General features: G+C 38.7%; 66 protein-coding genes, 12 tRNA genes and 1 rRNA gene (1 of these 79 cut by a window edge). 69 read left to right on the top strand and 10 right to left on the bottom strand.

Annotation, left to right across the window (positions count from 1 at the left end; all coding sequences use genetic code 11):
* The 5 genes from KUV80_RS16885 to KUV80_RS16865 all read left to right on the top strand — a co-directional run.
* Positions 1–847, top strand: partial view of a SagB/ThcOx family dehydrogenase gene (locus tag KUV80_RS16885; RefSeq protein ID WP_222463911.1) — the 3' portion only. The gene continues 299 nt to the left of window position 1, outside the view; 847 of the gene's 1146 nt are visible here — the last part of the coding sequence; its start codon lies beyond the left edge, outside the window; the stop codon is at positions 845–847.
* 21 nt (positions 848–868) lie between these two features.
* Positions 869–2041 carry a SagB/ThcOx family dehydrogenase gene (locus KUV80_RS16880; protein WP_222463910.1) on the top strand — a complete coding sequence of 391 codons (1173 nt, stop codon included), beginning with the start codon at positions 869–871 and terminating at the stop codon, positions 2039–2041.
* A gap of 93 nt (positions 2042–2134) precedes the next feature.
* Positions 2135–3325 (top strand): MFS transporter, encoded by a 1191-nt coding sequence (locus tag KUV80_RS16875; protein WP_276516680.1) that lies wholly within the window; start codon positions 2135–2137, stop codon positions 3323–3325.
* A 231-nt stretch (positions 3326–3556) separates the two neighbouring features.
* A complete protein-coding gene (locus KUV80_RS16870) occupies positions 3557–3952 on the top strand; it encodes a thiol-disulfide oxidoreductase DCC family protein (protein ID WP_222463908.1) in 396 nt (131 codons plus the stop codon).
* A gap of 378 nt (positions 3953–4330) precedes the next feature.
* On the top strand, positions 4331–4666 hold the full coding sequence (locus KUV80_RS16865; RefSeq protein WP_222463907.1) for a hypothetical protein: 336 nt from the start codon (positions 4331–4333) through the stop codon (positions 4664–4666).
* Between the two features lie 501 nt (positions 4667–5167).
* On the opposite strand, the gene KUV80_RS16860 is transcribed toward KUV80_RS16865, so the two are convergent.
* Together KUV80_RS16860 and KUV80_RS16855 are read right to left on the bottom strand one after the other, a co-directional pair.
* Positions 5168–5497, bottom strand: a complete 330-nt coding sequence (locus tag KUV80_RS16860) for a DUF962 domain-containing protein (protein ID WP_222463906.1) — start codon at positions 5495–5497, stop codon at positions 5168–5170.
* A gap of 77 nt (positions 5498–5574) precedes the next feature.
* Positions 5575–6003, bottom strand: coding sequence for an SRPBCC family protein (locus KUV80_RS16855; RefSeq protein WP_222463905.1), 429 nt, complete (start codon positions 6001–6003; stop codon positions 5575–5577).
* Between the two features lie 256 nt (positions 6004–6259).
* Between KUV80_RS16855 and KUV80_RS16850 the strand changes: the two genes are divergently transcribed.
* The 7 genes from KUV80_RS16850 to KUV80_RS16820 all read left to right on the top strand — a co-directional run bounded on the left by KUV80_RS16850 (position 6260) and on the right by KUV80_RS16820 (position 11092).
* Positions 6260–6607 carry a MerR family transcriptional regulator gene (locus KUV80_RS16850; RefSeq protein WP_222463904.1) on the top strand — a complete coding sequence of 116 codons (348 nt, stop codon included), beginning with the start codon at positions 6260–6262 and terminating at the stop codon, positions 6605–6607.
* Complete coding sequence (locus tag KUV80_RS16845; RefSeq protein WP_222463903.1) at positions 6604–7074, top strand: SRPBCC family protein; 471 nt, start codon at positions 6604–6606, stop codon at positions 7072–7074. Before KUV80_RS16850 ends, KUV80_RS16845 begins: the two co-directional genes overlap by 4 nt.
* Positions 7075–7155: 81 nt before the next feature.
* Complete coding sequence (locus tag KUV80_RS16840) at positions 7156–7581, top strand: pyridoxamine 5'-phosphate oxidase family protein (protein WP_222463902.1); 426 nt, start codon at positions 7156–7158, stop codon at positions 7579–7581.
* A gap of 83 nt (positions 7582–7664) precedes the next feature.
* Entirely contained in the window at positions 7665–8672 is a 1008-nt protein-coding gene (locus KUV80_RS16835) for an ABC transporter permease (RefSeq protein ID WP_222463901.1), read from the top strand.
* A gap of 60 nt (positions 8673–8732) precedes the next feature.
* Positions 8733–9230 carry a hypothetical protein gene (locus KUV80_RS16830; protein ID WP_222463900.1) on the top strand — a complete coding sequence of 166 codons (498 nt, stop codon included), beginning with the start codon at positions 8733–8735 and terminating at the stop codon, positions 9228–9230.
* Positions 9231–9239: 9 nt separating this feature from the next.
* Complete coding sequence (locus tag KUV80_RS16825; protein WP_222463899.1) at positions 9240–10094, top strand: ABC transporter permease subunit; 855 nt, start codon at positions 9240–9242, stop codon at positions 10092–10094.
* The gene (locus tag KUV80_RS16820; RefSeq protein WP_222463898.1) at positions 10091–11092 is read left to right on the top strand and encodes an ABC transporter permease; all 1002 of its coding nucleotides are present in this window, start codon (positions 10091–10093) and stop codon (positions 11090–11092) included. Before KUV80_RS16825 ends, KUV80_RS16820 begins: the two co-directional genes overlap by 4 nt.
* 29 nt (positions 11093–11121) lie before the next feature.
* On the opposite strand, the gene yjcZ is transcribed toward KUV80_RS16820, so the two are convergent.
* Positions 11122–11325 carry a sporulation protein YjcZ gene (gene yjcZ / locus KUV80_RS16815; RefSeq protein ID WP_222463897.1) on the bottom strand — a complete coding sequence of 68 codons (204 nt, stop codon included), beginning with the start codon at positions 11323–11325 and terminating at the stop codon, positions 11122–11124.
* Between the two features lie 127 nt (positions 11326–11452).
* On the opposite strand from yjcZ, the gene KUV80_RS16810 reads away from it, so the two are divergent.
* Entirely contained in the window at positions 11453–11941 is a 489-nt protein-coding gene (locus tag KUV80_RS16810; RefSeq protein ID WP_222463896.1) for a DinB family protein, read from the top strand.
* Positions 11942–12052: 111 nt separating this feature from the next.
* Here the strand turns inward: KUV80_RS16810 and KUV80_RS16805 are convergent, their stop codons facing one another.
* Positions 12053–14482, bottom strand: coding sequence for a PBP1A family penicillin-binding protein (locus KUV80_RS16805; RefSeq protein ID WP_338083519.1), 2430 nt, complete (start codon positions 14480–14482; stop codon positions 12053–12055).
* 109 nt (positions 14483–14591) lie between these two features.
* Here KUV80_RS16805 and KUV80_RS16800 point away from each other — a divergent pair, with 109 nt between their 5' ends.
* The 12 genes from KUV80_RS16800 (at position 14592) to KUV80_RS16745 (ending at position 26308) form a co-directional block, all read left to right on the top strand.
* A complete protein-coding gene (locus tag KUV80_RS16800; RefSeq protein WP_222463895.1) occupies positions 14592–14894 on the top strand; it encodes a hypothetical protein in 303 nt (100 codons plus the stop codon).
* A gap of 158 nt (positions 14895–15052) precedes the next feature.
* On the top strand, positions 15053–15970 hold the full coding sequence (locus KUV80_RS16795) for a GNAT family N-acetyltransferase (protein ID WP_222463894.1): 918 nt from the start codon (positions 15053–15055) through the stop codon (positions 15968–15970).
* A 51-nt stretch (positions 15971–16021) separates the two neighbouring features.
* Positions 16022–16630, top strand: coding sequence for a TetR/AcrR family transcriptional regulator (locus KUV80_RS16790; protein WP_222463893.1), 609 nt, complete (start codon positions 16022–16024; stop codon positions 16628–16630).
* 210 nt (positions 16631–16840) lie between these two features.
* A complete protein-coding gene (gene sigX, locus KUV80_RS16785; protein ID WP_222463892.1) occupies positions 16841–17386 on the top strand; it encodes an RNA polymerase sigma factor SigX in 546 nt (181 codons plus the stop codon).
* Positions 17373–18542, top strand: a complete 1170-nt coding sequence (locus tag KUV80_RS16780; RefSeq protein ID WP_222463891.1) for a hypothetical protein — start codon at positions 17373–17375, stop codon at positions 18540–18542. Before sigX ends, KUV80_RS16780 begins: the two co-directional genes overlap by 14 nt.
* 116 nt (positions 18543–18658) lie before the next feature.
* Positions 18659–19117 (top strand): C40 family peptidase, encoded by a 459-nt coding sequence (locus tag KUV80_RS16775; RefSeq protein WP_222463890.1) that lies wholly within the window; start codon positions 18659–18661, stop codon positions 19115–19117.
* Between the two features lie 241 nt (positions 19118–19358).
* Positions 19359–22388 carry an efflux RND transporter permease subunit gene (locus KUV80_RS16770; RefSeq protein ID WP_222463889.1) on the top strand — a complete coding sequence of 1010 codons (3030 nt, stop codon included), beginning with the start codon at positions 19359–19361 and terminating at the stop codon, positions 22386–22388.
* A 293-nt stretch (positions 22389–22681) separates the two neighbouring features.
* Positions 22682–22975, top strand: coding sequence for a DUF4359 domain-containing protein (locus tag KUV80_RS16765; RefSeq protein WP_222463888.1), 294 nt, complete (start codon positions 22682–22684; stop codon positions 22973–22975).
* Between the two features lie 89 nt (positions 22976–23064).
* Positions 23065–24030, top strand: coding sequence for a UV DNA damage repair endonuclease UvsE (gene uvsE, locus KUV80_RS16760; RefSeq protein WP_222463887.1), 966 nt, complete (start codon positions 23065–23067; stop codon positions 24028–24030).
* Between the two features lie 172 nt (positions 24031–24202).
* Entirely contained in the window at positions 24203–24928 is a 726-nt protein-coding gene (locus KUV80_RS16755) for an SDR family oxidoreductase (RefSeq protein WP_338083518.1), read from the top strand.
* Positions 24928–25953: an S-adenosylmethionine:tRNA ribosyltransferase-isomerase gene (locus KUV80_RS16750; RefSeq protein WP_222463885.1), complete on the top strand. Its 1026-nt coding sequence runs from the start codon at positions 24928–24930 to the stop codon at positions 25951–25953. The genes KUV80_RS16755 and KUV80_RS16750 overlap by 1 nt, the downstream gene beginning before the upstream one ends.
* 13 nt (positions 25954–25966) lie before the next feature.
* The gene (locus tag KUV80_RS16745; RefSeq protein WP_222463884.1) at positions 25967–26308 is read left to right on the top strand and encodes a VOC family protein; all 342 of its coding nucleotides are present in this window, start codon (positions 25967–25969) and stop codon (positions 26306–26308) included.
* A gap of 2 nt (positions 26309–26310) precedes the next feature.
* Here KUV80_RS16745 and KUV80_RS16740 read toward each other — a convergent pair whose 3' ends face one another.
* Positions 26311–27057 (bottom strand): metallophosphoesterase family protein, encoded by a 747-nt coding sequence (locus KUV80_RS16740; protein WP_222463883.1) that lies wholly within the window; start codon positions 27055–27057, stop codon positions 26311–26313.
* 88 nt (positions 27058–27145) lie between these two features.
* On the opposite strand from KUV80_RS16740, the gene KUV80_RS16735 reads away from it, so the two are divergent.
* Entirely contained in the window at positions 27146–27652 is a 507-nt protein-coding gene (locus KUV80_RS16735) for a DUF6886 family protein (protein WP_222463882.1), read from the top strand.
* A 14-nt stretch (positions 27653–27666) separates the two neighbouring features.
* Here the strand turns inward: KUV80_RS16735 and KUV80_RS16730 are convergent, their stop codons facing one another.
* Positions 27667–29508: an LTA synthase family protein gene (locus KUV80_RS16730; protein ID WP_246625277.1), complete on the bottom strand. Its 1842-nt coding sequence runs from the start codon at positions 29506–29508 to the stop codon at positions 27667–27669.
* A gap of 119 nt (positions 29509–29627) precedes the next feature.
* Here KUV80_RS16730 and KUV80_RS16725 point away from each other — a divergent pair, with 119 nt between their 5' ends.
* From KUV80_RS16725 to KUV80_RS16710, 4 genes are read left to right on the top strand one after another with little or no spacing between them, the layout of a single operon-like run.
* The gene (locus tag KUV80_RS16725; protein WP_222463880.1) at positions 29628–30029 is read left to right on the top strand and encodes a VOC family protein; all 402 of its coding nucleotides are present in this window, start codon (positions 29628–29630) and stop codon (positions 30027–30029) included.
* An 8-nt stretch (positions 30030–30037) separates the two neighbouring features.
* Positions 30038–30595 carry a signal peptidase I gene (lepB, locus tag KUV80_RS16720; RefSeq protein ID WP_222463879.1) on the top strand — a complete coding sequence of 186 codons (558 nt, stop codon included), beginning with the start codon at positions 30038–30040 and terminating at the stop codon, positions 30593–30595.
* A gap of 51 nt (positions 30596–30646) precedes the next feature.
* Positions 30647–31156, top strand: a complete 510-nt coding sequence (locus KUV80_RS16715; protein ID WP_222463878.1) for a DNA-3-methyladenine glycosylase I — start codon at positions 30647–30649, stop codon at positions 31154–31156.
* Between the two features lie 51 nt (positions 31157–31207).
* Positions 31208–31543, top strand: a complete 336-nt coding sequence (locus KUV80_RS16710) for a L,D-transpeptidase (RefSeq protein WP_222463877.1) — start codon at positions 31208–31210, stop codon at positions 31541–31543.
* 27 nt (positions 31544–31570) lie between these two features.
* Here the strand turns inward: KUV80_RS16710 and KUV80_RS16705 are convergent, their stop codons facing one another.
* A complete protein-coding gene (locus KUV80_RS16705; RefSeq protein WP_222463876.1) occupies positions 31571–31831 on the bottom strand; it encodes a hypothetical protein in 261 nt (86 codons plus the stop codon).
* A 16-nt stretch (positions 31832–31847) separates the two neighbouring features.
* Positions 31848–33113, bottom strand: coding sequence for a helix-turn-helix domain-containing protein (locus tag KUV80_RS16700; protein WP_222463875.1), 1266 nt, complete (start codon positions 33111–33113; stop codon positions 31848–31850).
* A gap of 225 nt (positions 33114–33338) precedes the next feature.
* Between KUV80_RS16700 and KUV80_RS16695 the strand changes: the two genes are divergently transcribed.
* The 11 genes from KUV80_RS16695 to KUV80_RS16645 all read left to right on the top strand — a co-directional run bounded on the left by KUV80_RS16695 (position 33339) and on the right by KUV80_RS16645 (position 41448).
* A complete protein-coding gene (locus tag KUV80_RS16695) occupies positions 33339–34241 on the top strand; it encodes a hypothetical protein (protein ID WP_222463874.1) in 903 nt (300 codons plus the stop codon).
* A gap of 77 nt (positions 34242–34318) precedes the next feature.
* Positions 34319–34729 carry an NUDIX hydrolase gene (locus KUV80_RS16690; RefSeq protein ID WP_222463873.1) on the top strand — a complete coding sequence of 137 codons (411 nt, stop codon included), beginning with the start codon at positions 34319–34321 and terminating at the stop codon, positions 34727–34729.
* Between the two features lie 46 nt (positions 34730–34775).
* A complete protein-coding gene (locus KUV80_RS16685; protein WP_222463872.1) occupies positions 34776–35075 on the top strand; it encodes a hypothetical protein in 300 nt (99 codons plus the stop codon).
* A 24-nt stretch (positions 35076–35099) separates the two neighbouring features.
* Entirely contained in the window at positions 35100–36035 is a 936-nt protein-coding gene (locus KUV80_RS16680) for a magnesium transporter CorA family protein (RefSeq protein WP_222463871.1), read from the top strand.
* 184 nt (positions 36036–36219) lie between these two features.
* A complete protein-coding gene (locus tag KUV80_RS16675) occupies positions 36220–37425 on the top strand; it encodes a D-alanyl-D-alanine carboxypeptidase family protein (protein ID WP_222463870.1) in 1206 nt (401 codons plus the stop codon).
* A gap of 121 nt (positions 37426–37546) precedes the next feature.
* Positions 37547–38662: an HD-GYP domain-containing protein gene (locus KUV80_RS16670; protein ID WP_222463869.1), complete on the top strand. Its 1116-nt coding sequence runs from the start codon at positions 37547–37549 to the stop codon at positions 38660–38662.
* A 37-nt stretch (positions 38663–38699) separates the two neighbouring features.
* Positions 38700–39182, top strand: coding sequence for a DinB family protein (locus KUV80_RS16665; RefSeq protein ID WP_222463868.1), 483 nt, complete (start codon positions 38700–38702; stop codon positions 39180–39182).
* A 181-nt stretch (positions 39183–39363) separates the two neighbouring features.
* A complete protein-coding gene (locus KUV80_RS16660; RefSeq protein ID WP_222463867.1) occupies positions 39364–39669 on the top strand; it encodes an antibiotic biosynthesis monooxygenase family protein in 306 nt (101 codons plus the stop codon).
* Complete coding sequence (locus KUV80_RS16655) at positions 39666–40037, top strand: hypothetical protein (RefSeq protein ID WP_222463866.1); 372 nt, start codon at positions 39666–39668, stop codon at positions 40035–40037. The genes KUV80_RS16660 and KUV80_RS16655 overlap by 4 nt, the downstream gene beginning before the upstream one ends.
* A gap of 20 nt (positions 40038–40057) precedes the next feature.
* Positions 40058–40699, top strand: a complete 642-nt coding sequence (locus KUV80_RS16650; protein WP_246625276.1) for a cobalamin B12-binding domain-containing protein — start codon at positions 40058–40060, stop codon at positions 40697–40699.
* A complete protein-coding gene (locus tag KUV80_RS16645; protein WP_222463865.1) occupies positions 40696–41448 on the top strand; it encodes a Stressosome protein rsbRB in 753 nt (250 codons plus the stop codon). The genes KUV80_RS16650 and KUV80_RS16645 overlap by 4 nt, the downstream gene beginning before the upstream one ends.
* Before the next feature lie 46 nt (positions 41449–41494).
* Here the strand turns inward: KUV80_RS16645 and KUV80_RS16640 are convergent, their stop codons facing one another.
* Positions 41495–42103 (bottom strand): rhomboid family intramembrane serine protease, encoded by a 609-nt coding sequence (locus KUV80_RS16640; protein ID WP_222463864.1) that lies wholly within the window; start codon positions 42101–42103, stop codon positions 41495–41497.
* 113 nt (positions 42104–42216) lie between these two features.
* Between KUV80_RS16640 and acpS the strand changes: the two genes are divergently transcribed.
* The 14 genes from acpS to KUV80_RS16570 all read left to right on the top strand — a co-directional run bounded on the left by acpS (position 42217) and on the right by KUV80_RS16570 (position 53140).
* The gene (gene acpS / locus KUV80_RS16635; RefSeq protein ID WP_222463863.1) at positions 42217–42576 is read left to right on the top strand and encodes a holo-ACP synthase; all 360 of its coding nucleotides are present in this window, start codon (positions 42217–42219) and stop codon (positions 42574–42576) included.
* A 125-nt stretch (positions 42577–42701) separates the two neighbouring features.
* On the top strand, positions 42702–43715 hold the full coding sequence (locus KUV80_RS16630; RefSeq protein ID WP_222463862.1) for a LolA family protein: 1014 nt from the start codon (positions 42702–42704) through the stop codon (positions 43713–43715).
* Between the two features lie 125 nt (positions 43716–43840).
* A complete protein-coding gene (gene alr, locus KUV80_RS16625) occupies positions 43841–45013 on the top strand; it encodes an alanine racemase (protein ID WP_222463861.1) in 1173 nt (390 codons plus the stop codon).
* Positions 45014–45154: 141 nt separating this feature from the next.
* Positions 45155–45436: a CopG family ribbon-helix-helix protein gene (locus tag KUV80_RS16620; RefSeq protein WP_066239448.1), complete on the top strand. Its 282-nt coding sequence runs from the start codon at positions 45155–45157 to the stop codon at positions 45434–45436.
* Positions 45437–45439: 3 nt separating this feature from the next.
* Positions 45440–45790, top strand: coding sequence for a type II toxin-antitoxin system PemK/MazF family toxin (locus KUV80_RS16615; RefSeq protein ID WP_066239453.1), 351 nt, complete (start codon positions 45440–45442; stop codon positions 45788–45790).
* Between the two features lie 208 nt (positions 45791–45998).
* Positions 45999–46823: an STAS domain-containing protein gene (locus KUV80_RS18800; RefSeq protein WP_276516678.1), complete on the top strand. Its 825-nt coding sequence runs from the start codon at positions 45999–46001 to the stop codon at positions 46821–46823.
* 16 nt (positions 46824–46839) lie between these two features.
* Positions 46840–47196, top strand: coding sequence for an STAS domain-containing protein (locus tag KUV80_RS16605; protein ID WP_066239455.1), 357 nt, complete (start codon positions 46840–46842; stop codon positions 47194–47196).
* A 2-nt stretch (positions 47197–47198) separates the two neighbouring features.
* A complete protein-coding gene (locus KUV80_RS16600; RefSeq protein WP_222463860.1) occupies positions 47199–47600 on the top strand; it encodes an anti-sigma regulatory factor in 402 nt (133 codons plus the stop codon).
* 11 nt (positions 47601–47611) lie between these two features.
* A complete protein-coding gene (locus KUV80_RS16595) occupies positions 47612–48619 on the top strand; it encodes a PP2C family protein-serine/threonine phosphatase (protein WP_222463859.1) in 1008 nt (335 codons plus the stop codon).
* Between the two features lie 62 nt (positions 48620–48681).
* The gene (locus KUV80_RS16590) at positions 48682–49014 is read left to right on the top strand and encodes an STAS domain-containing protein (RefSeq protein ID WP_222463858.1); all 333 of its coding nucleotides are present in this window, start codon (positions 48682–48684) and stop codon (positions 49012–49014) included.
* Positions 49011–49493 carry an anti-sigma B factor RsbW gene (gene rsbW, locus KUV80_RS16585; RefSeq protein WP_222463857.1) on the top strand — a complete coding sequence of 161 codons (483 nt, stop codon included), beginning with the start codon at positions 49011–49013 and terminating at the stop codon, positions 49491–49493. The genes KUV80_RS16590 and rsbW overlap by 4 nt, the downstream gene beginning before the upstream one ends.
* The gene (gene sigB, locus KUV80_RS16580) at positions 49459–50250 is read left to right on the top strand and encodes an RNA polymerase sigma factor SigB (protein ID WP_222463856.1); all 792 of its coding nucleotides are present in this window, start codon (positions 49459–49461) and stop codon (positions 50248–50250) included. Before rsbW ends, sigB begins: the two co-directional genes overlap by 35 nt.
* Positions 50247–50855, top strand: a complete 609-nt coding sequence (locus KUV80_RS16575) for a PP2C family serine/threonine-protein phosphatase (RefSeq protein WP_222463855.1) — start codon at positions 50247–50249, stop codon at positions 50853–50855. Before sigB ends, KUV80_RS16575 begins: the two co-directional genes overlap by 4 nt.
* 155 nt (positions 50856–51010) lie before the next feature.
* Positions 51011–53140, top strand: coding sequence for a Tex family protein (locus KUV80_RS16570; RefSeq protein ID WP_222463934.1), 2130 nt, complete (start codon positions 51011–51013; stop codon positions 53138–53140).
* Between the two features lie 42 nt (positions 53141–53182).
* Here the strand turns inward: KUV80_RS16570 and cmpA are convergent, their stop codons facing one another.
* Positions 53183–53305 carry a cortex morphogenetic protein CmpA gene (gene cmpA, locus KUV80_RS16565; RefSeq protein ID WP_130297391.1) on the bottom strand — a complete coding sequence of 41 codons (123 nt, stop codon included), beginning with the start codon at positions 53303–53305 and terminating at the stop codon, positions 53183–53185.
* A gap of 100 nt (positions 53306–53405) precedes the next feature.
* Here cmpA and KUV80_RS16560 point away from each other — a divergent pair, with 100 nt between their 5' ends.
* The 14 genes from KUV80_RS16560 to KUV80_RS16495 form a co-directional block, all read left to right on the top strand.
* Complete coding sequence (locus tag KUV80_RS16560) at positions 53406–53864, top strand: SprT family protein (RefSeq protein WP_222463854.1); 459 nt, start codon at positions 53406–53408, stop codon at positions 53862–53864.
* A 175-nt stretch (positions 53865–54039) separates the two neighbouring features.
* A tRNA-Asn gene (locus tag KUV80_RS16555) sits at positions 54040–54114 on the top strand.
* 3 nt (positions 54115–54117) lie between these two features.
* A tRNA-Ser gene (locus KUV80_RS16550) sits at positions 54118–54208 on the top strand.
* 3 nt (positions 54209–54211) lie between these two features.
* Positions 54212–54286: transfer RNA gene (locus KUV80_RS16545), tRNA-Glu, on the top strand.
* Positions 54287–54345: 59 nt separating this feature from the next.
* Positions 54346–54421 (top strand) — tRNA-Asp (locus tag KUV80_RS16540).
* Between the two features lie 19 nt (positions 54422–54440).
* Positions 54441–54515 (top strand) — tRNA-Gln (locus tag KUV80_RS16535).
* 88 nt (positions 54516–54603) lie between these two features.
* Positions 54604–54679, top strand: a tRNA-Lys gene (locus tag KUV80_RS16530).
* Positions 54680–54689: 10 nt separating this feature from the next.
* Positions 54690–54773 (top strand) — tRNA-Leu (locus KUV80_RS16525).
* 53 nt (positions 54774–54826) lie between these two features.
* Positions 54827–54912: transfer RNA gene (locus KUV80_RS16520), tRNA-Leu, on the top strand.
* A 33-nt stretch (positions 54913–54945) separates the two neighbouring features.
* Positions 54946–55022, top strand: a tRNA-Arg gene (locus KUV80_RS16515).
* A gap of 9 nt (positions 55023–55031) precedes the next feature.
* A tRNA-Pro gene (locus tag KUV80_RS16510) sits at positions 55032–55108 on the top strand.
* A 7-nt stretch (positions 55109–55115) separates the two neighbouring features.
* Positions 55116–55189 (top strand) — tRNA-Gly (locus KUV80_RS16505).
* A gap of 10 nt (positions 55190–55199) precedes the next feature.
* Positions 55200–55276, top strand: a tRNA-Ile gene (locus KUV80_RS16500).
* Positions 55277–55455: 179 nt separating this feature from the next.
* Positions 55456–55552, top strand: a 16S ribosomal RNA gene (locus KUV80_RS16495); the annotation flags it as partial.

The raw sequence follows: 55552 nt of genomic DNA, 5'->3' as shown, positions 1-55552 counted from the left end.
TTGGTTCCTTCATTTGCAAACAAAAGATACAAAATTTGAAACCACTGAAGAAGGTCGCTTACAAAATGTTGATAAATTCAGAAAAATGTCATCTCCTCCACCACAATATTTCAAGTGCAACTGCACTTCATCTAGCATCAAACTACCGACTCCCAGCAAACTTTTAGATCAAACTTTGGTCAACTCTTTTATGCAACGGAGAACCTGCCGACGATTTTCTGAAGAGCCAATTTCACTACAAAATTTAGCCGATGTTCTGTTTTACTCTGGTGGGATTCTTTTCACAAATGACACACACTCCTATGGAATCGTAGCCAAAAAGCCCTCTCCCTCTCCGGGTGGACGTCATTCAACAGAGCTTTATCCGGTTGTGAATGCATGTGAAGGTTTACGAAGCGGTGTGTACCATTACTGTCAAAAACACCACGCTTTGCATCTTATAGAGGCAGAGGAAGTCGTGAAGCCATTTCTAAACGAAGTCTTATATGGGCAAGACTATTTCCTGAATGCCGCAGTTACAGTTTTTTACACAAGTGTTTTAGATCGTTTAAAGTGGAAATATAAGACCAGTAGAGTCTATCGGCTCATGCATCTAGAAACAGGCCATTACGCGCAAAACTTTTTACTTACCTGCTCTGCTCTTGATTTGGGTGGTTTTGTTACTGCAGCATTCAAGGATAGTGTGATAGAAGAGAAATTGGGTGTTTGTGGGATTCGGGAAGTTGCGATGTACGTCTCTGGTATCGGCCATATTGTGCCCGATGAGAATAAGCGATCAGATATTGAATATGCACAAGTACTACCTGAAGGAATAGAGATCTGTCTCCCTATAGGAGAGCATAGTTAAAGAAAGGGGGAAGAGAAATTAATGGAAGATATCCATGAATACATACTTGCATCAGACTTGATTATTACTTACGTCAATAAGAAGCCTCATTTGAGGTTACCTTCTCAACATCGTCGTTTCGAAATTGACTCGAAAGTCATGTGTGTTGTCTCTGCATTCACAGGAAACAGAGAAGAGACTTTACCTAGGCTAGAAAAAAACATTTCCAAAAAAACAATACGAGCTATAGTTAATAAGTTGATTGATGTCGGTGTTCTCATTTCTGTGAACGAACAAAAACAATCAAAAACCACGGAAATAGTTAGGGAGTGGGCAGATTGGGGAGAATCCACTTGGTTTGTCCATCTGGAAAGTCGTGATGCCAAATATAAGTCGGCTGATGAACTGGGTGAGGAATTTATGAAGTCTTCCGAGCCACATCCTCCCACATACAAATGTAACTGTGAAAAATCAAAAATCACTTTGCCTAAGCCTAGCAACTTGTCAAACATGACACTTTCCGATGCATTAACACTTAGAAGATCCTATCGAAACTTTTTGCAGGAATCAATTAAGCTTCAAGAACTTTCCGATCTTCTGTATTATACAGGCGGAATCCTCTTCAAAAATTCGACTCGGTTCTTTGGACAAGTTGCAAAGAAGGTTGCTCCTTCGCCAGGAGGTCGTCATGCAACGGAATTATATCCGGTCATAAATAATTGCGAAGGTCTGGAAAGAGGAATTTATCATTATTGTCAAAAACACCACGCCCTGCATCTTATTTCAAAAGAGGAGGATGTTAAATCTTTTTTAAATGAAGCATTGTATGGCCAAGACTACTTTCTTGATGCATCCGTTACAATTTTTTATACAAGTGTTATAGATCGACTTAAATGGAAATACAAAGGCGCACGCATTTATCGACTTATGCATTATGAAACTACTCACTACGCTCAAAACTTTTTGTTAACGGGAACAGCGCACAAATTAGGCGTATTCATGACGGGAGCTTTTAAGGAGAGTTTAGTTGAATCAAAACTAGGTATTGATGGCATACATGAAGTGCCCATGTATGTGACAGGAGCGGGACAAAAAGATGAAATAGGTCCATATGCTCGCGCGGGTATCGAGCTAAGTGAGAACGTACCGACAGATTTTAAAATTGTCCTTCCAAAAGCTCTTGCTTCTACTTCTGAGCAAAAGGTACTAGGGTAGGGAGGAAATAACATTAAAAGTTCTTGGTTTCAGTATTCGACAATAAAGAAAGTAGTTCAATCCCAACCTTGGAGTGGGCCATTTCTAGGGGCATTGTTTCTAGATTCATTCGGCACAGGGTTAACCATGCCATTTTTAGTTCTTTTTTTTCTAGAAACGAGTGGCCTTTCGTTGGAACAAGTGGGTCAAATGCTATCAATCAGTGCATTTGCTGGAATACTTGCCATTCCTGTCTGTGGTATGATCGTGGATCGATTAGGTACAAAGCCTGCTGCTCTTGCAAGTTTTTTGTTTCGAGGGATTGGAACTCTAGGATATTTGATATTCCATAATATTTGGGGAGTGACAATCGCAATGACCATTGTTATCTGGGGACAACGTGCGTGGCCAGTTGCGAACCAAGCGATCATCACACAACTTGTGCCCAGTGAGAGTAGAACTATGTGGTTTGGGAGTTCTCGAAGTTTACGAAATTTAGGGAATTCTTTAGGTATGCTCATAGGTACAGGTATCATTGCAGTATTCAATACACCATTTGCTTATAAGACCTTAATATTCATTGATGCAATCAGTTTTCTTATTGCAGCCGTTTTAATTGCAAAAATTCCATTGCGCAATCAACCAAAGGTAAAAAAAGAACCGACTTCCAAAAAAGCTTTTGCGATTCGTTTTTCATTCGACCCAAACTTAATGCGTTTTTTGGTAGCAGTTGCACCAATTACCTTTATGTACGTTGCATTAGTATTCACATTGCCAGCATTTACAAAGGAGATAAGTCCGGACCTTAGCTGGATTGCCGGTGTGTTATTTACAGTAAATAGCCTGGCCGTTCTAGTCCTTCAGATCCCTCTGTTATTTTTTACACGTCGCTTAAGTGATATGAATAAAATGATCGTCGGTTCGGTTGTTTTAGGCTTCTCATATATCATTTTCTTAGGAAGTGCGCTTTTAGGATCTGAACACTTGAACTTTTTTATTCCACTTCTATTTGTTGGAATTCTTTTTTTTAGTTGTGGAGAACAACTTTTTTATCCAGCGTCTGCAACGATTGTGGGGGAAATTGGTCCGGCTGAGAAAAGAGGGCAAAGTATTTCTAATTATCAGCTACTCTTTGGAATTAGTAACGCAATTGGTCCCGTCATTGTAGGATACTTATTAACAAGGAATATTTCCTTATCTTGGTCGTTTTTTGTGGTACTTGCTTTTCTTGGCGTATTCCTACAGTGCGTGTTGTTACCCAAAAAATATGGACAATCACTTTCTCGCGAAGAGAGAATTTCTTAGTGACAAATCAATAGTCTGCAAGTCATTTTCACTGAAACATGGTATTGCACCTCCGTGTCCACCGACTTTTTCCTCACAGGACTCTTGAGATGCCTGCAATGCGGCGCGGCACAATAATTCGAAAACTATATCCAAACGACTTTAATGCAACACTAGTGATGCGCAACAAATCTTTGTATCGTAAATAATAATGATGTGAATAAACTACCGAATAAAAGTGGGAGATATGTGATGCATCATAAAGTTGAAGTTTACTTTGATGGAAATTGTCCATTTTGTTGCAGTGTGCAAGCCAAACTCCAACAACTAGATTGGATAAAAAAGTTATCATTCGTTGATTTCAGGAATAATGAAGTGAATGGCATTGATATTGATGCTTTAAATCAAAGAATGCATGTTAAAAATTTATCAACTGGTAAAATAACAATTGGAATATACGGTATCAAAACAATATTTCAACGAATACCGATATTAATGCCTCTTCTTCCGTTCTTGTATTTACTGATTGCATTAGGTTTAGGTCAAATCTGTTATGATTTTGTGGCTGAACGTCGGTTGATCGTCCCCGTAGGTCATTGCACAGAGAGTGAGTGTAAACTTCCGGAAAACTCGGCTGACAAATTGTAGACTTCCCCAACGTGGTAGGATCAGCGAAGCTGTCACCACCCGCAATAAGGAATTGTCAAGGTTATAAGTTGTTTAAGTTTAATAATTCCAATACATATACCCCCCTCCTGTTTTGGATGGGGGTTTTATAAAGTTGATAAATAAGAATACTTTAGCAATACAGTCATTTAAAAATAATAATTTTCTTCAATAATCGCGCCCGAATGTAGAAGATATTCTATAAAATTCAACTCTTACTACAAGGTTACTTTTTCAGCAAACAGGTGCATTTCTTAAAGAAGGTGAAATGCACTTTTTTATTGAACTTATTCAGCAAACGTGCAGGATTGTGGAGTAACTTAATTAACTAATCGATTAAAAAGGAGTAGTAATTTGAAGATGAAAATTAAAATTTCTATTGTTATATGTCTTACTTTTCTTATTACTGGGTGTAATTTATTTAAAAATGATAAGTTGCCGATAGAAATGATTGCTTTTAATTACTTAACAAATGAAGAGCAAAATAAAATTCCAGTATCTCCTAAAGACTCCGTAGTCAAAGAAATAACTGTTAGTGAAGAATTAGGTCAAAAATTAGGCGAAAAATTAATCGGTAAAACGATTTATACAGTAACTTTTAACCATACCGAAGACGATTCTACAGGAAAACTTGTGGTATATGTTGCTAAAGACAAAAAGACAGTAATAGGAAAAGGATACGAGAAGAAAAAGTAAAATAGACTAAATTAATGGGTTCTCTTCTGAGGGAGAGAATTTAAAATTATAGCTTAAATAAGCATACCAATTTAATTGGTATGCTATTTTTTTATATCAACGTTCCAGGACATTTTAGTAATAAATTAGCGAATTACGATTTTCCATATTATTTATGGGAAAAGCTAAAGTAATAGTAATTACCTTACTAACACTTTATATTGCATTTATATTTACTGATCTTTTACAGCAAAATTACTAAAATAAGCTGAATCGGTTGAAATATTAATTATTAAAGTACGACGAAAAATGACAAAAGCAGTTATAATAAGTGGTAATTACGACAACTTAAGATATAAGAGATGTTAAAAATTAAATATAAAAATATCTAAAATTTATCACATAAAATGACAATATTAAGTATAGCTCACAACCCATCTGTTCTGGATATGATTCCAGAATCGGTGGGTTTTTTATAATTTCGTTTTTATCGCTTTACACAAAATAAACCCCATCTCTAGTTTAGAGAGGGGTGTTTTGATTTGTTTTATGTAACTCTTGCTGTAACTGTCCAAACAGAATCAGGCGATACATACGGAAATCAGCACGCAATGACCAAAATGGATGTCCAAACGTAGCGGGTTTGTTCCCTTCAATAAAAAAGTGACTGAACCAAGCGATTCCATATGCTACAACGGGTGCGGCTAATAAAAACCAAAGACTTTTCCAAATCGCAAGTACAATAAAAAGAAAGACAGAAGACGTACCGACAAAGTGCCACGCTCGCGTTGATGGCTTGCTATGCTGTGAAAGATAAAATGGCCAGAATTCTTCATAATTTTTAAAGTTCATTTTAGCATCCACCTTTTTATCAGTTTATTTAATAGTTCTCCTACGCCTTATACATTCCTTTAAAGTACTTTTTTATTTTATCTATTTTCAAATGCTTGTTTTAGGTTTTCTAATTGACCGGCATCCGATTTCTTAATTGCCCATTTAATTACTGGCGTTAATAACTTTGAAAATCCTTTCGTGTCACATTTTGCGACAAGAGTGATTTTCGTCAAATCGTTCTCTTGTAAAAACATATACGTGTAATCAGCCTGAAAATTTCCTTGTATAGAGGTCAACGTAGCTTTAGTCATCGGTTCATATTCGGTAAGAATGGTAGAATGTTCTTTTCCTCTAGCTTGGAATACAAATTTTGTTCCTTCTTTTATGTCACCTTTGGTTTCTTTTTCAATGAAAGGAATGCCTTTCATCCATTTTGAAGCATTTTCTTCTAGATGGATAAAATAATACCAAACATCGTTTACACTGCCATGAATGGTAACGGTTTCTGAAAAAATCTCATTCATCAATAAACCTCCGCTCTTTAGATAAAAATAAATTAAATGTATATGTATCAAATGGTATACTTTTGTAAATCTCTTAAAAGTAACAAATCCTATAATCTTCATTTAAGTTTGACACTGTTCTTCTAGCTATTCAAGTTAACGTATAAATGATTTTAAATTTAAATTAGGAATGTATTTCATTTATCTTTAGAAAACAGTGTTGACTCTGTGGTGCACAACATGGTTTATGATGGGTTTGCAGGTGGTGAAACAATAGATGTACAAAGTAAGTGAGTTTTCAAAAATGACGGGGCTGTCTAAGGAAACATTAAGGTATTATGCGGACGTGAAACTATTAGAACCTGCGTATATCAATCCTAAAAACAATTACCGGTATTATGATAATGGGTCATACTTAATCGCAATGATCCTCGTAAGTTTACGCAAGTTTAATTTTACCATCCAAGAGATGATAACCGTTATGGAAGATGAGTCATTTGAGAATCTAGAAACCATCCTTATTCAAAAAAAGTTAGGCATCGAAAAAAAAATAGAGGATTTAAAAAACACAATAGAAGAAATAGATCAGTTCCTGCAATGGGGAAAAGAGGAGGAAGAAGAATGATTACTTGGAATGAAGAAAGAGTAATACCTGTTAACATCGACACGGTTTGGGCGCTTTTTGATGATGAAAACCTGAAGCGCATTATGCCGAACGTGGTACAGCATACACCGATTGAAAAAAAGGAAGGTATGGTGGGGTCTACTTATCAACAATCATACAAGGAAGGCCGCAGAGTAGAAACATATGTAGTAGAATATCGTGAATATGAAGATACAGAAAACAGAAAGCATCAAAAAATAGCTTTTACGCTAGGTAAAGCATTTGAAATCGAAGCAGCCTTTACAATGATTAAGATCGATGAGACGACTACACGCTTTGTCTACACCGGACAAAATAAGGGCGTTAACTTTTTAGGTAAAGTTATGTTAAAGATTGCGGGTGATAAAAACAACGATAAAGTGGTGCACGATTTCATGGAAAAAGTGGAGAAAGAAGCCTTACAAGAATCGACTTCTGCTAAACGGTAATAAGAACAATGCATAACTTCATGTTTTATTTTCCATCCTAAAAGGTAGAGTAAAGGAGAAAACCTTTAAGGAGTGGTAGAAATGGAAAAAGAACAGTTGAAGAGGAGAATATTAGAAGTTATAGGTGATAGAGAAACTGGAGTTCTGGCAAGTGTAAGACAAAACAAGCCGCATTCTAGGTACATGACGTTTTATCATGATGAGCTTACCTTCTATACACCAACAAGTATAGAAACACATAAAGCAGAAGAGATTCAGGAAAACCCAAATGTGCATTTATTAGTCGGGTATGACGGTGAAGGCTATGAAGATCCATATCTTGAAGTGGAAGGTACGGCTACGATTCAAGATGATGAGGCTTTGAAGGAAAAGTATTGGTCAGAACATATGAAACATTATTTTGAAGGACCGAAAGACCCTAACTATATTCTGCTTAAAATTAAACCAAGCTTAATAAGATTAATGAATGATACCGATAAAAAATCACATCAAACATTAGAATTGTAAAAAAAGGTCTCTCTTTTGAATAAAAGAGGGGCCTTTGTTCGTCTATAACATAAATAGGCTATTTAATTTGAGGGGTGTTGTGGTTGAGAAGGATTTGGATAGATCCGTTCTTTTTAGTGGGGTTTCTATTTATTGCAGGGATTATTACATTTAGTATTTATCATCAGTATGGGATGGATAATGTGATACCAGAAGAGCAGATTCGATATGACGAAGACGGTGTTTTATTAGATAAAGCTCCCTTCAAGCCTTCCGCTGAAAATTGGTTCGGAACGGATCAATTCGGCCAAGACTTATTTTACATCCTACTATCAGGAGCAAAATATACGTTAAGTTTAGCGATTTTGATTGGACTGCTTCGGCTGATGATCAGTCTTGCTGGAGGAATCCTGCTATCGTTTCTCAGACCAGAAATAAGCCGTTTTATAACAGGAATCACGCAATCTTTTTATTATTTGCCTGTTGTTCTTGTGGTGTTTTTTCTCGAGCTGCCCATTGTTGAAAGTCCAGTGTATACATTTTGGGAAAAAGTGATCTTTCAAATAACCATTATGGTTGCAGTGGCTGTTCCATCAACATCTGTATTGATTAAAGAAGAAATCAACATCGTTTTAAGAGAAGAGTTTGTAACAAACGCGAAGATTATGGGAGGAAGCAAGTGGCACATTTTTTTTCAACATGTCCTTCCTCAATTGAGAGGAAAGGTGCTGCTCTTATTTATGCAGCAAACGATTGCAGCTTTAACATTGCTCGCTCATCTAGGTATACTAGCCATTTTTATAGGAGGAACTTTTTCAAAAGTGTTTGTGTTTGACCTAGACTTTCCTGAAGAGATTCCCACTTCTCTTTCCTTTGAATGGTCAGGTTTACTCGGAAGTTTTTATGCGCAGCTCCCTTATGCTCCACATTTAGTGGTCTTTCCTGTTCTCCTATTTGGACTTTCTATTTTAGCTATGAATTTTATGATTGAAGGATTAATTCGTTCATTTAATGATAAAAGACGGATTACTAAAACAGTAAAGAAGAAGACACCTCAGCATTCAGTAGAAGAAGCATCCTATTCCTTTTTATTCTTAAAAAAGACAGGGTGATCATTTGGTAAAATATAGTATAATTTAAAGACGGAACATTCTTAAAACAAGGAGGGCAAAATGAAAAAAGTCTGGGGAATGATGGTAATCTTAAGTTTGTATCTAGCAGGATGCTCTGACAATGAAAAAGAACAAGAGTTTACAATCAAAGACGCCATTGAAGAAAATCATGTAGTGATACAAAATAACGCTGAAAAGTTTGAGGATTTAATGGATGGCGGCACGAAAGCGGAGCATTTGGCTCCTATGTTTACTTTTTTAGAAGATGTTAAGGCAGATAAGGAAAGTAAGCTGCAAATGACAGTATTTCCTAAAACAGGTGAACCGACAACAAGTGAGGTCCATTATATCAGTAAGGATAAAACGATCTTTAAGAATAAAAACAAAACGTATGGAATGCCAACGGGTGACATTGAATGCATGTACATCTTTGATTCAAATGCGAGTTTTATGCTGGATGGGTGTAAGGGGCAGATATCAACAGTTCTAGTTATTCCATTTAGTACAAAGGAGTATAACCTAGCTAGAAATGAATACAGAAAGCTGAATAAAGAATAGGGGGAAGTTATGCCGTACATAATTAAAGACAGTTTGTTTTCATTTGTACTCTCTGTTATCGGAATTATTTTGTTAGGGGCCATTCCCTTTATGTTTCAAGGAATGACTTTTCAAGCGAATATGTATGTGGATGGTTTGCTTGGGCTGATTACGTCGCTCTTAAATCCATCAGATCTTCTCTATTTTACAAAGGGTGGCCAGTATCCGGTATTCCCGGGATTTTGGAGTATTTATAGTTATTCTTTAACACTCTTGTTTGCTGCCTTCTTTATTGCGCTAGTGTTAGGTGTTATTTTTGCCCTCTTTATTTTTTTAATGCCTCAAAGAGTTTCAAACAAAATCCGGTTGTTTTCTTTCGTGTTTGAATCCATTCCTGATTTACTAATCGTAATTCTCATGCAGTTTTTTATTATTTGGTTTTTTAAGAAGACGAATATTTTATTGTTTCAATTCGTTTCTTTTTATGACCAAAAAACGTATTTTGTACCTATTCTTTGTTTAACGGTTTTACCCACACTTCTTATTTTACGTATCTTATTGCTTAATATGGAAGATGAACTAGGGAAACTTTATGTGGATACAGCAAAAAGTAAAGGAATGAATCGTTTTCAAATTCTATGGCGCCACGTTTTGCCAAATACGTTACTAAGTGTTTTTCACCAGTCTCGTAATATACTATGGTTTATGCTCTCAAATTTATTAATGGTAGAATATTTGTTCCATATTCACGGCATCACAACCTATATCAAAGATAACGGAGAACCTGCTATCTTTACCATATCTATGCTTCTATTGTTTGTACCCATGTTTTTGTTTTTCACTCTGGGAAGAATAGCGACGTTTAAATGGACGGGTGAAAAATGATACGAAATATATGGAAAGAACCTTTCTTTTTAATAGGCTTTGTTTTTATAGCAGGTTTGCTAGCGTTTAGTTTGTATCATCAATTTGTAATGGACAATTACATTAAAGAAGAACAGATTCTTTATGATGAAGAGGGAACTTTAATAGATAGGGCTCCTTTTGAACCGTCTCCTGAATTTTGGTTTGGCAGTGATAGGATTGGGGGAGATCTGTTTTATGAAATCATCTCTGGTGCAAAATACACATTGGGAATTGCATTTATAGGAAGTTTTTTGCGTATTGCTCTTTCTTTCCTCGGAGGGATTTTATTGTTAAAGACCGGAAAGACGCTTTCTGTAGTAAGGGGTATTTCACAGGCATCCTACTATATGCCAGCTGCTTTGCTTGTTTATTTTATCTTAGGTCCCATCATAGCTATAGAGCAATATACTTTTTGGGAAAAGGTAATATTTGAATTATTGATAATTGTGTTGTTGGCTATACCGAACACTTCTATTTTAATAAAAGAAGAAATCAGTTTGATCGAGCGGGAAGAATTTGTTACATGTGCAAAATTAATGGGTGGAAATCCTTTAAGAATATTGTTTAAACATATCATGCCTCATCTATGGCCTAAACTTCTTCTAATGTATGTACAGCAAGTGATAGCTGTGTTGCTTTTATTAGCTCATCTCGGTATATTAGGAATATTTTTTGGAGGAACGGTCATTCGAATGTTCTCTGAAGATCTCCCATTACCATTTTCACTATCCAATGAATGGGCAGGTCTTTTGGGCATTCATTATTATCAGCTAAGTCTTGCACCGTGGCTCGTATTTTTTCCTGTGTTAAGTTTTGCTGCTGTTATATTGGCCTTTAATTTTATGTCAGAAGGATTAAAGAGAGCGGGTAATACATTGCCTGGCAGGAAAAAAGGGAAAAAGAGAGAAAGGAAGATGGAGAGACCCGTTTCTGAGAACGAATCGTTTGTTTTTGTAAATGAGCGAAAAACGGGGTAAAAAAAAGGCAAGAGAAGAACCTCTCGCCTTTATCTACAGTATTTTTTTTCTCCCACCGTCGCACCGATGATGATGAGAAGGATAAAAAGCACAACAATTAAAGCGAACACACCGCCGCCATAGCCATAACCGCCATAGCCATAACCACCATAACCACAGCCGCCGTAACCGTAGCCACCGTAACCATAGCCTGGATAGCCAAAGTTACGTTGTTTTTGTTTCTTTCCAAACATGCTGTAATTCCTCCTTCTTTCTTGTGCCTTATGCTTTCAATTACAGTGTATGTCCTAGGAGAAGGAGTGACAGGGACAAAATCCTAGTGGGTTCGAAAAAGTTTCCTAAAATAAAGGAGGACAAACCATGACTGAAACACTTCATCTGTACAAAGAGTTTACAAACTGGCTTCAACAGCTAAAGGAAATGCCTGAGGAGTATTGGCTGCTTCCGATTAATGAAGGTAAATGGTCAACAGGTGAGATTATAGCTCACATAAAAGCCTGGGATGTATTCGTCTGGGATGAAAGGGTTGCTTATTTTGTAAATGGATCAAAGATACCTTTTAAAGAAGTGGATGTTGAGGAGATAAACAACCGAGCTGCTCACGAAGCAAAGTCAGGAATCTCGAAAAACCAGCTTATCGATGAAGTAATTGAATGTCGACTAGTTGTCGCAAAAAAGCTGGAAGAAGTGCCGAGTTCCATTTGGCAGGAGAAAATTGAGATGGGTGGAGAGATGGTTACATTATGCGAATATATAAGTGGTCTTGTAGAACATGACGCACATCATAAAGGGCAAATCCAGTCTTTCCTTGCAAATAAAGGGCTAAGCATCCTTAAACAAGAAGTGTAGAGGAATAGGAAATAAAGTCGAATTTCCCCGGAAATTATTTTAGGAAATAATTGAAATGGAATTTAGAGCGATTAAGATGGTTAACAAAAGAAATAACCCGAATAACTCGGGTTATTTCTTTTGTTCGTTTGTTGATGATTGCTCATTTGACGTAGTACTTGAAGATCCGGTTCCGGTAGTACCTCCCTCTGAACCTCCCTCTGCAGGAGGTGGAGGAGGATCGGTGGTTGGAGGATCAGGTTCCGGTTTTGGTTCTTCTGGTTCTCCAGGTTCTGTTGGAGGAGGGTCTTCTGGTTTAGGATCCGTTCCTGGTTCATCCGGTTTGTCATCTTGAGGTGGAGGAGGATCAGCCTCATCATCACCTTTTGGTTTAGGTGGGGTTGTGCCTGTATCGGTATCTTTCTTTTTGTCTTCTTTCTTTTTCTCTTGCTCTTTTTCTTTATTTTCTTCATTCTTCTTCTCATTTTCTTTATCTTCTTTCTTTTTGTTTAAATCCTTTTTTGGCTCTTTTGTCTTCTTTTCTTTGACTGGAGCTAGTAAATCTTTAGTGGAAGTTCCTTTTACAATCAGTTCTTTTATAACGTTAGATCCATTCTTATCTTTTGTGATAAAACCTGTATCCTTATTAATGTAGATTTCTTCTACGGATTTAGGTTTCTCAAAACCAGCTGTTTTTTTATCTTTTGAAACCTCAGATACAATTGATTTAAAGATATATTTAGCGATTTTCTGATCCTCAGGAGTAAGATATTGCTCAGCTGTGGTCTTGTCATAACCTGTCCAGACGGCCGCTGTATAGTTAGTGGTATAACCTGCAAACCAGGAATCGGTAGATCCTTTATCAATATCTACCCCTTCAGGCATATTAGTCGTCCCTGTTTTCCCGGCTACTTCTAGACCAGGTATCGCAGCTAACGTTCCCGTACCTCGTGTAACAACGTCTTTTAGCATATCTGTAATCATATAAGCAGTGTAGTCATGCATGGCAGCTACAGGTTTGGACTCAAACTTTTTTTCATATCCATCTGTAAATTTTACTTTTCGAAGGGTGGTTGGCTTATGGTAAACCCCTTTATTACCGAAAGCGGTATATGCTCCCGCAAGTTCTAATGGGGAAGGACCGTGTTTAAATCCGCCGATAGCATAAGCGGGGTGTGCGGATTCAATCGGAATGCCCAATTGTTTGGCAAACTTAACAGCATCTTCTGAACCAACTTCCATAAATGTTTTAATGGCTGGGATGTTATAGGAATTGACGAGTGCTTCTCTCATCGAAACGTCTCCGTGGAACTCATCATCCCAGTTACCCGCTTCCCAGTCTCCGATTTTTAATTCTTCATCTTTTATTTGTTTATAAGTGGACCATTTTAACTTTTCTATTGCAGGACCGTAATCTAAAATAGGTTTGATCGTTGATCCGGGTTGACGTGAAGTATCTGTAGCATAGTTAAATCCTTTCTCAATGTCTTTTTCTCCGGTTGTTCGATTGCCCCCTAACGCACGAATCACACCTGTTTGAGTGTCAAGCAGAGCTACACCCGCTTTAAATTTTTCGCTTGGGTATTTTACAAACTCATCTGTAGACAATACTTTTTCCGTATGCGCCTGAGCTTTAGGGTCAAGGGTCGTGTAAATCTTCAACCCGCCTTCATAAATAGCACTCTCTGAAATGCCCTTCTCTTTTAATTCTTTAATCACTTCTTGAATAAAAGCGTCATATTTTAACCGTTTTGCTTTTTCCTTTACAAGCGACTCCTTTACAGGCGTTTTAACTGCTTCTTCTTTCTCTGCTTGTGTGATTGCACCATTTTTGTACATTAGTTCTAAAACCGTATTACGTCTTTCCTCAGCTGCTTTAGGATGAAGGAAAGGGTCGTATCCGCTTGGTCTTTGTGGAAGACCTGCTAATAAGGCAGCTTCAGCGGGATTTAATTCTGTAAGAGGCTTATTGAAATATGTTTTTGAGGCTGTCGCAACGCCATAAGCTCCTCCACCAAAGTAGATCTTGTTTAAGTACATCTCCAATATTTCTTCTTTTGTATACTTTTGTTCTAGCTGTATAGCCAGATAAGCTTCTTGTACCTTACGTTCAATGGTTTTTTCAGAAGAAAGCACACTGTTTTTTACGACCTGCTGAGTAATGGTACTTGCGCCTTCAGCACCAAAACCATCTTGAAAGTTCGCTAGAGCTGCTCCAAAAACACGTTTAATATCTACTCCGAAGTGCTCTTTAAAGCGGGTATCCTCTGTAGAGATGAATGCTTGTTGGACAAGTTCAGGGATGTCTTCTATTTTGGCATACTCTCTTCGTTCGGTACTCGTTACATACGTGACGAATTCGTCATTCATATCATAGATCATGGAAGATTGCGGATCGTTTAAAGACTCTTCCGTTAATTTCGGAGTACCGTTAACATATGCATAAATCATGGCGCCTCCGAATGTCACGCTGGACATGAAGAATATAAGGGTTATAATAGCTGTTCGCCGAATCCATCGTGACTGTTTCTTTTGTTGACGGAGCTCTGTTCTCTTTGCCACAGCACTCTTCCTTTCTTTAGGACACTACCCTTGATTTACCCAATCTTTGGCTAAATAAAACAGTTTATGAAATGATTTAAGGGGAAAAAAGAGAAAAAGGAGTGATCATATGAAAACACAAACGAAAGAACGCGCTCAGCTTCTTTTTTCAATGCTAGGACAAGTTCTTCAAAAAAAGAGTGCAACGGAAAAAGAATTGAACCGATTAACGGAGGTTTGTCAGCTATTAAAGGAAGACGTCGAAGTTGGCGAAAAGACTTCTGGTGTTCTGGTAGATTTATGTGCATTTGGTGAGAAAGCATTGGAACTTTCAACGGACACACAAAGAGAGGATTTTATTAACCAAGAAGATCGGAAGCTAGAGGAATATTATGAGCACTTTAAGAGATTGTTTGAAGAAAAAAATGAATAAATAATGACAAGTTAGCTAACTCGTATGGTGATTGAAGCCGTATAAGTTGGCTTTTTCTTTGGACTATTGTCGAACGATTAGCATAGTCATTTTCCGAACTTTTTAATAAAATTAAATAAAACGACCAGTCATTTTAAAAATAATAAGGAGTGAATCGTATGTTCGTCATTAAGCGTTTTAGCGAATTAACGTTTAACGAAGCCCTCTCTTTGTGGAATGAATCATGGAAACATTATTTTTCAGATATGACGATGGACCTTAACCGATTTTTACAAAAAGTTACGAGTGAAGGTATTTCATTGGAACATTCGGTCGTTGCTGTATATGAAGGAAAGCTTGCAGGCTTTGTGCTAAACAGTTTTAGAACGATCAATGACAAGAAGTATGTGTGGAATGGGGGAACTGCGATTGCCCCAGAATTTCGTGGAATGGGCATTGGAAAAAAATTAATAGAAGCGTCTTTGGAAATATATGAAGAACAAGATGTAGACGTAGCTCGGCTGGAAGCAATTAAAGAAAATGAGGCCGCGATAAAGCTCTATGAAAAAATGGGCTATGAAACGTTTGAAGAACTCACTTTTCTGCAGTATGAAGGGGAGCTCCCTCAATTAAAAAGAACCAATAGGGAGATAACGGTAGAAGAAGTCAGTATGCAACAGATTAAATCTGTTTCCTTTTATGAACCTTTAACAGCATGGCAGACCCAATTTTCTAGCTTAAAAGATTTCATTTGCGTGTTAGCAACAAAGAATGGCGAATCGGTTGGCTATGCCGTTTATAAAAAGGGATACAGAGACGATGGTGAGCTTGCTGGAATTGTTCTGTACCAATGTGTCACTAATCCTCATGTACGTGATGAGAAAGATACGACTTCGGAATTAATACATTATAGCTTTAGTCCAGTGGAAGCTGCCGTTAGAAGAATAACGATGAACGTACCGAAAAAAGATAATGCACTAAACTCATTATTAACGGACATAGGCTTTACGCCTCTCGTTGAACAAGTCCATATGGAGCGTCCTATGAAAAAGGAACAAGAGCCTTGCGTTACGAAAACTTTTGCCGAAAAAGACTGAAAACTCTGTTATACTTAATATGGAAGACGTGTCAAAAATGGAGGAAGCATCATGCCTAAAGTTTCAGCTAAGTACAAAGAAGAGAAACGTACCCACATTCTTGAGAGCGCCTTGAAATGCTTTGGCGAAAAAGGATATCAAGCCACCATCATAGATGATATTGTGAAAGATTCTACTATTAGCAAAGGCGCCATTTATAACTATTTTGCTAGTAAGGAAGAAATATATATTCAATTGCTTCAAAAGCGTACAGATACGTTTTTTGAAGAAATGGAACAAGAGAACGCTTCGCTTTCAAGGGCTAAAGAGAAGCTGATGAACATATTTAAAAGGTTTAAAAAACAAGAATTAACGGAAGAGAATCAACAGGCCATGAGAGTCTATATTGAGTTTTGGCTGTATGGTTCCAGACAAGATGATCTAAAGAACCTATTATCAGAAAGATACAACAGGTTCATTGATTATATCGTAAAAATCATTCAAGAAGGTCAGGCATCAGGTGAGATGAAAGCGGATTTGGATCCTGAGAACATCTCTCGTATTTTTTGGGCTATGCGCGATGGTAATGTCCTTCATTACTCTTTTTTGGGAGAAGAAGAACAGTATCGGTATGCATGGGATGTTATTGAAGAAATGTTTATTAGCTATGTGCAAAAATAACTGCTCCTAAAGACGTCGGTAAACCGGCGTCTTTTTTAGTTAACATGACTTATTTTGTCTAAGGAGTTACCGTTTTGTTGGTAATTATCGACAAAATGGTCCTTTCGGGACGTTAAATTTAGGAGTAGACTAGTAGTATAAAGGATCGTTTGTAACTTTTATAAAAGATTAGCGACTACATAAATAGAGAGAGACAGGGGGCCTTCCGAGGTGAAAGAAACGTTTGACCGGTTATACGATGAGTATCACCATGCCTTATTTCAATTTCTTTTTTATATGGTCCGAAACCGTGAATCGGCGGAAGACCTTGTGCAGGAAGTTTATATCCGGGTATTAAACGCGTATGAAAATTTTAATGGAGATAGCTCTGAGAAAACATGGTTGTATTCGATTGCCAGACATGTCGCCATTGACTGGTTGAGGAAACAATCCAGGCGAAACAAGCGCTTTTTAATTTTTGACATTCAAGAAAGTGAAAGTGTATTACGAGACCAGGATCCCCTCCCAGAAGAGCTTGTTACAAAGAAAGAGTCAGTGAAAGATCTATATTCCATGATGAAGCATTGCTCGCTTGATCAGCAGCAAGTGCTCGTGCTCAGGTACATTCAGTCTTTATCCATTTCAGAGACTGCCCAAGTTTTGAGCTGGACAGAAAGTAAAGTGAAGACCACCCAGCACCGGGCCATAAAAGAACTGCGCAAGTGGCTGGATCAGCAACCGGGCCTGGAGGAGGAATTGAAAGATGGAACAAATTAAGTGGAATGATGAGAAAATTGAGCAGCATCTAAAGAATCTGCCTCCAATTAAAGATAAGAGATCCAAACAAGAGCTATATCTTAACATTCAAGCAAACGTTGATAAAAACAAGAAAGTGAATAAAATTCCTGTATGGGGATTGCCTGCCCTTGCCACAGCATGTGCTCTCGTACTTTTTGGTGTTTTTGTTCCAGATCTCATGCCTAAAGAAATGCAAGAAAACAAAGTGGCCATCGATGTGGACAAAGAATCGAAAGGAATGGATGCTGCTTCAACTGCTTCAGATGAAAGTGTTAGTTTAAAAGCTGAAAACAAAGTTGTACCTGCTGCTTATCATAGTCCAATTCAAGAAAGCAGCCTTGATAGCATCGGGATTGATCAAGATTGGGTGACGGTAGGCTATCTGGATGAACAAGCACAGCTTGTCGTGCCCGTTAGTTTTGTAACAGAGACGGATCATTATGTAAATAAGGTGAACGAACAAATAAAAAAGTTTGATCCTCTAGCAGCGGGTCTTTCTGGTAGTCCGCTTCAGCGTGCAACGATTACTGAGGAAGAAGAGACAGTAATCATTGACTGGCCAGCAGGTTCTATATATGAATCTGAAGAACCATTGCTCAAAAACCTGATTGCGTTAACCTTCTCGAACGAAAATCAGAAGGATAGAGTGGAATTTAGAACAAATGGAAAAGCTGGATATGATTTTTCAAATTATGGTGTAGTAAAAGATTGGGACCTCAAAGTACCAGGAGCACCTCATTACCGGTTTGATACGGAAAGTACAGATGTTTTTATCGTTAGTCTTTTTTCAACTGGACGAAAAGCTTCTGATCTGCCAAAGGAATTGGATGATGCGCTTGATGTTATGGATGAGGAACAAGAGCGGGGGTTAAAGCCGTTTTTACCGAAAGATTTACAGCTTGAAGTGAAGAAAACAGGAGAGCATTCAGTTGAAATAACATTCCCAGACTCTTTCAAGCTCTCTGCAGAGAATTTCGAGGATCTTATGATGATTGATGCTATATTGTTAACGGCAAAAAGCTATGATTTTAATTCTGTAAAATTCACCAATACTGGACTGGATTCTATTGGACCCTATCAGCTTAATGAACCGATCGAAGGAATTACAGGACAAAATGTATTTAACTATCAATAGATGTCGAAAAAGGCTGCAATTTGCAGTCTTTTTCTTATGGATTTATCGTAACTTTACTAGTCTCGTCATCGACTAATAGAGTAAAAGATGTTCTTTTTAAGAGAGGATGTTCACTTATGAAACGTATTTTATTCGCATTTGTTTCATTAGGGCTTGCTGCAATGTTGATGCTAGGCGGTGTTACAGTGGCAAATGCTTCTCCATCCTACGACCAAGAAGTAACAGAAACAGCCAAACTCTATGTGGGTACTCCATTCAAATGGGGTGGAACATCACCAAATGGGTTTGATGCATCCGGTTTCACACACTATATCTATAAGACAACGGTAGTGAAGAAAAACATTCCAAGAACATCCGCTGAACAATATAAAGGCGGAGCATCCGTTTCAAAAGGCAAAGAAAAATTAGGAGATCTTGTTTTCTTTAAAACAAGCGGTAAAAACGTCTCTTTTGTTGGTATTTATCTTGGAAACGGAGAATTTATCGCGAGTACAACAAAGGGTGTGCGCATCCAATCGCTACATTCAAAGTATTGGAAAGACAGATATGCCGGGGCACGCCGTTACCTGCCCTAAATAAAATAGATTTGCAAGCTGTCCTCAGTCAAGATGAGGGCAGTTTTTTTATGAAGAATAAGAATAAACAAGAAAGGTTGTACATACGGTTATCTATTGTATCACGTTTAAATATATAAAATTTGGTATTTTTTATAAATATTACTTGTTTTTACCAATTAAACATACTAAAATACACCGTGTGTTCTATAAAAAATACGCCTTTTGTATTAATGAGGCTAAGAGGGTTGGAGGCAGGGAAATGTTGAAATTAACTTGGTTTTCGTTAAAAAACCGCTCAGCCATCGTGATTATGTGTTTGTTGATTTCTGCGTTAGGGGTTTACGCAGGACAGCGCTTACCGATGGAGTTTTTACCGAGCATTGATAATCCAATGGTTACCGTAACCACACTTGCAGAAGGCATGGATTCAGAAACGATGACTGCTACAATTACAGAGCCGATGGAACAAGAGCTCCGTAACGTAAAAGGTGTTGAATCTGTAAAATCCGTTTCTGGTCAGGGTATTTCAAAAATAGACTTATCCTTTAATATGGATTCAGACATGAAAGAAGTAACTGCTGAGGTAGAGCGAAAAACGAATAACTTTCCATTACCAGAAGGAGTAAACAAACCGTATGTAATCCAGTTAAATACGTCTATGATTCCCATTATGGACTTGACGGTTAACAAGGATAGTGCTTTTACAACGGAAGATTATAAGCTTATTGAAGAAGCGGTCATTCCACAACTTGAAGGCGTGGAAGGGGTTTCTGATATTGGTTTATATGGGAAGGCGACACGTGAGATCACGTTAAGACTAAATCAAAAAAAACTTCTTGAGAAAAAAGTAACAGCTCCTCAGATAATGGCGGCACTTCAAGGGAAAGATGTCTCACTCCCGGCAGGTAACGTGTCTCTTGAGGAAAAAACGAATACGCTGCGAGTCTTAGGTGAAATGAAAGACTTAGAAGCTTGGAAAAATATTATTGTTGCACCAGGAGTTGTATTAAAAGATATAGCTGAACTGAAGGATGAGCAACGTCTGGATTCCGTTACACATGTAGATGGAAAAGATGCAATGTATTTATCAGTAACAAAAGAAGCAAGTGCAAACGCTGTTCAAATTGGAGACGAAGTGCGCAAAAAGATGAAAGAAATCAATAAGCAGTATGGAAATGACTTTAAACTGACGGTCTTTTATGCCACATCTGATTCTGTTTATGATTCTGTTATGAGTATGGCAAAAGAAGTAGCGTTAGGAGCATTATTTGCTTCAGTAGTTATCTTGCTATTCCTGCGTCATTTCAAATCAACGGTTATCGCGGTAATCAGCATACCGCTCTCCATTTGTTTGACGTTGTTCTTATTGCATCAGTCAGGTATTACGTTAAACGTTTTAACGCTTGGAGGCCTGGCAGTAGCTGTAGGTAGGCTTGTGGATGATAGTATCGTCGTAATCGAGAATATTTTCCGCCGATTACAAACGGGAGAACGATCTAAAGAATTAATTGTGGATTCAGTTGGTGAAGTAGCTAAAGCGATTACCTCATCAACCATTACAACAATCGCTGTATTTTTACCAGTTGGTCTTGTTGAAGGAGCACTTGGCGTCTTTTTCTTGCCGTTTGCTTTAACAATGGTCTACTCCCTTCTAGCGTCGTTACTCGTTGCACTTACGGTTGTACCGTTAATGAGTTACAGAATGCTAAAGAACATGAAAGAAACAACACAGAAGCCACCTAGACGCTATTTAAACATCTTGAATTGGTCGTTGAACCATAAATGGATCGTCAGCGGACTGTGTATCGTCTTATTTGCGGGCTCTATCGCACTATATGTGGTGATGCCAGCAGGGTCTATGGCTTCAGCAGATGAGAGCATCGTAAATGTAAAAATTGAATATCCAGAAGACACCTCTTTCGAAGATGTAAAGACGGGGACTTACAAATTAGAAGAAAACATAATTAACTATAATGGTGTTGCATCTAGTTACTCGCAAGTAGGGGTATCTAGTGAAATGGCACAGTGGGGAGCTGCACAAGGAAACAATGTGGCGATCCTTGTAGCAAAAATGGAAAAAGGCGCTGACACACAAAAGTTTATCGAAGACATAAAAGCATTTGAAAAAGAGTATGCCCCAGCAACCATTTCAGCAGGAATGGCAAGCATGATGGGTGGAAGTTCAGATGTTATTACGTTGAACATTACAGCTCAAAAACTAGCTGATCTTGGCCCGATGGCTGAAAAGCTAACTTCAGAATTAAAAGAGGTTAAAGGATTGGAGAATGTCCAATCTAACAACGAAGATCTAAAGAATGAATGGGTACTGAATGTTGACCAAACGAAAGCACAAGAAGCGGGATTAACTCCAGCTGATATTGCTCAGCAAGTTAGAGGATTAACCGGAAAAAGTCCAGTCGGCCAGATTTCACTAGATGGTGTAAGACTGCCAGTGATGATGAGCTACGACTTAAGTGATGTTAAAGATCGTGACGACTTATTGAATACAATCATTTTTTCCCCTGTAAAAGGACCTGTTGCTTTAAAGGATATAGCAGCTCTAAACTTGCAGCCAGCAAAAGCACAAGTGTTCCGAAAAGATGGCAAGGAATATTTGCAAGTCACTGGAATCATAACCGATAAAAACGTGAAAAAAGTAAATATGGATGTAAGTAACATTCTCAAAGGAATCGAAAAACCAGCAGGCGTTTCGGTAGCGCTTGGTGGCGCTGGTGAAGAGATGAACGAACAATTCATGGATCTGTTTATGACAATGGGTGCAGCGATACTTATTGTTTACTTGATCATGGTTGTCACATTTGGTCAGGCACGCGCGCCATTTGCTATTCTATTCTCCTTGCCCCTTGCTGCAGTGGGTGCAATCCTTGCGCTTGTTATCTCGCGTATTCCTGTGGATATCTCGTCACTCATTGGGGCACTAATGCTAATTGGTATTGTTGTAACGAACGCGATCGTATTTATTGACCGTGTTCAGCAACAGCGTGAAAAAGGTATGGATGTCCGAGATTCCATTCTTGAAGCGGGATCTACTCGTCTTCGTCCAATACTAATGACAGCCGTTGCGACGATCTGTGCGATGATTCCGTTAATGTTTGGCGGAGAAAGCGGGAGTCTTGTGTCAAAAAGCTTAGCAATCGTTGTAATTGGCGGTTTATCAGTTTCAACCTTGTTAACATTGGTCGTTGTACCCGTTATCTATGAAATGCTAGCGAACATTGGAAACTTGTTTAAACGTAAAAATAAAAAGCAGACAACAGAAGCAGCTTAATTCGTTGAGATGGAGAAACACCCTAGTGTGATATGTACTAGGGTGTTCTTTTATAATATATATGAAATGATTAACTATGAAGTTAGTGGCGAAAAAAGTCGAAATATGTAGACTCGTTGATAAATCCAAAAAATTTCTGGATTGAAGTACAATATTTCTGGATTGAAGGACAATATTTCTGGATTGAGGGGCAATAATTTCGGATTTAGCTATAAAATTTTGTGGATTCAAAAGATATACGGTTAAATTAAAGTCACTCTGATGGTCCATTTAAGTAGAGAGAGGGTAACCGAATGAAGAAAAAATGGTTTATGATCGGTCTACTGCTTGTAATTACCGCTATTTTGGTTATAACCAATCCATCAGAGAAAGACTACGAAGCTGTTTTCTTAACTGAGATGGAAAAATCGGATAAAAATCTCAAAAAATACTATAAATTAGAGAGAATTGACTTCTATTTTTTCTCAACGTACACCACTTTTATAGCCAATGAAAACGGTATAACACATCTAGGCATCCTAGGACAGTTCTTTCGTATTTCAGATGGCCAGTTTGATTATCCAAAATGGTTAGAGCTCTTTCATTAAAATGGCAATCCTTATAACTCTCTTTTTGTGGGGAAAAGGTTAGATCTTCTCATCATGTGGTCATACTGTTAGTGAAACGGGGTGTACAGATGACCATTATCAAACTTGGGTTTGTGGCGATGAGCATGGAACTGCAGAATGCTTCACCTTCAAAGACTATGACATACGCACAATTCAGCAAACTTCAAAACAGGGAAGCGGGACTGCGGAAGCTAGAACGAATCTCGCTTGCGAATGTCACGAATACGATGCGGGTTATGAAGCATGCCATTGCTCATGATATTACGTTTTATCGGATGACATCAAGACTTGTTCCACTGGCTAATCACGGGGAACTGCTTGATTGGGATTATATTCGCCCACTTACCGATGCCTTATATGAGATGGGAGAGTTTGCGAAGAAACATAACATGAGGCTTGATTTTCATCCCGACCATTTTGTGTTGATCAATTCCCCTAAAAAAGAAGTGCTGAAGAACTCTTTAAAAACCTTGCAAATGCATTATAAGCTGCTGAAAAATATGGGGATCGACACGATGCATAGGTGCGTGATGCATGTTGGAGGCAACTATAAAGAGACAGACGTAGCATTAGAACGGTTTGTTCAAAACTGGGGACATGTGCCAGTACCCATTCAGAAAATGATCATGCTAGAAAATGATGATACCTCTTTTACAATGGGTGATGCACTCTATTTGTGTGAAAAATTACAGATCCCGCTCGTATTTGATTACCACCATCATCTTGCTTTTCATCAAGATGAAAACTGGGTACAGCACTGGCCTAGAGTAGTAGAATCGTGGAAAGAATCGCCTTTGCCATTAAAAATGCACATCTCGAGTCCTAAAAATGAGAAACAGTTTCGGAACCATGCTGATTTTGTAGATGTGAATATGTTTTTTGATTTTTTACAAGAAGTAAAGGGAAGCGTAGACCAAATTGATTGTATGATTGAATCGAAGAAAAAGGATTTAGCCCTTTTTCAGCTCATGAGAGAAATCAAAGAACGGTCAGATGTTGAAATCATTGATGAAGCTTCTTTTAAATTGAAGTGAACCCTTGCTGAGGCAAGGGTTTTTTGTTGTGCAAAAGGTTTGTCGAAAGATTTCTGACACAAAGGCGTTGACGGAAGAAAATAAAGAGAACTATAATTAAAATACTTAGTAAACAAAAAAGTATAAAAAGTGTATGATAAAGAAACTGCCAAAATTGGAGGAGGAAATGAACATGAAAAAAGTTGTAATGATAACTGGGGCCTCAAAAGGATTAGGGAAAGCGCTTTCGCTTTATTTTGCCAAAGAAGGATTTAACTTAGCAATCTGTGCCAGGAATGAAACTGCTATTGAAGAGGTGCAAAAAGAAGCAGAACAGCTCGGTGCAGATGTTTTAGCATTGAGTGCGGATATGTCCAAAACAAAAGATGTTGAACGTTTCGTTGCGCTGACTGAAGAGTACTATGGCAAGATTGATGTGCTAATCAATAACGCATCGATCTTGGGGCCTAGTCCAATGCCGTTCCTACTAGATTATCCAGAGCAGGATTTTGAGGAAGTTTTGCGTGTGAACACGATAGGGCCATTCCTCGTTACAAGAAGAGTGTTGCCGGTCATGCTCCAAAAACAGCAGGGCAGCATCATTAACATCACATCTGAAGCGGGTGCAACGGGTTATGCAGGATGGGGCGCGTACGGAATCTCTAAATTCGCACTTGAAGGGCTTACAGAAACTTGGGCAGATGAAGTGAGTGAATCGGGAGTTCGTGTAAACATGGTAGATCCTGGCGAGATGGATACAGATATGCATGCTTTAGCTGTACCAGACCGTGATTATGAGATCGCAAAGCCTGAGGAGATTACAGCCGTATTTGGATACTTAGCTTCTGACGCTTCAAAAGACGTTACTGGGAAGCGATTTCAAGCACACGAGTTTCAACTTGAGGGGAGTGGATACTGATGAAACCCGCCATGAAGTTTGAACTTCCAGAGAATTTGAACGCGAAAGAACCACCAGAGCGCAGGGGCATTCGGAGAGATTACGTAAAGATGATGGTCCTTCATAAAACGACAGGTCATACAGAGCACACGCAGTTTTACCACCTACATCGTTATTTAAAAAAAGGCGATTTGCTTGTATTGAACGCTAGTCGTACTGTGCCGGCCGTGTTGAAGAGTAGAAGAGAAGCTGACGGCACCGAAGTAGAGATAAGGCTTGCACACAGAAAAAATGAATCCACTTGGGAAGCACTTCCTGTAGCAGGTCATTTACTTAAGGGAGATGTAATTCGTTTTTCACCCACTCTTACCGCTGCGGTTGTTCACGCATCAACGGAATCCCCAATTGTTGAATTAGCATTTAACCTTTGTTGTTCATCTCTTTATAACCAAATTTATCATTTAGGAGAGCCAGTGAGGTATGAGTACATCAAAGAGCCTTGGAACCTAGATTACTATCAGACTGTTTTTGCAACCATTCCAGGGTCCGTTGAAATGCCATCAGCGGGCCGTGCTTTCAGCTGGGAACTTCTTTTTCAATTACAAAGAAAAGGAGTCCGTATTGCTTATATCACACTTCATACAGGGTTAAGTTATTTGCTTGATGATAAGTGGCATAAAGGACCTGACAAAAATTTTGAAAACTATGAAGTGCCAACTAAGACCGCAGATATGATTCGGGAAACAAAGAAAACAGGTGGACGCGTAATTGCTGTAGGGACAACTGTTGTTCGAGCACTTGAAACAGCAGCTCTCGAGAATGGCGATGTTCAACCCGCATCCGGATGGACGAATCTTTATATTACAGAAGATACGAAACTGCGAGCTTGTGATGGCTTGATTACGGGGATGCATGAACCTGAGGCCAGTCATCTCCAGCTTTTATCAGCCTTTATTGATAGTGATAAGCTGTACAGAGCATATAAAGACGCGATTGATCAGCGGTACTTGTGGCATGAATTTGGTGATATGAATCTGATTTTATAGGAGAGCGTTATACATGCTTCATCACATAGGAATTTACGTAACAAATATAGAGAAATCCGTTCCATTCTATGAAACGATTCTACCGATAAAGGAAAAGGAAGAGCTGAAGTGGGAAGGAGGAGAGCTTTTGTTTTTAAAAGGAGAAGGGTTCCAGCTGGAATTAATAACTAGCCCTGACACAGTAAAAGGCACACACGTCGCATTTTCTACCCATAGTGTTACATCAAAAATAAAAGAGCTAACCAAGTTAGGACTATCCCCGTCCCAAGGACCTTATGAGCTTCAAAACGGTTGGAAAACCGTTTTTTACGAAGGTCCAGACGGCGAGGAGATTGAATTTATAGAAACACTATGACGCTAAGAAATAGAATGAAAAGCCTTTAATAGAAATGAAGCATCGGGAACATCTTGCTCTTTATACGCTTTTATAAGGCGTGAACGGTCGTAACGGATATCTCTAAAAACGACTTTTATCCCTTGTTCGTCACCATAAACTAATGCATAGCGTGCTTCAGCAACTGTGTTGCAGCCGAGAGCACCAGGATTAACAAAAAAGGTGGAGTCATTTATAAAATCATGCCTTATATGATGATGGCCAAATCCAATAAAGTCATAAGCTGACCGATCATTAAAAAACAGTTGCATCGTTTCAAGACTAGGCTCACGAACGATAGGCAGAAAGGGATCCTCTGAGATGGGAGATTCCTTTTTTCCATGTTTAAAAGGATAGTGTGTAATCAAAAATTTTCTATTTTCAACCGTAAAATCAAGTTCTCTTGGCAGCTTAAGAAGTTGTATTGCAAGGTCGAAGTGAATACGGTCCGAACACCATTGGTGATGTTTTTTTGCATGATCATGACTTTCGGGGTAAGGCTGCTTAAACTTCAAAGCCAAAACGGCTTCATCATGATTGCCTGTAACCATCTTTATGGATGGGAGGCTGAACATGACTTCTAGTACTTCGTTTGGAAAAGGACCAATACCAATCATATCTCCACCACAGATAAAGTGCTCAGTCCCAGCAGAGCGAGCATCTTCAATCACAGCACGCAAGGCATCAACATTTCCATGCACATCCGTAAAAAAAGCAAAAAGAGGTTTCAAAATATTCCCACCTTCGTCTTGTTATGGATTATTATAAAAGAAGGTTTTACATACGTACAAGTCTTGATGATAAAAGGAGGGATATAACTTGCTCTATCACTTTTCAGAAGAAGAGGAGATTGAGATTTTCCATCCGCGAAAACATTCTAGTTTTCCTGAACGGCTCCCTATGGTTTGGGCCATTGATAAAGAGCGTTCAGCTTTGTATTTCTTTCCTCGAGATTGTCCAAGAATCGCTTATTGGGCAACATCCAATACAACCCAACAAGATCGTCAATTCTACTTCCATACAACGACAGCCAAAAAAGTTATTGCGATAGAAGGAAGCTGGCTGGAAACTATTCAAAACACACGCCTGTACCGTTATTCATTTGAATCCGAGCATTTTACAACGATGGATGAAGGGGCAGGTTATTTTGTATCGTATGAAACGCAGATCCCGGTAAATGTGGAGCCGGTTGGATCCCTCTTACAAGCACTGACTCAAGAAGGGGTAGAGCTCAGAATTATGCCTTCCCTTACACCATTATCCGAAGAGCTGCTGCAAACATCACTCCACTTTTCCATGATTCGGATGCGGAACCGAAAGAAATAGCCCTCTTATGGGGGCTATTCCTTTTTTAAGAACCGAAGCAAATCTCCGTAAATGATACGGTCAGACAGATCGAGTTCTTCTTTCGCTTGTTCGATAAAAGGTTTACATTTTAGCGAATCAACCGGTGCTCCAAAGGGCTTTACATAACAGGTTTCACTCGTGTATATAAAGTCTTCTGTAATGAAAGAACCGTTCCTGAGTATGGTTAGTTCATGATGGTCCTTTGAAAACAGGTCTGTACCAAAGTGAACATCCTCATTTGTTTCAATTCCTAACAAGTGAAGCAAAGTAGGCTTTAAATCAATCTGTCCGCCAACTTTATCGATTTCTTTTCCTCGTCTACCTGGAATATGAATAAATAAAGGCACCTTTTGCAGTTCGACTTGGTTATAAGATGTTAAGGCTGATTTTCCAAGAACATCAGCCATGGCCTCCTGATGTCTTTCGGAAATACCATAATGGTCGCCATACACCACGACAACAGAATTATCGTAAAGCCCTGCTGCTTTTAAATCATGAAAGAATTGCCGCAATGCTTCATCGGCGTAGCGGACTGTCGTAAAGTAGCGGCTCACTGTCCCATCGTCAACAGGGTATGGTTCTACCCATTGCTCATCCTCTTGAATTAAGTAAGGGTGGTGGTTCGTTAACGTTATCATCTTGGCAAAAAAAGGCTGTGGCAAATCTTTTAAATAAGGGATAGATTGCTCAAAGAATGGAAAGTCTTTCAATCCATAGTTGATCGAATTCTCCTCTGTGATCGTAAAGTACTCTTCACTAAAAAATTGATCATACCCTAATGTTTTGTACATAACATCTCTGTTCCAAAAGCTCTTGTTGTTGCCGTGAAAGACAGCCGAGTAGTAACCATTGGCTTTTAAAATTTCCGGCATAGCATTATACTCATTCAATGGATGGGTTTGGAAAACGGCTCCCCTTGGAAGCGGATAAAGAGAATTATCTGCTAAAAATTCCGAGTCTGACGTTTTTCCTTGCCCGGTTTGATGATAGAAGTTCGTAAAATAATAGCTTGATTTTGCAAGTTCATTTAAAAAAGGTGTCACTTCTTTTCCGTTAATCTTATAATTCAATACAAAGTTTTGCGTGGATTCCAGTGACACAACGATCAAATTCTTACCGTTTGCTATCCCATATAATTCAGGGTGATTTGTAGTCTGTTTATTGACTTTATGTAGTATCTCCTCAGCCTCTAGATTGCTAGCTAGTGCCTTTTGCATGGAGGATTTAGATTGAAGCAATATGTCATACAAATGATAATTGAACGTACCCAGGCTTTTAACTAGAATTTCACGGTCGAATGTCCGTGTTAACAGTTGTGGTCGATTTACTTCAGCTAGGATTAGATGAACAGCCAAAATAGCGATACCAACAGCAACTGCTTTTCTTCGATCCTTCTGTATAATACTCTGATTAGGATTAAAGAGCGGTTTTTTAAGGAAATAAGCTAAAATAAATAGATCGATAAATAAGAAGAGATCTGTGACATAAACCAACTCGTAAAGACTGTTGCCAATGTCTCCTACGTTCTTCGTTTGAAACAAAACAGGAATTGTAAGAAAATCTGTAAAAAAACGATAGTACACAACGTTCGCATACAATATCAAACTATAAAGAATGGATAGTCCTAAAATAAATTGCCTTCTTCTAGGCGGTGATTGATAAAAAGTGATACAAAAATAGAGTACGAGAAAACTAAGCGGATTAAAAAATAATAAAATTTCTTGCAGGAAATGATCGACAGGCAGCGTAAAAGAAACTTTAGAAACAATATATGTTTTTATCCAAAGCAGAATAATAGCCAGGAAGATGGCTGCGTGTTTGCTTTTAGTGTTCAATGAAAAGTCCTCCCTGTTTAAAGCGGAAATCTTTACCATTGTAGGCTATTTTTTAAGAGATGAAAAGAGAAAGAGTGTTTTTGTTGGATGTAACACAAACAAAAAGGAGAAAAAAATAAATGCAAACTTCCCAAGGATTTCACCATGTAGAGATAAACGTTCATAACTTAGAACGAACGAAAGCCTTTTATGGATGGCTGATACACGAATTAGGATTTGAACCATTTCAGGAATGGAACGAAGGAATAAGCTACAAAAATGGTTCAGCTTATCTGGTTTTTACCCAAACGGAAGAAAAGCACCTACAGACGTCTTTTCATCGCAAACGTACGGGACTTAATCATTTGGCGTTTTGGGCTAAATCACGTGCGCATGTGGACGACCTTCGTGTACAATTAAAAAACAGAAGTGTTCCGTTATTATATGAAGAAGAATATCCTTTTGCAGCGGGAGAGGGATATTACGCATTGTTCTTTGAAGATCCTGACCGGATAAAATTAGAAATCGTAGCGCCGAGGTGAGTAAAAGCATGGTTGAACAAGAAAAAAAGACGCAACAAAAAAATGAATGGATAAGCTGGATCAAGGCAATCGGTTTTGCATTAGTCTTTGTTTTTATTACGAAGGCGTATTTCTTTGCCCCTTATATGGTCGAAGGTGCTTCCATGTCACCTACTCTTCACGATCAAGAGAAATTATACGTCAACAAAATTGTTTATGCTTTTTCTGAACCAAAGAAAGGTGATATCGTCATCATTAAAGGCGACGACAAACGATATGTAAAGCGCATCATTGGTGTAGAAGGAGACGTCATTGAAATGAAAAGTGACGATCTCTATGTGAACAATAAAAAAATAAAAGAATCCTATTTACAAGAAAACAAATCAGAAGCAAAAAATCTAGGTGTATTTCTAACAGAAGATTTTGGTCCCATAAAAGTGCCAAAGGGTAAAGCTTTTGTTATGGGTGACAATCGATTGAACAGCATGGATTCCAGGAACGGACTGGGATTGATTGAAACGAATACAATTGAAGGCCGTTCGGAAGTAGTCATCTACCCGTTTTCTGAAATGAGAGCGACGGATTAAAAAAGTGCAGCCTAGCTGTACTTTTTCTTTTTAGAGGAAAGGAGAGAATCCATGAACCGATGCAAATGGAGTGAAGAAAGTGAGATGCTGCAACACTATCATGATGAGGAATGGGGTAAAAAAGCAGAAGGAGACGATAAATTATTTGAATGCTTAACCCTTGAACTGTTTCAATCAGGTTTGAGCTGGAGGACCATCTTACATAAAAGAGAAAACTTTAGAAAAGCCTTTGCTGATTTTCAAGTAGAGAAGGTAAAATGCTTTGGAGAAGAGGATATTGAGAGATTAGTAGCAGATGCAGGAATTGTAAGACACCGAAAAAAGATTGAAGCAACGATTGAAAACGCCAAACGGATCGCAGCATTGATTCAAGAATACGGAAGCTTTGATAGCTTTTTAGACCAGCTGCCAGGGGAAAAAGCAGAAATGCAAAAGACCCTTCAAAAAACATTCAAGCATGTCGGGTTCACAACCGCGGAAAGCTTTTTGGAAGCAACGGGCAGAATACCTGCAGCTCATAGTGAACAGTGTTTTCTGTATAAGAGGGAACAGATGAACTAGTGAGGGTCATGCGGATTATTTCCTGCATAAGCTAGAGCAGGAGGTATGCCGATGCCTTATGAGATCTATGTATCAACATCGAGAAAAAAACTCGCCTTAATGAAGGATGGCACCGTAATCAAACGCTATCCGATCGGGGTAGGTAAAATACTTACACCGACCCCGACAGGAACATATACCATTATCAACAAAGCACCTGACCCAGGTGGACCGTTTGGGGTGATGTGGATGGGGTTATCCAGACCGCATTACGGTATACATGGAACAAACAACCCATCATCCATCGGAAAAAATGTATCAAAAGGATGCATACGGATGCACAATAACCACGTACTCGAACTGTCTAAAATCGTACCAATAGGGACGAAGGTGGTTATAAGTGCATAAAAAAAGCTCTCGATTTGTGAGAGCTTTTTATGTTGGGTTAGGACCGTTATCAACTAAGCGTTTTAAATTATATTCACTTTTAGCATAATTCTTTGCAGGCATAGTTGGGTTAGGACCATTATCAACAGAATAAAATTTTGCTTTTACTCTTGTAGGATTTGGGCCGTTATCAACTGCATAACTTGACTTTGTAGGGTTTGGTCCATTGTCTACTGTATAAGAATCACTACCAATGGTCACTACACTAAGCGCAAGAGCAAAGGAAAGTGTTAAACCTAATTTTTTCATTTTTCTCCAACCTTTCTTATATTATGTTTTTTAGAGCAGCATTGGCTCTTTGATAATACTGACTAGATTTTTTATATAATGACTGATCAAAATATATATCAGCCAGCATTTCTGAATATTCCGCAACAAACTCCCACATATGAAGCTTTTCAAAATACGGTATTACTCCTTTAGATAGTATCTCTACTAAGTCTTCAAAATTATTTTCTACCCTATATTTAAGTGTAATAATATGATAGTACATATCGTCTATTAATTTTAAATCTAAGACTTCAAAACACTTATCTAACCATATTTTAGCATTTTTTTTATCATCTGCAAGAAAATACTCTTTAGCAATAAGCATTATGGTACTCTTTGTTTCATTATTTGGAATCTTCATTTTGGCATCTAGACTTTTAAAGTAGTAATCTAGGGCCTTGCTATGAATCTTCTGGTTGGACGCAACATAACCTAGGTTGTGATAAATAACACCATTTGTAAAATCATCTTTAAATGTGGTTGAATATTTCAATGCTTGCTTTAAATGAAATTCGGCTTGCTCATATTGGCCTACTCTTCTATTACTTAGTCCTAAAAGTATTTGGCAATCAGCAGAACGGCTGTAATTGTATTCTTTATCAAAAATATTTATGGCTTTATATGCATATTGGCTTACTGATGTAACTCGGCATAAATAATTATAAGTTAATGCAAGATGATAAAATAAAACAGCCCCTTCACTTTGGGTAATCCCTGTTGTTTTAGTATTATATAAGCTTTCTGCTTCTTTAAGGAGATCTAGTGCCTTTTTATACTCTCTTTTAATATTATAATACATTGATAGAAAGTTCAGATAATAAAATTTCAAGTCGGGTGTCATTTCATCGAAAAAGCTTTCTGTTCTTTTTAATTGCTTATAAGAGCCTTCTAAATCAGGATTTACATGATGAACCATATAGAACCTAGATAAGAAAAGTTCATAACGTAGTATTAAATTAGGTTCAATTACACTTTTCATTTTAGGTTGAACCATATTATGGAGAAATTCTTCTGCCTTCTCAAAGTTACGATCTACCATCAATAAATACCATTCATTCAGCATTTCTAGAATTTGATTTTCATCGACATCCTCGGGCGAAATACCTAGTCGTTCACATAGCAGGTTAATGACTTCATCGCTTGATTTGGCATCCCCTTTCTCAATCTTGCTTAGGTACGAGACCGAGCATATTCCCTGTGCCAGCTCTTCCTGGGTTAGGCCTTTTGTTTTTCTATAATATCTTATTCGTTGACCGACCATAAAATCCCCCTTTCAGAACTTGGGAAAATTGTCATGCAAGACCCCTGATAAACAAGTATCTATACTACTACTTTTCCCAATACAGAATCAGCTGTTTCTTTGATAAGATTAATATAACAGAAAATACAAAGTTTTTGCTAGAAATAGATAATTTTGAAAAATTAGGTTTTACATAAAGCCTTTTGAAGCATAAAACCGGCGTTAAAATTGAAGGGAGAGAGTACTATGGCCAAAATGTATAAATTATCATCACGAACTGCAGAGAAGAAAAGCTCGCTGTATGTCTCACGTGATCCTGAACTAGCCGGAAGTGTAGTAAGAAATGAGGAGAGCGAATTTGCCTATTCCGAAGTATTCATGGACAACCAAAAAAACTATTGGTTTTCCAAAAAGGTTGAAAATCACTCAAAAGAGTATAAGTTATTCATCTTTGATCATAAGAACGGTTGCTTAAAATCACAAGTCATAAAAGGTCAGCCTAACTTTTATGAATTTGACTCTTGCGTCGTCGTTGCTTGTGAAGGTGATGGTTCTAAAGGCTCAGTCTTGATTTTTTCAAAGAATGGTCCGGAATTGTTAAAAGAGTGGAAAGTAAACGGCTATCTATGGGAAGTTGAAATGCATAACGAAGTCCTTTACATTTCGTCTTATATCGTAGAAGAAGATCAGGCTGTTCTTTATATTATCCGCAACGGCAAGAAGAAGCGGGTCAACTTAGGAAGCAACATGGCACCGACTGACATTCTGTGTGTGGACAATCTTGTTTATGTGTCAGGCGCTCCCGTTTTAAATGGAGATCCAAAAAAAGTAATGGTCCTTAATGAAAAAGACAAAGTGTTTAAAGAATATAAATTATCCATCTCCCCTCGCGCGCTCTATCAAGTGAATGGCGATCTCCTTGTTTACGAATTGGACCTTTCAACAGGTAAAAGCGAGCGCATAGTATACATCAATATTGAGACTGGGGAACAGAAAGAGCATGAGATTCCTCATTCGAAAATTGTAGAATGTACGAACGATTCACTTTCGTTGTTTGAACAAAACAGCAAAACTTTATACATCTGGGATCATTGCAACCGAAGAATCATCAACACTCAAAAAGCAACGGAACATCATAAAGTCATCTAATCGTCAAGAAGTCCTGCAGACATGTGTAGGACTTTTTTTGTGCCCAAAAGAAATCTGTTGTAAAGGGGGAGATTTTTATGTTTTGGGAAGGTTCAAGCTGCATTTGTTTACATAAAGGAAAACTCTTGATGGTGCTCCAAGGGAAGCAGGAAGAAGAAAAACGATGGAGTATTCCTTCAGGAGGAATAGAAGCTAATGAAACTCCTGAAGATTGCTGTGTTCGTGAAGTTTGGGAAGAAACAGGCTATGTTGTAAAGATAAAAGAGAAGCTTCATATAAAAGATGGACTCTCCTTTGGCTATCATGTAAAAGTGCACTACTTTTTAGCAGAAATTGTGAGCGGAAGCCCGACAGTTCAAGACCCTGATGGTTTAATCTACGACATAAGATGGGTATCCTTGGAGGAGCTAGACCAATTACCACTTTCCTTTCCAGAGGACCGGAGTGTTTTACGTCACTTTCTTTCTTCCGCTTCCAGAATTATGTAAGTTTTGTTCATAAAAAAACAGGGGAAATCTAGAGAGGAGAATGACGATGCAGCTCTCTACAGCGAAAAAAGAGGATTTGAACCGTTTGATCGATTGGAGCAAAGACGTACCTGAGTTTCAAAACAATCTCTCTTCATACATGGAACGTGACGATACGGCTGTAATTATGATGGAAAACGAACAAGAAATAACGGGAATCGCATTGCTAAAAGTAAAGGTAACAGAAAAGACGGGGACCGTTTGGCTTCATCTGAATGATAAAGGAAAACAAAGCCATCCAGAATTGATGCAAATGTCGTTGAAATGGTTAAGACAAAAAGGCGCTAGAGATTATACAGTCATTTAAAGCTCGTAAAGGATGGGATGAAACATGGAACATACAAGCGTTTATGGGTGGAAATGGCACCAGCATGATTGCCATGATGAGAATCTGCATTCTTTGATCTCTACAAATAAAGGATGTAAGAATTGGCTGAAACATGTAAAAGAAAACAAAACGAACTATCTTCGAATTGAGAGGGATAGTGATGGAGATCCCATCGTTAGAGGTTCATTGATTTATAAGCAAGACCCTGAAAACCAGGAAGATTTCGAAGTGTTTCATTATTATATACGGCCAAAATCGTTCATTACGGTTGGTCTTGATTTATCTCGTATCTCTGGAGATTATAGAGAGCCTTGTGATCGGCTTGTGATTGAAGAAAAAACTCCGGTTGAGGGTTTTATGCACATTTTAGGAGAATTAATTAACCACTTTTTAGATGGTATCGATGAACTTGAGATGAAGTTAAAGAAATTGCAGCGGGACGTTCAAAGAAATAACCATACTACGCTATTAAATAGTATCTATGACCGACGAATTGAACTTATCAACTGGAGTGATTTAACACTCCCTGTTCACGAAACAATGATGGCTATTAAAGAAGCCTATTTAGATGAAGTTACAGAAACCTTTACGTATAAAAAAATAACAACCCGTATCGAACGTACGGTAACACTGCTCTCTCATTATAGACAGGATATCGATACACTCCTTAATTTAGAAGAGGTTCTTTCTTCACACCGTGGAAATGAAATTATGAAAACATTAACAGTGTTTACGGTAATTTTTACACCTGCAATGGGGCTTGGAGCAATATGGGGCATGAACTTTAAGAACATGCCTGAATTAGACTGGAAATTTGGATATTTATACGCGATGATTCTCATTGTTTTATCAACTCTCGGGGTTTATATTTGGCTAAGAATGAAAGGCTGGACTGGTGATTTATTACGAGGAAAGAAAAACAGAAATCATTTTGATTAAAGAATATGTAGAAACGTACGATATATAAAAGGAATCAGGCGAATTTTGTCGAATGAAATCTATTGATAAAAACGCCTGTTTTTTTATGGCGAAAATTTCTAAATTTCATTTTGATTTCAACCATAATAGAAGGAAAACACCAATCGAAGAGTTTGAGATAAATGACTATCGGGAGCGGAAGAAAATGAAAATACTTAGCCTTTTTCTTGCTTTATCACTTATGATGTTCGTACAAAGAGATAATGTGCAGGCTGCAGGAGATAACCAACCAGAAATTAAAAGCGAAAGCGCCGTCATGATTGATGCAGAGACCGGAAATATCTTGTATCAAAAAAATAGCACGGAACAGATGTATCCAGCCAGTATCACGAAAATTGTTACAGGTATTTTAGCTGTAGAGTCAGGCAAGTTAGAAGAATCGGTTATTGTTAGCAGTGAGGCAGCTAAAGCCGATGGAACACGCGTTTATTTACTCGAGGGCGAACAAGTGCCTTTAAAAAAGCTAGTACAAGGCCTTATGATTAATTCGGGAAATGACGCAGCGATTGCGATTGCGGAATATTTGGCAGGTGATGTTGCTTCATTCGCAGATCAAATGAACGAATTGGCTGCTAAAGTAGGAGCGGACCAAACGAATTTCGTTAATCCAAATGGACTTTTTCATGTAGAGCACTTCACGACAGCAGAGGATATGGCGAAGATTACACAATATGCGATGAAAAATGAAGAATTCCGTGAAATTGTCTCAACTAAAGAATTACCTTGGGTTGGTGAAGGTTGGGATACTACGTTAAGGAACCATCACCAGTTATTATGGGATTATCCAGGCACGACCGGTGTGAAAAACGGCTATGTGGATGAATCTAAACATACCCTTGTCACAACGGTTTCACGTGATGGACTTGATGTCATTATCGTCACGTTAAAAGCACCTTCAAGCCGTGCTGCATATTGGGACACGATGACAATCGGAGATTATGGCTTTTCAAATTTTGAAAGACAAACACTCTCCGCTGGTACCTCAATTCAAGCAGATGACGGAAAGACATACCCATTAGAAAAAGATCTATCCGTAACACTACCTAAAGGAGAACAGGCGATTCAACAAGTTACTTCTGATGGTGAATTACAGGTAATGAACGCAGATGGAAACGTACTGCTAACTCATCCTTTGTTTAAAAAAGAAAGTAAAAAAACCGTCACTGCCGAAACAGAAAAACCTGCAGTGAAAGAGACTGATTCTTCCTTTCTTCATACAGCTGTTAAGGGAAGTATCTTCTTATATAGCGGCCTTCTCTTGATGTTAGGATTTCTTGTTATATTGAGAGTACGCAGCCAAAAACAAAAGCACAGAAAAATGAGACAAGTAGCCCGAAGCTATGTCAAATAAACCGTCACTATGGCGGTTTTTTATTTTGTATTGTGTTTTATTTAGAAATTTATAGGATTAAAAGAGCGGTTAGTATATAATGTCATTAAATTACAAAATTCGACAATTGGAGATTTTTTATATGAATCGCAACATTATGCTAGCTCAAATGTTTATTGTAGCTGGTGCATTGATCCAGACTTTGCATCACTTTTTTATTCAGCCGATGCCGAACTTGTACCTATTTATCCTGTTATTTGTAGTGGGGTTCTTACCTGCGCTCTTAATAAACGCGATCCATAAACAATGGACAAGTTTTGTCTTTGTATTATGCAGTATTTATATTGTATCTGTTGCATATGTGTTTGTTCCTTATCCAATCGTACAAGCTGCTTATTTCTTTTTACCTGTTGCCGCTCTTCTATTAAATAACAGACAGCTTTACTTAATGGCTAGTACAGGTGGCTTTTTGGCTTACCTTTATTTATCAAAAGAACCAATAGCAGAATTCATTGCGTTTGTTTCCATCTATCTGACCTTTTGCTTGCTCCTTTACATAGCCCAAAAAATTGTTTACGAGACAATCGCCGAGAAAGAAGCGATCCAACAAGGGGTAAAAGCTTTTTCACTCGCGGTTGAAGCCAAAGACGTATACACACAGGGACATTCCAAGAGAGTGGCCATCTACTCGATGATTTTAGCTAAACATGGAGCATTTAATGACGTGGATTTAGGAGAGTTAGAATTAACGGCACTGATTCATGACATTGGAAAAATTTCAACGCCAGATGCCGTTCTTATGAAGGATGGAAAACTTACACAAGAAGAATATGAAATCATGAAAAAACACCCTGTAGACGGGATGATTCTAGCTCAGTCATTCGGTTATTCTGAGCATGTTTTAAAAGGGATTTTGCATCACCATGAAAGATTTGATGGACTGGGCTATCCATACAAGCTTAAAGGAGAAGACATTCCTTTTTACTCTAGAATATTAGCTGTTGCTGATTCCTTTGATGCGATGACAAGTAATCGTGCTTATCGAAGGGCGATGACTCCGTGGGATGCGAAGAAAGAGATCGAGAATCAGTCCGGAAAAATGTACGATCCTCAATTAGTGGAAATCTTTAATCGGGCTTATTACGATATGCTGCTCATCTGTGAGGAAAACGAAGGCTCACAAGGTATAGACCTTTTGGCACTCAAAGAGGTTTCCTCGGGAGTAGACGAAGGAAAAAGCATATCGTTGAAGAATTAACTTACATATGAATAACATACATAATGGAGGAAGAAAAATGAATGCAACAGCTTCTTTTACGGAAACTCTTTTAGAAGAATTTTATGTTGTTGTCCGAACGACAAGCAACTTGTTAAAAAAAGCGGACCCTGCCGTTTACGACTTCCACCCCGAAGATCATATGCGGTCTTTTTTAGAATTGGCAAACCATCTCGTACAGATTCCGCATGTTGACTTAGCCATTTTACAAGAAAAGCCGGAAGATGAAATCCGAAAATTAGAAACTAAGTTGGCGGCTAAGAATGTTGCAGAGCTTAACCATGTTCTAGAAGAAGGGTTTCATTTGTTAAAATCCTACTTTCTTTCACTTTCTGAAGAGGACTTCCTGCAAAAAGAAACAAAACCATTTTATGCAGAAAAAGGGATGACACAAGCAAAGTGGCTTGTGGAGATCGTCACACATGCCTTTCATCATCGAGCACAATTATTTACATATTTAAAACAGACGAAACATGATGTAACGATGTTTGATTTGTACTAAAAAACACCGGTGAATCACCGGTGTTTTTTTCTTTTATGTGACTTCTTTCTTTTATTCATGTACTATGGGGCTTAAACAATCAACAGAGAATTTAAAAAGAAGGAAAGTTTTTCTTTTTATTGAATAGTTAATGAAATGAACAACTAAGTATTTTTAAATACATTCATGAGGTGATAGTTCTATGTACACAGTCTTTTCGACATTTGATGTACCGACTGAGAAAGCCGAAGAAGTGATCAGCATTTATAAAAACCGTTCAAGATCCGTCGATCAAGCAGAAGGATTTTTAGATTTTTTACTTTTACAAAATGATAAACGAGCAGGAGAGTTGACGGTTCAGCTTATTTTTTCAACAAAAGAAGATTACATGAAATGGGTGAGAAGTGAAGATTTTAAAAAGATCCATGACCTAGAAAAAAAATATCCAGATCAAGAATTAGCAGCAGTCATTCCTACAGTAAAACAGTATAAGGTTGTTGCTAAATGACGGAAATTAACATACATGTTATGGTAGAAAGAATAACTGAGAAAATATATGAACAAGACCCTTCTCTTATGGAACGCTATGGTGATAAAGGTAAAGCAAAATGCATAGAAGATAACCATCATCACTTTAAACACTTAGAGACAGCTTATGAGTTAGATAACAGCACCTTTTTTACCGATTATGCATTATGGCTTGACGGTATTTTACAAAAATTCGGAATGAAAACAGAGCATCTGGTGGATAACTTCACACTCATTATTAAAGTACTAGAAGAACAAGACATTACAGATCACACGAAAATTGAAGTCTATACGGACTATTTAAATAAAGCAAACGATATGTTGAAACAAAAAGCAGCAACAACTTAAAGCAGAGGAGGGGTCGACCTATGGCGATTTCAGATGCTGAAAAACTGGCCCGATTGTTTTTAGAAGGCGATCATGCTGAGGCAATGAATTTTATCAAGCAACAACCGAACCAGGATAAGATGGTTTTATTTCGGGACCTGTTTACTCCAGCTATGTATCTGATTGGGGATCTTTGGGAAAATAACGAAATCTCTGTAGCTGACGAACATTTGGCAACAGGGGTTTGTGACTTTGTGCTTTCAAGACTTTTCCTAGTATCAGGAGAAAAAAGCGTAAACAAAAAAGCGATGTTTTTTTGTTTACAAGGGGAAGAACACTATCTGGGAATTAAGATGATTAACAGCCTATTTCAAGAAAAAGGGTGGGAAACAAAATATTATGGCGCCAGCTTGCCGTTAGAGTACGCACTAAAGTCAGCGCTGCAATTGAAACCGCAAGTGATTGGCCTCTCAGTATCAATTGTTTATAATTTGCCGGTGTTGAAAAACTATGTCCGTACATTAGCTGCATTGCCGCACAAACCTTCTATTTTAATAGGTGGAAGGCTGACAGAAAAATACGACCTGGAGCCTTATGCGAATAATCAAGCAATCATCATTAAGAATCTTAATCAAGCAGAACAATGGCTGAATGAGTATACAGAAAAGAGGATTAATGCGTGATAATGACCGAGGCATTACCCGTACCCTACTTAAAAATAAATAAAGACGGCGTAGTCCAAAGTATGTCACAAAAAGCGAGAGATCTTTTAAATGAAGATGTTGAGAGACTTCACGATTGTTTTGATGAGGAGAGCCACAATAAGCTCTTAAAATATATGATGCCTTTTCAAGGGGAGAAAAGGTTTGAAGCGAACGTTAAGGGGAAAGATCATCCTTTCGTTTTATGCGATATTCACATCTCCTGGGATGCTGAAGGATTTGCGCATATCGTCTTAATTCCTACAGGTACGAATGTGAAAGGTCTTGAGGAAAAGCTTTTAGACCTCAGAATGAGGTTGGCTTCTACAGATTTTGAGCTTTTTGAGAAGAAAGAAGCTTTAGAAGAAGCGATGAAGCGGTTAGACGAGCTCTCTGGACCGTTGATTCCGATTTCTGAAAAGATGGCTTTCGTCCCTTTATTCGGTGACATAACCGAAACCAAGATGGTAACCGTTACCGGAAATACGTTGAAGGCAGCATATGAAGGACAATACGAAGACATATTCTTTGATCTATCTGCTACTGGAGAAATAGATGAAGCCGGCGTGCAAAAATTGAGCGAACTTTTTCGAATGCTGCAATACATGAACGGGAAACCTGTACAGATTATCGGCGTAAAACCTAAACATGCAAGACAGCTCAATACGTTTGATGTGGATTGGCCCGTATATTTCGAAACATCATTAAAGGATGTTCTGTTTGGACAATAAGCATACAAAAAACACCTCTATATTCGGAGGTGTTTTTGCATGGGTATTAGTATTTGTTTTTTTTGCTGCGGTGCAGCGAAGCTAAAATAATCGGAGCGAGTGCAGCTCCCCCAATCAAACCAAAGAGATGACCCATCACGTTTATTCTTTCATTTAGGAACGTAGAGACTAAACTGATACCTAGAACAACTAAAAGAATTTGTGTATTCGCTCTATCGATATATTGCCGGTGGTTATAAAGCATATAAACATAGATGCCGAACAGACCGAAAATAGATCCTGAAGCCCCAATGTGCGCATACGATAAAGGCAGCAATAAGAGAGTAGCGATGTTGGCGATCAAACCGGCACCGACATAACCAAATAAAAAACGGGATTTACCAAGAATGCGCTCAAGCGCAGGACCGAATAGTACTAAAGAAAAAGAATTAAACACTAAATGGCCAACAGCTTCATGGGTAATAATGGGGGTAAATAGCCGCCAATATTCTCCTGCAGCAATGTAATAATTGGAGCCGACCAACAAATGATACAAAGAGGTCCGAAAAGGAGTAAAATTAATAAGAAGAAACACGAGAATATGAGTTGCGATCAAAAATGTAACGATAGGATAGCGTCGAGTAAAGGTTCGAAAGCTTTCATCTCTTATAAACATATGAAGTAATCACCCTTTGTATATGGAGTTTTGTACATAACAAATCGTCTTCCTTAAGTTTACCATGTGAAGAGTAATAGGGCGAAAGATATAGCTGTAAAGGAGTTTTCATAATGATTGTAGGAACAGGAATCGATATCATCGAATTGAAACGAATCAAACAAGTGGCTATCCATCAACCACGTTTTCAAGAGCGAATCTTAACTCCGTTTGAACAAAAGAGGTTTCATTCATTAAGTGGCAATAGAAAATTTGAGTACCTTGCTGGAAGGTTCGCGGCAAAGGAAGCCATGGCAAAAGCCCTTGGAGTAGGGATCGGAGTAGAGCTGTCTTGGCAGGACATCGAAATTAAAGCAGATCGTAAAGGCAAACCCTTTATCACTTCTCCTTATCCTTATTTATGCCACCTATCTATTTCTCATACGAAGGAATATGCTGTAGCACAAGTTATTTTAGAAAGCTCGTCAAGCTAGTCTGCATAATGTCCAGGGTTGTCTCATATATTGTAATGCGGTAGAAGGGGCAGTCCTTTGCTTCATGCAGAGTTTGTACCCCCTTCAATGTCGAAATTACTTTGGGACAAAGGGGATGGCAAAAGATGAAAAAAACACTGTCAATTATTTTGACGGCGTTCATGACTTTACTCGTTCTGTCGGCGTGTGGTGAACAAAGCCAGAGTGATGTTCTGGACTCTTTAGAAGAGAGAATGGAAAAGATGACAGGCTATAAAGCCGAAGCCAAGATGACATTAAACACAGGAGAAAAGCCACTGACATATGATCTGGAAATTTGGCACAAGAAGCCAGATTTTTACCGTGTCAGCTTAAAGAATGCTGAAAAAGACCAAAGTCAGATGATCTTGCGAAATAATGATGGAGTTTTCGTTTTAACGCCCGCTCTAAACAAAAGCTTCCGTTTTCAGAGTGACTGGCCGGAAAACAATAGTCAAGTCTATTTGTTCCAGTCTCTTATCTCAGATATTTTGAACGATACTGACCGAGGATTTAAATCAAAAGAGAAAAGCTATGTGTTCCATACGAAAACTAATTACCAAAATAAAAATTTGTATCAGCAAGAAATCACGTTAAACAAAGATTTAGATCCTACACAGGTTCGTATCATGGACCAGGATCAAAAAGAGCTTGTGAGACTGGATTTCTCTAAAGTTAAATTTAATGCGAAGTTTGATAAGAACGCGTTTGATATGGAAAAAAACATGTCGAGTGCACAATTTGAAATTCCTACATTTTCAGGAGCAGATGAAGAGTTTGAAGTATTTTATCCAACATATACAGCGAATCTGAATCTGGTTAATGAAAGAGAAGTGTCCTCAGAAGAAGATGACGCTAAAGTGGTTATGAACTATGCCGATGCAGAAGAGGAGAAATCATTTACACTCATGCAGCAGAAAAACACGGCTGTAGAGACCGCCTCAAGGCTAACAATGCCAAACGGTGAGCCAGTTGACCTCGGATTTACAGTAGGGGCAATGACAGAACAGTCAGTGACATGGAACTACAATGGAGTTGATTACTTCCTTGCATCCAACAACTTAGGTCCAGAAGAATTAATGGCTATTGCAAGATCGGTTTATGGAGAAGCTATAAAATAATTCATTAATAAACACAATCTTTGAGCAGGCTGGCAATATGCTAGCCTGTTTTTTACTTACATAATTCATTCTTAACGGTTAAAATAAAAGGCAATTACCCGCAGTTTTCAGGGAGGCAATAAAACATGGACAAACATCAATTTTATCGAGATACATGGGCTGAAATAAATTTAGACAATATAAGCAAGAATGTTAAATCATTCAAAGCGCACCTCCCTGATCAGAAGATTATGGCTGTTGTTAAAGCGAATGGATATGGGCATGGAGCCTATCAAACGGCAGTTACAGCTATTGAATCAGGCGCAGAATATCTTGCCGTGGCCATGCTTGATGAAGCACTAGCTTTAAGAAAGCAGGGGGTTTCTGAACCAATTTTAGTTATGAACCGGATTCGTCCTGAATATGTTAGTCTTGCGGTGCAAAATGAAGTGAGCGTAACCGTTTTTCAAAAAGAATGGTTGATTGAAGCTTCAGCTTATATGGAGAAAGAAGAAAAGCCATTAAACATTCATTTAAAGCTTGATACGGGAATGGGGCGTGTAGGGATAATAGGGGAAGAGGAGCTTCACGAAGCGGCACTTCTCATTCGTAAGACTCCTTATGTTGTTCTAGAGGGTGTCTTTACTCATTTTGCAACAGCAGATGAATGGGATTCTAAATTGTTTGAGGAACAAAGAAAGAGGTTCATAAATCAATTGGGTATACTACACACTTTGGGGTGTAAGCCTAAACTTATTCATAGTGCCAATAGTGCTGCCGCGTTGCGTAAAGTTGAAGGACCTTTTAATCTTGTTCGACTAGGTATTAGTATGTATGGGCTATCGCCATCGATGGAGATGAAAAAAAAGCTTCCGTTCCCGTTAGAAGAAGCATTTAGTCTTCACTCTCAGCTGATTCATGTTAAAAAATTGGCGGCTGGAGATACTGTAAGTTATGGAGCTACTTATATTGCAAAAGAAGATGAGTGGGTAGGTACTCTTCCGATCGGCTATGCCGATGGCTGGCAAAGAAGACTATCACCAGGTGCACATGTACTCATGAAGGGTGAACGGCTGCCGATAATAGGACGAATCTGCATGGACCAGTGCATGGTTAGACTTCCTTTTAAGATGGATGTTGGTGAAAAAGCGACCTTAATAGGGGTACAGCAGGATGAAAGAATCGAAATGGATGAAATTGCTTCATTAGCAAAAACGATAAATTATGAAATACCGTGTTTAATTTCAGCACGAGTGCCGAGGGTTTTTGTGAAAAATGGTCGAATTTCAGAAAATATGAATGTAATTCTAAATTTTTAGCAGAATATTAGAAGGACTATTAAAAACTTTGTAGAATAAATACTTTGAAATCGCTTTGCAAATGGTATTTTGTAGTGATAAGATTATATGTGGTTAAAAGGAACTTGATCGTAGTATAGCTTTGCGCTGGAGGTGTAGGTTGTGTCCGAATTGAACACAAAAAGAATCGTCATTAGTCTTCCTCAAAAATTGCTGAGTGAGGTAGATCGTGTCATTAAAAAGGAAAATTTGGACCGCAGCGAATTTATCCATCAAGCTACTGAAATGTTTCTTCGTGAGCGGAAGAACAAACGTCAGTTTCGTGATGAGATGAGACAAGGTTACATGGAAATGGCAAAGATCAATCTAACGATTGCCTCAGAAGCATTTATGTTAGAGGAGGAAGCCGATCATACCTTGGACCGCTTAGTTAGCGGGGTGTAGTCCTTGATAGTCAAACGCGGAGACGTTTACTTTGCAGATCTTTCACCGGTAGTTGGTTCAGAACAAGGCGGCATTCGCCCTGTACTGATAATCCAGAATGATATTGGAAACCGTTTTAGCCCTACAGTAATTGTTGCTGCAATCACAGCCCAAATACAAAAAGCAAAACTACCAACTCATGTTGAAATAGATTCTAAAAAATACGGCTTTGAACGGGATTCAGTTATTTTGCTTGAACAGATTAGAACGATCGACAAGCAAAGACTAACAGATAAAATAACACAGCTGGATGAAGACATGATGCGCAGGGTAGACGACGCATTACAGATCAGTACTGGTCTGGTCGATTTTTAGTTAACATTTTCATATCACAAACTGGGAAACTGTCTGACAGCATGTCTGGCGGTTTTTTATTTTAATTATTTTTACTGGAAAAAAATACATGTTTAACTTTGTTCTGCATGGGTTATATATCCAAAGTTAGAAAAAGACTAATCATTGCAGAAAATTTATATAAATGAAATAATAGAATTGATACTATGTAGCGGGGGTGCAAGGTAAATTGGACAACTTGATTGTACAGATGATTAATGAAAATCAAGAAACCCTTAAAAACAATTGGCTTAATGAAGTCAATATTTTTAAAGAAAAAGAATTAGCTGGAGCTATAACTACTCTGAAATTAAGTGAGGAAATAGACCAGCAATTTTTTGAGTTATTAATTAAGCACATTAACTATCACGATATATCGAAAGACGGCACGCTGGATCAATTTTTTGATCAGGTGCTTCATACAGGATTGCCGTTGCGCTATTTAACGCAAGGACTCCAAGCGGCACGCCGGGTTATTCTAAACCTATTAGTAGAAACAGAAAGTGATAAGGAAAAGTTGGCCGCTGTCTATCGTGAAATTGACAGATGGTTAGACCCAATCTTAAATCGTGTCGTAGAAAACTCTTCTCAAATTTGGGAAAGAACGGTATCGATACAAAAAACAGCGTTATTGGAACTTTCTGCTCCACTCATTCCTGTATTTCAAAATATTAGTGTCATGCCTCTTATTGGTTCGATCGATACAGAGCGCGCGAAGTTAATTATGGAAAACCTATTGAACGGTGTAATCAAGTATCGTTCAGAGGTAGTATTGATTGATATTACAGGCGTACCTGTCGTTGATACAATGGTGGCGCATCACATTATACAAGCTGCAGATGCTGTTCGTTTGCTTGGTTCTACTTGTATACTTGTTGGTATTCGTCCTGAGATCGCACAAACGATCGTTAGCTTAGGTATTGATTTAAGTCAATTCCCTACGAAAAGCACACTGCAAAAAGGTATGGAAAATGCATTGGAAATAACGAACCAGCAACTAATAAGCAACAAATAGGGAGTGAGAAGATAAAATGAGGATTCCTATTTTAAAATTACATGAATATTTATTAATTACGATCCAAGTTGAGATGGATGATCAGACAGCCCTTCAGTTTCAAGAAGATCTGTTAAATAAAATTCATGATACAGGGGCAAAGGGAGTTGTTATCGATTTAACTTCCGTTGACATGATTGACTCTTTTATAGCAAAAGTTCTTGGTGACGTAGTAAGAATGTCTAAGTTGATGGGAGCGCAAGTTGTATTAACAGGAATACAGCCCGCAGTTGCTATTACATTAATTGACCTTGGAATTTCAATGAGGGAAGTTTCGACAGCACTTGACTTAGAACAGGGGCTTGATAAATTGCGTCTGGAACTGGAGGGATGATCATGGACATCCAATCCTGTGTGGAAGTACGCAATGAGTGGGACATCGTAAGTGCTCGTCAACTCGGAAGAAACATGGCGAAAGAGCTGGGTTTCGGAAATGTTGATCAAGCAAGAATAACAACAGCGATTTCCGAGCTTGCCCGTAATATCTACCTTTATGCGGGGAGAGGGAAAATTTGTATAGAGCCTATCGATCAATTAGGCAAAAAGGGCTTGCGAATTATAGCCCTAGATAATGGACCAGGAATCCGGGAAATCCGTAAAGTTATGGAAGATGGCTATACAACATCCGGTGGCTTAGGCGCAGGATTGCCCGGAGTGAAGCGATTAATGGACGAATTTTCCATAGAATCCACAGTAGATGTGGGAACGGAGATTTCTGCTACTAAATGGCTTCGTTAGGAGGAGAGCTCTTGACTGCAAAAGACGCACTAACTGAACGTTACCAAGATCTACTATCGATCTATCTAAAAGCCAAAACCGAGACAACACTCTATAAAGGCCAGCAATTTAGCAGGAAATTACTTGAACAGCAAATCTCTCCAGAAGATCTTGTGAGCTTGCATATTCAAGTTATGGACGAGCTTTTCCCTAATATGTCTGATGAAATGAGAGATTCCTTTGACTTCCTTTTAGAAGCGATGATCGGTTATGGTTTCGCTTATCGGGAACATCAAAGTTTACGGGATAAGCAGCAGCAGCTGGAATCTGAAATAGAAGTAGCTGCTAGCATGCAGCAGACTTTGCTATTAAGTGATGTGCCGCAATTTGATGAACTTGATATTGGAGTTGTCAGTGTACCGGCTAAGAAAATGAATGGTGACTATTATAACTTTGTTAAAAGCGGAAATAGCTTGAGTATTGCCGTGGCTGATATAATCGGCAAGGGCATACCAGCAGCACTTTGTATGTCTATGATTAAATATGCGATGGACAGTCTTCCGGATGAACAGATGAAGCCTCATCTTTTGTTGGAAAACTTAAATCGTGTCGTTGAACAAAACGTTCACAGCAATATGTTTATCACCATGTTTCATGGTGTATATGAACCTGAAAGTCATAAGTTTTTCTATGCGGGAGCAGGTCATGAACCTGGCTTTATTTATAACGCAAAAGAAGACTCTTTCTTCGACCTTATTGCAAAAGGGCTTGTTCTAGGTGTATCCCGGACTACTACTTATCATCCGTATGAAAAAGAGATTCAAATTGGTGATATGGTCATTCTCCTTTCAGATGGAGTAACGGAATGCCGGACAAGCAAAGGCTTTATTGAAAGAGATGAAATCGTTTCTCTTATCCGTAAATATATGCACTTACCTGCACAGCAAATCGTTGAAAATGTGTTTCAAGAATTAGATCGTTTACAAGAATTCGAGCTTAGAGATGATTTCACCTTGATAATTTTAAAGCGGCTGGTTTAGCATACTTTGGTTTAGGGTAAATATACTTTGTCGGTTTTTATCAAAGCGTGGGGGGAAAAGAAATGAACTTACAAATCAATCAACATCAAATAAATGAAACACACGAATTACAATTAACAGGAGAAGTGGATGCTTATACCGCTCCTAAGTTAAAAGCAGTCATGATCCCATTGACAGAAAAAGAAGGAAACGTTGTCGTTGTAGATCTTTCCGGAATTGATTATATGGACAGTACAGGCTTAGGTATTTTTGTTGGTGCCCTCAAGTCTTCTAAAGCAAACAATAGTTCATTAAAGCTTCGGGGTATGACAGTACGTGTGAAACGTATTTTTGAGATTACGGGCTTAACCGAAGTTATGGATATTGAAAGCGAAGTAAAGGGGGAGGCGCTATGAGAACAGCGTCCGACTACATTGAAATGAATGTTCCTGCAAAGCCGGATTATGTGGGAGTAGTCAGATTAACGATATCTGGTCTAGCTAATCGTATGGGCTTTGCGTTCGATGAAATTGAAGATATTAAAATTGCGGTATCTGAAGCCGTTACAAATGTCGTGAATCATGCTTATGCTGATGGCGACGTAGGTCAAGTCCAAATTGGCTGTAATATTTTTGGCGATCGTATCGAAATTACTGTTGTTGATCAAGGTAAGAGCTTTGATGTTGAATCTACCTCAAAAAAACTTGGCCCAGTTGATGGAAAATCTGTTGATCAGTTGCATGAAGGAGGTTTAGGCCTCTTCCTAATAGATACACTAATGGACAAAGTAGAAATAAGCAGTGAAGCCGGAGTCGTTGTTATGATGACAAAGTATCTTCACAGAGATGAGGTGGAGGAACATGTCGACAGAATCTCACCAGCGCCTTCACAGTAAAGAACAAGTTTACGCGTGGATTGATGAGTTGCAGCAAGATCCAAAAAATGAAGAAATACAAACGAATCTTGTTTTGCAATATCAAGATCTTGTTCATTCCCTTGCTCGAAAATTTTCTAAAGGTAAAAGTATTCATGACGATTTGGTTCAAGTCGGTATGATCGGATTGCTCGCTGCATTTAGAAGATATGACAAAACATTTGGCAGATCATTTGAATCATTCGCGGTTCCAACAATCGTAGGCGAAATCAAACGTTTTATTCGTGACAAGACGTGGAGCGTTCATGTACCTCGCCGAATTAAAGAGTTAGGTCCTCGAATTAAACGCGCAGTCGAAGAATTAACAACCAGTTTACAAAGATCACCTAAAATCGCTGAAATTGCGGATTATCTTGAGGTCTCAGAAGAAGAAGTGCTAGAGACGATGGAAATGGGTAAAAGTTATCAAGCCCTTTCTGTAGACAGCTCTATTGAGGCTGACCAAGAAGGAAGCACGGTTACACTCCTTGATCTTGTAGGATCAAATGATGATGGGTTTGATCAGATTGACAAAAGGATGCTTCTAGAAAAAGCATTTGCTGTACTTTCCGAACGTGAGCGCGAGATTCTTCAATGCACATATTTCGAAAACTTAAGTCAAAAGGAAACAGGAGAGCGGCTCGACATCTCTCAAATGCATGTTTCCAGACTGCAAAGAAGAGCATTGGAAAAACTGAAAGAAGCTTTACGAGTTACACCTTCGGAGGCCCTTAGATGATTGGACACTATCAATATAGCAGAGCATCTGTTTCCTCCTACCAGAAACCTAAAAAGGGAAATGATCTTTGCGGAGATAGTTTTTATGTAAAAGAAACGGAAGATTATTTGATTTGCGCCGTTGCAGACGGTTTAGGAAGCGGTAAGATGGCTAAAGAAGCTTCAGGAGCTGCTACTGAAATCATTGATGATAACCATCATGAACCTGTAGAACGGCTCATGCATCTTTGCAACGAGAGACTAAGAACTACTCGTGGCGCTGTAATAGCAATCGTTAAAATCGATTATCGAAATCAAACAGCCTCTTATTCAGGGGTAGGTAATATCCGTTTTATGATCTCTGCAGAAAGACAACGTGCTATACACCCATTGCCGAATGTAGGATTCCTTGCAGGAAAACCCGAACGATTTAAAATTCAGGAATTTAAATTCGAAAAAGAATTAACGTTTATGCTTTATTCCGATGGTATGGATATTCACACACAGAGCCGATCACTTCTGACTAGAATGATTTCCCCAAAAGATTCGGTAAGCTTTATAAGTGGATTGCCACAGGATATTAATGATGATGCTACATGCATTGTCGGTCAAGTGAATATAAATTAGCAAAACATCATCCTTATTGAAATGGGTGGTGTTTTTTCGTTTTAATCGAACCGTCTTTTTACGCAGTGATTTTATTCGTTTATAATAGAAATAATTGATTTGAAAAAGGAGTGTCTGGAGTGGGACAACCTGTTAATGAACAAGCATTGCATGTCATGGAACAAGAATTAAAAATAAAAGGGAAACAAATTAACCAGGTCATCGAGCTGTTGGAAGAGGGAAATACCGTACCCTTTATCGCACGTTACCGAAAGGAACTGACAGGCGGTCTTGATGAAGTACAAATCAAAGACATCATGGATCGCTGGACATATTTGCAAAATCTTGCTTCACGTAAAGAAGAAGTAACCCGTTTAATTAACGAGCAAGGAAAATTAACCGAAGAGCTCGCGGCAGCTATCGACAAGGCTCAAAAGCTGCAAGATATTGAAGATATATATCGTCCGTATAAACAAAAAAGACGAACAAAAGCGACAGTAGCTAAAGAAAAAGGACTCGAACCATTCGCTTTATGGCTGTTAGAACAAAAAAATGATAATCCTTTAGAACGGGCAAAAACCTACATAAATGAAGAAAAAGAAGTACTATCCGTCGAGGATGTTCTGCAAGGTGCTAAAGATATCATTGCCGAAATGCTTTCTGATGATGCTGATATGCGGAAATGGATACGGGAGGATACATTCTCTAAAGGTGAGTTAAAAACAGAAGGAAAAAATACAGAAACGGATGAGAAAAAAGTATTTGAAATGTATTATGACTACCAGGAACCAATCCGAAAGATTGTTCCCCATCGAGTACTAGCCGTTAACCGGGGCGAAAAAGAAAACATTTTGAAAGTCGGAGTAGGCTCGCCAATAGAGCTCATTCTTTCTAAAATGGAGAGAAGTACAATCAAGCGGTTTAGTTCTCCTGCTGCCCCGTTTTTAAAAGAAGCAATTGAAGATGCTTTTAAACGATTGATCTCTCCTTCTATAGAAAGAGAAATTCGAGCGGCATTAACAGAGCAGGCAGAAGAGCGTGCTATCCACATTTTTTCTGAAAACGTAAGAAGTCTTTTGCTGCAGGCTCCTCTTAAGGGAAAAGTGGTCCTTGGAGTGGATCCCGCTTATCGAACAGGATGTAAGCTAGGGGTCGTGGATGAAACCGGGAAAGTTCTGCACATCCAAACGATCTATCCTACTCCGCCGCGTTCAGAAGTTGAAAAATCAGCTGCAGTTGTCAAAAAACTCATTAATCAATATGACATTGAGATTGCTGCTATCGGTAATGGTACAGCATCACGCGAAACCGAACAATTTATTGCCGAGACTCTGAATAATCTCGATCGAGATGTAGCATATGTGATTGTTAACGAAGCGGGAGCGAGTGTTTATTCAGCTTCAGCTGTGGCACGAGAAGAATTTCCTGATCTTCAAGTAGAAGAAAGAAGTGCGGTCTCCATCGCACGAAGACTGCAAGATCCATTAGCAGAACTCGTGAAAATAGATCCAAAATCTATAGGAGTTGGGCAATATCAGCATGATGTTTCCCAAAAAAGATTAGGCGAAGAGATCTCCTTCGTCGTGGAAACAGCTGTTAACCAAGTCGGTGTCAATGTGAACACTGCATCAGCCTCCTTGCTTCAATATGTTTCAGGGTTGTCCAAAACAGTCGCGCAAAACATTATTGTGAAACGAAACGACATTGGAAAATTTAAAAATAGAACAGAATTAAAGAAGATTCCTCGTCTAGGTGCAAAAACGTACGAACAATGTATCGGTTTTCTACGCGTGATGGAGGGTGATCAACCATTGGACCAGACTGGCATACATCCAGAAAGCTATCCGGGAACAAAAGCACTCTTGAAGGAGTTAGGATTTACAACAAGTGATATCGGATCAGACGCACTTGCTGAAAAACTGAAGACTTTTTCTGTGGAAGAGGCATCGAGTAAATTAAACATCGGTGTCCCTACATTAAAGGATATCATTGAGGGGCTGACAAAGCCGGGTCGTGACCCTCGAGAAACCTCTTCTGGGCCAGTACTAAAAACAGATGTACTGAAAATGGAAGATCTCTCAACTGGCATGGAGTTGCAAGGTACGGTACGCAATGTGGTAGACTTCGGTGCCTTTGTAGACATCGGCGTCAAACAGGATGGTCTTGTCCATATTTCGAAATTGACAGACCGCTTTGTTAAAAATCCGATGGATGTCGTAAATGTAGGTCAAGTCGTAACCGTTTGGGTAGATTCCGTTGATGTTTCAAAACAGCGAATAGCCTTAACGATGGTCGCTCCTAAATAAGGGGACACCATGATAAAGAAAAAAGCGCTTCTCCAGCGGCAATTATTCTTCGCTGGAGGAGTGCTTTCTGTTATAAAAGAACCAGCATTGGTTCAATAAGCGGATTTGGTACCGATCTTTTTGGTAATACGCACGACGGAGCTGTCTTTTAAACCATGTTGGCATATAGAGAACCTCCTTGAACTTCCCAATCCGATATATGTGTATTAGTCTATGTACAAAGGCTTGTTAATGTGAACGTTTAATAAAAGTAAGGGGCAATAGCATGACACAGGAAGAACTGCAACAACTCACAGAAGAGATCTCAATCCGGTTTTTTAATAAACCTTTCATACACAAGGCGACCTTTAACAAAAGATTACGGACAACTGGAGGTCGTTACCTTTTAAGGACTCATCATATAGAAATGAATCCACACCTTTATGAAGCATTTGGTATGGATGAGTTGATTGGCGTAATAAAACATGAGCTGTGTCACTATCATCTTCACCTTGAAAAAAAGGGATATAAACATAGTGACTATGACTTTAAATACTTGCTTAACAAAGTTGGCGGTTCACGCTACTGCCAATCCGTGCTTGAAAAGAGAAGAATAGAAAGTTATAAATATCAATACAATTGCACAGACTGTATGCAGTCCTATAAAAGAAAAAGGCGAATTGATACAAAAAAATATGTGTGCGGAAAGTGCAAAGGCAAGTTAAAGCTAATTTCTTTAAAATAGGGTGTTGACTTCGATTATAGGTATGTGGTAATTTAATTAAGTCGCTGTTAGAAACGCCTTTACATAAGCTTTATAAAAGCGTGTTTAACAGTCATGCAACTTAGAAAAAACCTTCTAAAACGGGTTGACATTTAACGCTAAAACAATTATGATATTAATTGTCCTTAAAAGACATTCCACAGTAGCTCAGTGGTAGAGCTATCGGCTGTTAACCGATCGGTCGTAGGTTCGAGTCCTACCTGTGGAGCCATACAGAGAAGTACCCAAGTGGCTCAAGGGGCGCCCCTGCTAAGGGTGTAGATCGCTAACGCGGTGCGAGGGTTCGAATCCCTTCTTCTCTGCCATGTGGCCCGTTGGTCAAGCGGTTAAGACACCGCCCTTTCACGGCGGTAACACGGGTTCGAATCCCGTACGGGTCACCACTTACTTATTTAATTCTTATTAAAATTTTTATTAAAAAACGAATAACACCTATATAAATGGACTCGTGGTGTAGTGGTTAACATGCCTGCCTGTCACGCAGGAGATCGCCGGTTCGACCCCGGTCGGGTCCGCCATTTTTATTTCATTAGGTGATGGGCTATAGCCAAGCGGTAAGGCAACGGACTTTGACTCCGTCATGCGCTGGTTCGAATCCAGCTAGCCCAGCCATTTTTTATTTTTAAGATAAGTGTTGAAACAAACACTTAATTATCTTAACGGAGAAACAAGAATTATTTCCGATGTAAGATTTTAGCAAGAGCCATTAGCTCAGTCGGTAGAGCATCTGACTTTTAATCAGAGGGTCGAAGGTTCGAGTCCTTCATGGCTCACCATTTTTATTATGCGGGTGTGGCGGAATTGGCAGACGCGCTAGACTTAGGATCTAGTGTCTTTGACGTGGGGGTTCGAGTCCCTTCACCCGCACCATACTAATTTTTGAACTTATAAGTTGCAGTGCTCATGCGCTGGCATCTAGCCGCGCGGTCGTGGCGGAATGGCAGACGCGCTAGCTTGAGGGGCTAGTGGGGGAAACCCCGTGGAGGTTCGAGTCCTCTCGGCCGCACCAACTTTTCAAAATATCATATAATGCAATGAATAGGCGCCCTTAGCTCAGCTGGATAGAGTGTTTGACTACGAATCAAAAGGTCGGGAGTTCGAATCTCTCAGGGCGCGCCATATTTTTTACGGGAAGTGGCTCAGCTTGGTAGAGCACCTGGTTTGGGACCAGGGGGTCGCAGGTTCAAATCCTGTCTTCCCGACCATTCATATGCGGGTGTAGTTTAGTGGTAAAACAAGAGCCTTCCAAGCTCTGGTCGTGAGTTCGATTCTCATCACCCGCTCCATTTTATTTACGGGCCTATAGCTCAGCTGGTTAGAGCGCACGCCTGATAAGCGTGAGGTCGATGGTTCGAGTCCATTTAGGCCCACCATATCTTTTAAAAAAGAATCAAAAAAACGCTTGACTTTTTAATTTTGATTCGGTAAGATGATAAAGCTGTCTCAACAAAAGAGACAAGCTAAACACAAAGTTCTTTGAAAACTGAACAAAAGAAATAGGTAAGGAATTAAATTAATTCCGTCAGTATTAAACAAGAGCAAGTCAAACACTTTTATGGAGAGTTTGATCCTGGCTCAGGATGAACGCTGGCGGCGTGCCTAATACATGCAAGTCGAGCGAATGATGAGGAGCTTGCTCCTCTGATTTA

Origin of the sequence: Fictibacillus nanhaiensis, from assembly GCF_019801215.1 — a bacterium.
Lineage (GTDB): Bacteria > Bacillota > Bacilli > Bacillales > Fictibacillaceae > Fictibacillus > Fictibacillus nanhaiensis_C.
This window is presented reverse-complemented; position numbering and strand designations above follow the sequence as displayed.

Bases quoted from the DNA above. Each gene is read 5' to 3' on its own strand.
- KUV80_RS16880 (WP_222463910.1), top strand. From the start codon at position 869: ATGGAAGATATCCATGAATACATACTTGCATCAGACTTGATTATTACT.
- KUV80_RS16870 (WP_222463908.1), top strand. From the start codon at position 3,557: ATGCATCATAAAGTTGAAGTTTACTTTGATGGAAATTGTCCATTTTGT.
- KUV80_RS16865 (WP_222463907.1), top strand. From the start codon at position 4,331: ATGAAAATTAAAATTTCTATTGTTATATGTCTTACTTTTCTTATTACT.
- KUV80_RS16860 (WP_222463906.1), bottom strand. From the start codon at position 5,497: ATGAACTTTAAAAATTATGAAGAATTCTGGCCATTTTATCTTTCACAG.
- KUV80_RS16855 (WP_222463905.1), bottom strand. From the start codon at position 6,003: ATGAATGAGATTTTTTCAGAAACCGTTACCATTCATGGCAGTGTAAAC.
- KUV80_RS16850 (WP_222463904.1), top strand. From the start codon at position 6,260: ATGTACAAAGTAAGTGAGTTTTCAAAAATGACGGGGCTGTCTAAGGAA.
- KUV80_RS16845 (WP_222463903.1), top strand. From the start codon at position 6,604: ATGATTACTTGGAATGAAGAAAGAGTAATACCTGTTAACATCGACACG.
- KUV80_RS16840 (WP_222463902.1), top strand. From the start codon at position 7,156: ATGGAAAAAGAACAGTTGAAGAGGAGAATATTAGAAGTTATAGGTGAT.
- KUV80_RS16830 (WP_222463900.1), top strand. From the start codon at position 8,733: ATGAAAAAAGTCTGGGGAATGATGGTAATCTTAAGTTTGTATCTAGCA.
- KUV80_RS16825 (WP_222463899.1), top strand. From the start codon at position 9,240: ATGCCGTACATAATTAAAGACAGTTTGTTTTCATTTGTACTCTCTGTT.
- KUV80_RS16820 (WP_222463898.1), top strand. From the start codon at position 10,091: ATGATACGAAATATATGGAAAGAACCTTTCTTTTTAATAGGCTTTGTT.
- yjcZ (WP_222463897.1), bottom strand. From the start codon at position 11,325: ATGTTTGGAAAGAAACAAAAACAACGTAACTTTGGCTATCCAGGCTAT.
- KUV80_RS16810 (WP_222463896.1), top strand. From the start codon at position 11,453: ATGACTGAAACACTTCATCTGTACAAAGAGTTTACAAACTGGCTTCAA.
- KUV80_RS16800 (WP_222463895.1), top strand. From the start codon at position 14,592: ATGAAAACACAAACGAAAGAACGCGCTCAGCTTCTTTTTTCAATGCTA.
- KUV80_RS16795 (WP_222463894.1), top strand. From the start codon at position 15,053: ATGTTCGTCATTAAGCGTTTTAGCGAATTAACGTTTAACGAAGCCCTC.
- KUV80_RS16790 (WP_222463893.1), top strand. From the start codon at position 16,022: ATGCCTAAAGTTTCAGCTAAGTACAAAGAAGAGAAACGTACCCACATT.
- KUV80_RS16780 (WP_222463891.1), top strand. From the start codon at position 17,373: ATGGAACAAATTAAGTGGAATGATGAGAAAATTGAGCAGCATCTAAAG.
- KUV80_RS16775 (WP_222463890.1), top strand. From the start codon at position 18,659: ATGAAACGTATTTTATTCGCATTTGTTTCATTAGGGCTTGCTGCAATG.
- KUV80_RS16770 (WP_222463889.1), top strand. From the start codon at position 19,359: ATGTTGAAATTAACTTGGTTTTCGTTAAAAAACCGCTCAGCCATCGTG.
- KUV80_RS16765 (WP_222463888.1), top strand. From the start codon at position 22,682: ATGAAGAAAAAATGGTTTATGATCGGTCTACTGCTTGTAATTACCGCT.
- uvsE (WP_222463887.1), top strand. From the start codon at position 23,065: ATGACCATTATCAAACTTGGGTTTGTGGCGATGAGCATGGAACTGCAG.
- KUV80_RS16755 (WP_338083518.1), top strand. From the start codon at position 24,203: ATGAAAAAAGTTGTAATGATAACTGGGGCCTCAAAAGGATTAGGGAAA.
- KUV80_RS16750 (WP_222463885.1), top strand. From the start codon at position 24,928: ATGAAACCCGCCATGAAGTTTGAACTTCCAGAGAATTTGAACGCGAAA.
- KUV80_RS16745 (WP_222463884.1), top strand. From the start codon at position 25,967: ATGCTTCATCACATAGGAATTTACGTAACAAATATAGAGAAATCCGTT.
- KUV80_RS16725 (WP_222463880.1), top strand. From the start codon at position 29,628: ATGCAAACTTCCCAAGGATTTCACCATGTAGAGATAAACGTTCATAAC.
- lepB (WP_222463879.1), top strand. From the start codon at position 30,038: ATGGTTGAACAAGAAAAAAAGACGCAACAAAAAAATGAATGGATAAGC.
- KUV80_RS16715 (WP_222463878.1), top strand. From the start codon at position 30,647: ATGAACCGATGCAAATGGAGTGAAGAAAGTGAGATGCTGCAACACTAT.
- KUV80_RS16710 (WP_222463877.1), top strand. From the start codon at position 31,208: ATGCCTTATGAGATCTATGTATCAACATCGAGAAAAAAACTCGCCTTA.
- KUV80_RS16705 (WP_222463876.1), bottom strand. From the start codon at position 31,831: ATGAAAAAATTAGGTTTAACACTTTCCTTTGCTCTTGCGCTTAGTGTA.
- KUV80_RS16700 (WP_222463875.1), bottom strand. From the start codon at position 33,113: ATGGTCGGTCAACGAATAAGATATTATAGAAAAACAAAAGGCCTAACC.
- KUV80_RS16695 (WP_222463874.1), top strand. From the start codon at position 33,339: ATGGCCAAAATGTATAAATTATCATCACGAACTGCAGAGAAGAAAAGC.
- KUV80_RS16690 (WP_222463873.1), top strand. From the start codon at position 34,319: ATGTTTTGGGAAGGTTCAAGCTGCATTTGTTTACATAAAGGAAAACTC.
- KUV80_RS16685 (WP_222463872.1), top strand. From the start codon at position 34,776: ATGCAGCTCTCTACAGCGAAAAAAGAGGATTTGAACCGTTTGATCGAT.
- KUV80_RS16680 (WP_222463871.1), top strand. From the start codon at position 35,100: ATGGAACATACAAGCGTTTATGGGTGGAAATGGCACCAGCATGATTGC.
- KUV80_RS16675 (WP_222463870.1), top strand. From the start codon at position 36,220: ATGAAAATACTTAGCCTTTTTCTTGCTTTATCACTTATGATGTTCGTA.
- KUV80_RS16670 (WP_222463869.1), top strand. From the start codon at position 37,547: ATGAATCGCAACATTATGCTAGCTCAAATGTTTATTGTAGCTGGTGCA.
- KUV80_RS16665 (WP_222463868.1), top strand. From the start codon at position 38,700: ATGAATGCAACAGCTTCTTTTACGGAAACTCTTTTAGAAGAATTTTAT.
- KUV80_RS16660 (WP_222463867.1), top strand. From the start codon at position 39,364: ATGTACACAGTCTTTTCGACATTTGATGTACCGACTGAGAAAGCCGAA.
- KUV80_RS16655 (WP_222463866.1), top strand. From the start codon at position 39,666: ATGACGGAAATTAACATACATGTTATGGTAGAAAGAATAACTGAGAAA.
- KUV80_RS16650 (WP_246625276.1), top strand. From the start codon at position 40,058: ATGGCGATTTCAGATGCTGAAAAACTGGCCCGATTGTTTTTAGAAGGC.
- KUV80_RS16640 (WP_222463864.1), bottom strand. From the start codon at position 42,103: ATGTTTATAAGAGATGAAAGCTTTCGAACCTTTACTCGACGCTATCCT.
- acpS (WP_222463863.1), top strand. From the start codon at position 42,217: ATGATTGTAGGAACAGGAATCGATATCATCGAATTGAAACGAATCAAA.
- KUV80_RS16630 (WP_222463862.1), top strand. From the start codon at position 42,702: ATGAAAAAAACACTGTCAATTATTTTGACGGCGTTCATGACTTTACTC.
- alr (WP_222463861.1), top strand. From the start codon at position 43,841: ATGGACAAACATCAATTTTATCGAGATACATGGGCTGAAATAAATTTA.
- KUV80_RS16605 (WP_066239455.1), top strand. From the start codon at position 46,840: ATGAGGATTCCTATTTTAAAATTACATGAATATTTATTAATTACGATC.
- KUV80_RS16600 (WP_222463860.1), top strand. From the start codon at position 47,199: ATGGACATCCAATCCTGTGTGGAAGTACGCAATGAGTGGGACATCGTA.
- KUV80_RS16590 (WP_222463858.1), top strand. From the start codon at position 48,682: ATGAACTTACAAATCAATCAACATCAAATAAATGAAACACACGAATTA.
- rsbW (WP_222463857.1), top strand. From the start codon at position 49,011: ATGAGAACAGCGTCCGACTACATTGAAATGAATGTTCCTGCAAAGCCG.
- sigB (WP_222463856.1), top strand. From the start codon at position 49,459: ATGTCGACAGAATCTCACCAGCGCCTTCACAGTAAAGAACAAGTTTAC.
- KUV80_RS16575 (WP_222463855.1), top strand. From the start codon at position 50,247: ATGATTGGACACTATCAATATAGCAGAGCATCTGTTTCCTCCTACCAG.
- KUV80_RS16570 (WP_222463934.1), top strand. From the start codon at position 51,011: ATGGAACAAGAATTAAAAATAAAAGGGAAACAAATTAACCAGGTCATC.
- cmpA (WP_130297391.1), bottom strand. From the start codon at position 53,305: ATGCCAACATGGTTTAAAAGACAGCTCCGTCGTGCGTATTACCAAAAA.
- KUV80_RS16560 (WP_222463854.1), top strand. From the start codon at position 53,406: ATGACACAGGAAGAACTGCAACAACTCACAGAAGAGATCTCAATCCGG.